This is a genomic window from Streptomyces sp. NPDC004539 (assembly GCF_040610055.1).
GTDB lineage: Bacteria > Actinomycetota > Actinomycetes > Streptomycetales > Streptomycetaceae > Streptomyces.
In genome coordinates this window covers 1-55,954 of sequence record NZ_JBEXLS010000028.1, presented here as the reverse complement: position 1 = coordinate 55,954, position 55,954 = coordinate 1, and the positions used below count along the sequence as shown (strand labels likewise).

General features: G+C 72.4%; 54 protein-coding genes and 1 riboswitch (1 of these 55 cut by a window edge). Of the genes, 33 read left to right on the top strand and 21 right to left on the bottom strand.

All coding sequences use genetic code 11. The features are described 5' to 3' along the window. Window positions 1-658, bottom strand: partial view of an ATP-grasp domain-containing protein gene (locus tag ABZX85_RS40355; RefSeq protein WP_355880779.1) — the 5' portion only. The gene continues 629 nt to the left of window position 1, outside the view; the window shows 658 of its 1,287 coding nt (coding positions 1-658); the start codon lies at window positions 656-658; its stop codon lies beyond the left edge, outside the window. A 243-nt stretch (window positions 659-901) separates the two neighbouring features. On the opposite strand from ABZX85_RS40355, the gene ABZX85_RS40350 reads away from it, so the two are divergent. Then, on the top strand, window positions 902-2,212 hold the full coding sequence (locus ABZX85_RS40350; RefSeq protein WP_355880959.1) for an NAD(P)/FAD-dependent oxidoreductase: 1,311 nt from the start codon (window positions 902-904) through the stop codon (window positions 2,210-2,212). 66 nt (window positions 2,213-2,278) lie between these two features. Next, window positions 2,279-2,758: an SRPBCC family protein gene (locus ABZX85_RS40345; RefSeq protein ID WP_355880777.1), complete on the top strand. Its 480-nt coding sequence runs from the start codon at window positions 2,279-2,281 to the stop codon at window positions 2,756-2,758. 22 nt (window positions 2,759-2,780) lie between these two features. Here the strand turns inward: ABZX85_RS40345 and ABZX85_RS40340 are convergent, their stop codons facing one another. After that, complete coding sequence (locus ABZX85_RS40340; protein WP_355880774.1) at window positions 2,781-3,350, bottom strand: helix-turn-helix domain-containing protein; 570 nt, start codon at window positions 3,348-3,350, stop codon at window positions 2,781-2,783. A gap of 63 nt (window positions 3,351-3,413) precedes the next feature. Here ABZX85_RS40340 and ABZX85_RS40335 point away from each other — a divergent pair, with 63 nt between their 5' ends. After that, window positions 3,414-4,676, top strand: a complete 1,263-nt coding sequence (locus tag ABZX85_RS40335) for a DUF3533 domain-containing protein (RefSeq protein ID WP_355880771.1) — start codon at window positions 3,414-3,416, stop codon at window positions 4,674-4,676. Between the two features lie 165 nt (window positions 4,677-4,841). On the opposite strand, the gene ABZX85_RS40330 is transcribed toward ABZX85_RS40335, so the two are convergent. Continuing rightward, window positions 4,842-5,777 (bottom strand): GNAT family N-acetyltransferase, encoded by a 936-nt coding sequence (locus ABZX85_RS40330; protein WP_355880768.1) that lies wholly within the window; start codon window positions 5,775-5,777, stop codon window positions 4,842-4,844. 98 nt (window positions 5,778-5,875) lie between these two features. Next, a complete protein-coding gene (locus tag ABZX85_RS40325) occupies window positions 5,876-8,668 on the bottom strand; it encodes a glycosyl hydrolase 115 family protein (RefSeq protein ID WP_355880956.1) in 2,793 nt (930 codons plus the stop codon). 207 nt (window positions 8,669-8,875) lie between these two features. Here ABZX85_RS40325 and uppS point away from each other — a divergent pair, with 207 nt between their 5' ends. Continuing rightward, window positions 8,876-10,555: a polyprenyl diphosphate synthase gene (gene uppS, locus ABZX85_RS40320; RefSeq protein WP_355880766.1), complete on the top strand. Its 1,680-nt coding sequence runs from the start codon at window positions 8,876-8,878 to the stop codon at window positions 10,553-10,555. Here the strand turns inward: uppS and ABZX85_RS40315 are convergent. Together ABZX85_RS40315 and ABZX85_RS40310 are read right to left on the bottom strand one after the other, a co-directional pair. After that, window positions 10,488-11,138, bottom strand: a complete 651-nt coding sequence (locus tag ABZX85_RS40315) for a hypothetical protein (protein WP_355880763.1) — start codon at window positions 11,136-11,138, stop codon at window positions 10,488-10,490. The genes uppS and ABZX85_RS40315 overlap by 68 nt on opposite strands. Window positions 11,139-11,276: 138 nt before the next feature. Further along, the gene (locus ABZX85_RS40310) at window positions 11,277-12,032 is read right to left on the bottom strand and encodes an MBL fold metallo-hydrolase (protein ID WP_355880761.1); all 756 of its coding nucleotides are present in this window, start codon (window positions 12,030-12,032) and stop codon (window positions 11,277-11,279) included. Window positions 12,033-12,143: 111 nt separating this feature from the next. Between ABZX85_RS40310 and ABZX85_RS40305 the strand changes: the two genes are divergently transcribed. After that, window positions 12,144-12,737, top strand: coding sequence for a CGNR zinc finger domain-containing protein (locus tag ABZX85_RS40305; RefSeq protein ID WP_355880758.1), 594 nt, complete (start codon window positions 12,144-12,146; stop codon window positions 12,735-12,737). Window positions 12,738-12,794: 57 nt separating this feature from the next. Further along, on the top strand, window positions 12,795-13,355 hold the full coding sequence (locus ABZX85_RS40300; RefSeq protein ID WP_355880755.1) for a DinB family protein: 561 nt from the start codon (window positions 12,795-12,797) through the stop codon (window positions 13,353-13,355). A 26-nt stretch (window positions 13,356-13,381) separates the two neighbouring features. Here the strand turns inward: ABZX85_RS40300 and ABZX85_RS40295 are convergent, their stop codons facing one another. Next, window positions 13,382-15,034 carry a cellulose binding domain-containing protein gene (locus ABZX85_RS40295; protein ID WP_355880752.1) on the bottom strand — a complete coding sequence of 551 codons (1,653 nt, stop codon included), beginning with the start codon at window positions 15,032-15,034 and terminating at the stop codon, window positions 13,382-13,384. Window positions 15,035-15,319: 285 nt separating this feature from the next. Between ABZX85_RS40295 and ABZX85_RS40290 the strand changes: the two genes are divergently transcribed. Further along, the gene (locus ABZX85_RS40290) at window positions 15,320-17,479 is read left to right on the top strand and encodes an MMPL family transporter (protein WP_355880749.1); all 2,160 of its coding nucleotides are present in this window, start codon (window positions 15,320-15,322) and stop codon (window positions 17,477-17,479) included. A 72-nt stretch (window positions 17,480-17,551) separates the two neighbouring features. On the opposite strand, the gene ABZX85_RS40285 is transcribed toward ABZX85_RS40290, so the two are convergent. From ABZX85_RS40285 to ABZX85_RS40245, 9 genes are all read right to left on the bottom strand, one after another. Continuing rightward, window positions 17,552-18,517 carry a glycoside hydrolase family 43 protein gene (locus ABZX85_RS40285; RefSeq protein WP_355880954.1) on the bottom strand — a complete coding sequence of 322 codons (966 nt, stop codon included), beginning with the start codon at window positions 18,515-18,517 and terminating at the stop codon, window positions 17,552-17,554. Window positions 18,518-18,565: 48 nt separating this feature from the next. Next, window positions 18,566-19,441 carry a TIGR03619 family F420-dependent LLM class oxidoreductase gene (locus ABZX85_RS40280; RefSeq protein WP_355880746.1) on the bottom strand — a complete coding sequence of 292 codons (876 nt, stop codon included), beginning with the start codon at window positions 19,439-19,441 and terminating at the stop codon, window positions 18,566-18,568. A gap of 209 nt (window positions 19,442-19,650) precedes the next feature. Continuing rightward, on the bottom strand, window positions 19,651-20,049 hold the full coding sequence (locus tag ABZX85_RS40275) for a GNAT family N-acetyltransferase (RefSeq protein WP_355880743.1): 399 nt from the start codon (window positions 20,047-20,049) through the stop codon (window positions 19,651-19,653). Between the two features lie 146 nt (window positions 20,050-20,195). Next, complete coding sequence (locus ABZX85_RS40270) at window positions 20,196-20,942, bottom strand: FCD domain-containing protein (RefSeq protein ID WP_355880740.1); 747 nt, start codon at window positions 20,940-20,942, stop codon at window positions 20,196-20,198. 18 nt (window positions 20,943-20,960) lie between these two features. Further along, complete coding sequence (locus ABZX85_RS40265) at window positions 20,961-21,884, bottom strand: sugar kinase (RefSeq protein ID WP_355880737.1); 924 nt, start codon at window positions 21,882-21,884, stop codon at window positions 20,961-20,963. Next, entirely contained in the window at window positions 21,881-22,507 is a 627-nt protein-coding gene (locus ABZX85_RS40260) for a bifunctional 4-hydroxy-2-oxoglutarate aldolase/2-dehydro-3-deoxy-phosphogluconate aldolase (protein ID WP_355880734.1), read from the bottom strand. The genes ABZX85_RS40265 and ABZX85_RS40260 overlap by 4 nt, the downstream gene beginning before the upstream one ends. A gap of 113 nt (window positions 22,508-22,620) precedes the next feature. Further along, on the bottom strand, window positions 22,621-23,814 hold the full coding sequence (locus ABZX85_RS40255) for a serine hydrolase domain-containing protein (RefSeq protein ID WP_355880731.1): 1,194 nt from the start codon (window positions 23,812-23,814) through the stop codon (window positions 22,621-22,623). Window positions 23,815-23,929: 115 nt separating this feature from the next. After that, the gene (locus ABZX85_RS40250) at window positions 23,930-25,048 is read right to left on the bottom strand and encodes a cellulose binding domain-containing protein (RefSeq protein WP_355880728.1); all 1,119 of its coding nucleotides are present in this window, start codon (window positions 25,046-25,048) and stop codon (window positions 23,930-23,932) included. 176 nt (window positions 25,049-25,224) lie between these two features. Next, complete coding sequence (locus tag ABZX85_RS40245) at window positions 25,225-26,022, bottom strand: hypothetical protein (protein WP_355880725.1); 798 nt, start codon at window positions 26,020-26,022, stop codon at window positions 25,225-25,227. 318 nt (window positions 26,023-26,340) lie between these two features. On the opposite strand from ABZX85_RS40245, the gene ABZX85_RS40240 reads away from it, so the two are divergent. The 10 genes from ABZX85_RS40240 (at window position 26,341) to ABZX85_RS40195 (ending at window position 36,118) form a co-directional block, all read left to right on the top strand. Next, complete coding sequence (locus ABZX85_RS40240; protein WP_355880722.1) at window positions 26,341-29,457, top strand: amidohydrolase family protein; 3,117 nt, start codon at window positions 26,341-26,343, stop codon at window positions 29,455-29,457. A 103-nt stretch (window positions 29,458-29,560) separates the two neighbouring features. Beyond that, window positions 29,561-30,769, top strand: coding sequence for a cytochrome P450 (locus ABZX85_RS40235; protein ID WP_355880719.1), 1,209 nt, complete (start codon window positions 29,561-29,563; stop codon window positions 30,767-30,769). After that, window positions 30,766-30,978, top strand: a complete 213-nt coding sequence (locus ABZX85_RS40230; protein WP_355880951.1) for a ferredoxin — start codon at window positions 30,766-30,768, stop codon at window positions 30,976-30,978. The genes ABZX85_RS40235 and ABZX85_RS40230 overlap by 4 nt, the downstream gene beginning before the upstream one ends. A gap of 55 nt (window positions 30,979-31,033) precedes the next feature. Then, window positions 31,034-32,383 (top strand): glucose/sorbosone family PQQ-dependent dehydrogenase, encoded by a 1,350-nt coding sequence (locus tag ABZX85_RS40225; protein WP_355880716.1) that lies wholly within the window; start codon window positions 31,034-31,036, stop codon window positions 32,381-32,383. A gap of 7 nt (window positions 32,384-32,390) precedes the next feature. Then, window positions 32,391-32,540, top strand: coding sequence for a hypothetical protein (locus ABZX85_RS40220; protein ID WP_355880713.1), 150 nt, complete (start codon window positions 32,391-32,393; stop codon window positions 32,538-32,540). 11 nt (window positions 32,541-32,551) lie between these two features. Further along, window positions 32,552-33,358, top strand: coding sequence for an MBL fold metallo-hydrolase (locus ABZX85_RS40215; protein ID WP_355880710.1), 807 nt, complete (start codon window positions 32,552-32,554; stop codon window positions 33,356-33,358). Next, complete coding sequence (gene pqqC, locus ABZX85_RS40210) at window positions 33,352-34,071, top strand: pyrroloquinoline-quinone synthase PqqC (RefSeq protein ID WP_355880707.1); 720 nt, start codon at window positions 33,352-33,354, stop codon at window positions 34,069-34,071. Before ABZX85_RS40215 ends, pqqC begins: the two co-directional genes overlap by 7 nt. Further along, window positions 34,068-34,301, top strand: a complete 234-nt coding sequence (locus tag ABZX85_RS40205) for a pyrroloquinoline quinone biosynthesis peptide chaperone PqqD (RefSeq protein WP_355880704.1) — start codon at window positions 34,068-34,070, stop codon at window positions 34,299-34,301. Before pqqC ends, ABZX85_RS40205 begins: the two co-directional genes overlap by 4 nt. Next, the gene (gene pqqE, locus ABZX85_RS40200) at window positions 34,289-35,392 is read left to right on the top strand and encodes a pyrroloquinoline quinone biosynthesis protein PqqE (protein ID WP_355880701.1); all 1,104 of its coding nucleotides are present in this window, start codon (window positions 34,289-34,291) and stop codon (window positions 35,390-35,392) included. Before ABZX85_RS40205 ends, pqqE begins: the two co-directional genes overlap by 13 nt. Before the next feature lie 99 nt (window positions 35,393-35,491). Further along, window positions 35,492-36,118 carry a TetR/AcrR family transcriptional regulator gene (locus ABZX85_RS40195; RefSeq protein ID WP_355880698.1) on the top strand — a complete coding sequence of 209 codons (627 nt, stop codon included), beginning with the start codon at window positions 35,492-35,494 and terminating at the stop codon, window positions 36,116-36,118. A gap of 70 nt (window positions 36,119-36,188) precedes the next feature. On the opposite strand, the gene ABZX85_RS40190 is transcribed toward ABZX85_RS40195, so the two are convergent. After that, a complete protein-coding gene (locus ABZX85_RS40190) occupies window positions 36,189-36,848 on the bottom strand; it encodes a 1,4-alpha-glucan branching protein (RefSeq protein ID WP_355880695.1) in 660 nt (219 codons plus the stop codon). A 104-nt stretch (window positions 36,849-36,952) separates the two neighbouring features. On the opposite strand from ABZX85_RS40190, the gene bla reads away from it, so the two are divergent. The 9 genes from bla to ABZX85_RS40145 all read left to right on the top strand — a co-directional run bounded on the left by bla (window position 36,953) and on the right by ABZX85_RS40145 (window position 45,256). Beyond that, a complete protein-coding gene (gene bla, locus ABZX85_RS40185; protein WP_355880692.1) occupies window positions 36,953-37,852 on the top strand; it encodes a class A beta-lactamase in 900 nt (299 codons plus the stop codon). Between the two features lie 391 nt (window positions 37,853-38,243). Further along, on the top strand, window positions 38,244-39,761 hold the full coding sequence (locus ABZX85_RS40180; RefSeq protein ID WP_355880690.1) for an alpha-L-arabinofuranosidase C-terminal domain-containing protein: 1,518 nt from the start codon (window positions 38,244-38,246) through the stop codon (window positions 39,759-39,761). Window positions 39,762-39,782: 21 nt separating this feature from the next. Further along, complete coding sequence (locus ABZX85_RS40175; protein WP_355880687.1) at window positions 39,783-40,787, top strand: LacI family DNA-binding transcriptional regulator; 1,005 nt, start codon at window positions 39,783-39,785, stop codon at window positions 40,785-40,787. Then, a complete protein-coding gene (locus tag ABZX85_RS40170) occupies window positions 40,784-41,728 on the top strand; it encodes a glycosyl hydrolase (RefSeq protein ID WP_355880684.1) in 945 nt (314 codons plus the stop codon). The genes ABZX85_RS40175 and ABZX85_RS40170 overlap by 4 nt, the downstream gene beginning before the upstream one ends. 154 nt (window positions 41,729-41,882) lie before the next feature. Next, window positions 41,883-41,950, top strand: a riboswitch (cobalamin riboswitch). Window positions 41,951-42,012: 62 nt separating this feature from the next. Then, entirely contained in the window at window positions 42,013-42,234 is a 222-nt protein-coding gene (locus ABZX85_RS40165) for a CbtB-domain containing protein (protein WP_355880682.1), read from the top strand. Window positions 42,235-42,256: 22 nt separating this feature from the next. Beyond that, window positions 42,257-43,003, top strand: a complete 747-nt coding sequence (locus tag ABZX85_RS40160) for a CbtA family protein (RefSeq protein WP_355880679.1) — start codon at window positions 42,257-42,259, stop codon at window positions 43,001-43,003. A gap of 63 nt (window positions 43,004-43,066) precedes the next feature. Continuing rightward, entirely contained in the window at window positions 43,067-43,360 is a 294-nt protein-coding gene (locus tag ABZX85_RS40155; RefSeq protein WP_355880676.1) for a hypothetical protein, read from the top strand. Window positions 43,361-43,433: 73 nt separating this feature from the next. Beyond that, on the top strand, window positions 43,434-44,444 hold the full coding sequence (locus ABZX85_RS40150; protein WP_355880673.1) for an aldo/keto reductase family protein: 1,011 nt from the start codon (window positions 43,434-43,436) through the stop codon (window positions 44,442-44,444). Window positions 44,445-44,476: 32 nt separating this feature from the next. Beyond that, window positions 44,477-45,256, top strand: a complete 780-nt coding sequence (locus ABZX85_RS40145; RefSeq protein WP_355880671.1) for a phosphotransferase — start codon at window positions 44,477-44,479, stop codon at window positions 45,254-45,256. Here ABZX85_RS40145 and ABZX85_RS40140 read toward each other — a convergent pair. Continuing rightward, on the bottom strand, window positions 45,241-46,431 hold the full coding sequence (locus ABZX85_RS40140; protein WP_355880668.1) for a globin domain-containing protein: 1,191 nt from the start codon (window positions 46,429-46,431) through the stop codon (window positions 45,241-45,243). The genes ABZX85_RS40145 and ABZX85_RS40140 overlap by 16 nt on opposite strands. Before the next feature lie 74 nt (window positions 46,432-46,505). Further along, complete coding sequence (locus tag ABZX85_RS40135) at window positions 46,506-46,949, bottom strand: Rrf2 family transcriptional regulator (protein WP_355880665.1); 444 nt, start codon at window positions 46,947-46,949, stop codon at window positions 46,506-46,508. Between the two features lie 167 nt (window positions 46,950-47,116). Here ABZX85_RS40135 and ABZX85_RS40130 point away from each other — a divergent pair, with 167 nt between their 5' ends. Continuing rightward, window positions 47,117-49,180 carry a PEP/pyruvate-binding domain-containing protein gene (locus ABZX85_RS40130; protein ID WP_355880662.1) on the top strand — a complete coding sequence of 688 codons (2,064 nt, stop codon included), beginning with the start codon at window positions 47,117-47,119 and terminating at the stop codon, window positions 49,178-49,180. Then, entirely contained in the window at window positions 49,177-50,103 is a 927-nt protein-coding gene (locus tag ABZX85_RS40125; RefSeq protein ID WP_355880659.1) for a hypothetical protein, read from the top strand. The genes ABZX85_RS40130 and ABZX85_RS40125 overlap by 4 nt, the downstream gene beginning before the upstream one ends. Window position 50,104: 1 nt before the next feature. Here ABZX85_RS40125 and ABZX85_RS40120 read toward each other — a convergent pair whose 3' ends face one another. After that, window positions 50,105-50,800 (bottom strand): TetR/AcrR family transcriptional regulator, encoded by a 696-nt coding sequence (locus ABZX85_RS40120; protein ID WP_355880656.1) that lies wholly within the window; start codon window positions 50,798-50,800, stop codon window positions 50,105-50,107. A gap of 162 nt (window positions 50,801-50,962) precedes the next feature. On the opposite strand from ABZX85_RS40120, the gene ABZX85_RS40115 reads away from it, so the two are divergent. Then, the gene (locus ABZX85_RS40115; RefSeq protein WP_355880653.1) at window positions 50,963-51,778 is read left to right on the top strand and encodes an SDR family oxidoreductase; all 816 of its coding nucleotides are present in this window, start codon (window positions 50,963-50,965) and stop codon (window positions 51,776-51,778) included. Between the two features lie 68 nt (window positions 51,779-51,846). On the opposite strand, the gene ABZX85_RS40110 is transcribed toward ABZX85_RS40115, so the two are convergent. Then, window positions 51,847-52,887, bottom strand: coding sequence for an LLM class F420-dependent oxidoreductase (locus ABZX85_RS40110; RefSeq protein WP_355880650.1), 1,041 nt, complete (start codon window positions 52,885-52,887; stop codon window positions 51,847-51,849). A gap of 83 nt (window positions 52,888-52,970) precedes the next feature. On the opposite strand from ABZX85_RS40110, the gene ABZX85_RS40105 reads away from it, so the two are divergent. The 4 genes from ABZX85_RS40105 to ABZX85_RS40090 all read left to right on the top strand — a co-directional run bounded on the left by ABZX85_RS40105 (window position 52,971) and on the right by ABZX85_RS40090 (window position 55,948). Then, complete coding sequence (locus ABZX85_RS40105; protein ID WP_355880648.1) at window positions 52,971-53,465, top strand: DoxX family protein; 495 nt, start codon at window positions 52,971-52,973, stop codon at window positions 53,463-53,465. 161 nt (window positions 53,466-53,626) lie between these two features. Continuing rightward, window positions 53,627-54,391 carry a response regulator transcription factor gene (locus tag ABZX85_RS40100; RefSeq protein ID WP_355880646.1) on the top strand — a complete coding sequence of 255 codons (765 nt, stop codon included), beginning with the start codon at window positions 53,627-53,629 and terminating at the stop codon, window positions 54,389-54,391. Between the two features lie 164 nt (window positions 54,392-54,555). Beyond that, complete coding sequence (locus ABZX85_RS40095; RefSeq protein WP_355880643.1) at window positions 54,556-55,026, top strand: VOC family protein; 471 nt, start codon at window positions 54,556-54,558, stop codon at window positions 55,024-55,026. Window positions 55,027-55,072: 46 nt separating this feature from the next. Next, on the top strand, window positions 55,073-55,948 hold the full coding sequence (locus tag ABZX85_RS40090) for an SDR family oxidoreductase (protein ID WP_355880640.1): 876 nt from the start codon (window positions 55,073-55,075) through the stop codon (window positions 55,946-55,948). The last annotated feature ends 6 nt before the right edge of the window (window positions 55,949-55,954 follow it).

Sequence of the window (55,954 nt, the reverse complement as noted above, 5' to 3'; positions counted from 1 at the left end):
CGAGGACGCCCACCTCGCCGTCCACGACGAGGCACTCCACCGACACGTAGTCCCCGAAGGGATGCTCGGGGCGGCCGACGAGGAACTCTTCCAGGACGAGGGCGGACTCCTCCCCGGCGAGCAGGTTCCGCGCGGATTCCCGGCCGCTGTCCGCGTCCCGGACCAGATAGGTGTTGCGGCTGCCCTCGCCGCGCACGGGCTTGAGGACGGCGGGGAGTCCGGTGCGGGCGACGGCCTCGGACCAGCGAGAGATGTCGTCGACGCGGTGGCTGCGGGCCTGGGGGAGGCCCGCCTCCCGGAGCCGTTCGCGCTGGGCGACCTTGTCGGTGAGGAGCCGGACCGTCGCCGGCGAGTGATAGGGGAGACCCAGTCGTTCCGCGAGCAGCGCGGTGGGTTCCTGCATGCGTTCGCTGAATGTGGTCAGTCCCCGGGTACCGGCCGCGCGCAGTGCTTCCGTCACCGCGGCGAAACCGTCGTCCAGGGAGAGGACCGGGCCGAATTCCTCGACGAGCGGGCGCATCGACCGGGCGTGCTCCGATTCACCGAGAACCGTCACCACCGGAATGCCGGTCCGCCGTAGGCCAGCCCCGATCTCACCGGCGGAAGCGGCGCCCCTGTCGTACACGAATGCTATCGGTCCGTCGGCGACTTCTGACACCTGCGTATTCCTTTCGCTTTTCCCGTGCCATTAAATCACCGAGGGATCATCGTAAAGTAAAGGATGGGTCACTTCACGGCGCGTTCAGATTTCCTGAACGCGGCTTGACGTCGCCGGACTGTCGGACATTCGGGGGTCACGTCGGTTGCGGCGACGTTTCTGTTTTCGGCAGTTCCGGTTCTTTCGCCCAGTCACCGGAAAGGAAAGCGGCATGACTGGGAGCGGCAACAAAGAGATCCGTGACTGTCAGGTTCTGGTTATCGGAGGAGGTCCGGCCGGAGCGACTTCCCGCGCTATCACATCGGTGAATCCCTCTCCATTTCCTGCTTCCGGGCCATGGAGATCATCGGAGTGAAGGACAAGGTCGAGCAGCACGGCTTCATGCGCAAGAACGGCTCCTACTACGCCTGGGGCGACGAGGAGTGGGATCTCCCCTTCAGCCACCTCCCCGGCGAGGACAACCACAGCTGGCAGGTGATCCGGTCCGAGTTCGACAAGATCCTCCTCGACCACGCCCGCTCCGAGGGCGTCGACGTCCACGAGGGTGTCACCGTCAAGGAGGTCCACTTCACCGACGGCCGCGCCACGTCGGCCTCGTGGAGCCGCGAGGGCGAGTCCGGCACGGTCGCCTTCGATCTCGTCGTCGACGCCTCCGGACGCAACGGCGTGCTCGCCAACCGGCAGCTCGCCTCACGCAAGTTCCACGACGTGTTCCGCAACCTCGCCGTCTGGGGCTACTGGAAGGACACCCCGGACCTCGGGCTCGGACCCGACGGGGCGATCGCCGTGTTCAGCCGCGAGAACGGCTGGCTGTGGGCGATTCCCCTGCACGACGGGACGCTCAGCATCGGCCTGGTCACCGGCAAGAAGGAGTACAAGGCCGACTTCGACCGGCTCGGCGGCCGGGACGCCGTCTACCACGACGCCATCGCACGGTGCGAGCAGCTCGCCGCCATCACGAAACCCGGGCGGCTCGTCTCCGAGGTCAAGAGCGAGACCGACTACTCCTACGTCTCCGACTCCTTCACCGGCCCCGGCTACTTCCTGATCGGCGACGCCGCCGCCTTCCTCGACCCCCTGCTCTCCACCGGCGTCCACCTCGCCACCTTCAGCGGCATGCTCGCCGCCGCCACCATCTCCTCGATCCTGCGCGAGGAGATACCGGAGGCCGAGTGCCGGGCCTTCTTCCAGACCGCCTACCGTCAGGCGTACGAACGGCTCCTGCTCCTCGTCTCCGTCTTCTACGAGAGCTATCGGGGCAAGGAGAGCCACTTCTTCCAGGCCCAGGCCCTCACCCGGGAGAGCCGGCAGGGGCTGCGCCTGCACGACGCGTTCCTCAACATCGTCGCCGGGACGGAGGACCTCGTCGACGTCACCACCGAGGGCGCCTACCAGGCGCTGTCCGCGAAGATCCGCGGCGACGACGGGGGTTCACCCGCGCCGATCTCCAACCACAACACGTTCAAGGAGAAGCTGCCGGAGTCGCCCGAACTGGCCGTCGCCGGGCTCTACCTGACCCTTGAACCGGAGCTGGGGCTGCGCAGGACCGCGTGAGCGGGGCGGCGCCCGGTGCCGGGACTCCCGGGCGCCGCACACCCCGACACGGTCTAGGCTCGCCCCATGCCGAGGACCGACCGAGTCGTCCGCGTGATCGCGGCGCCCCCGACCGCCGTCTACGCCGCGCTCCTGGACCGTGAGGCGCTGGAGGCGTGGCTGCCGCCGGCCGGTATGCGCGGACGTGTCGAGCACTGGGACCCCCGGCCCGGCGGGGGCTTCCGGATGACCCTCACCTACCTCGACGCCACCGGCGCTCCGGGCAAGACCTCGGACGGCACCGATGTCGTCGAGGTCGGCTTCACCGCCCTCACCCCGCCCGAACGCGTCGTCCAGCAGGCCGTGTTCGACTCCGAGGACCCCGCGTTCGCGGGCACCATGACGATGACCTGGGACCTGACGCCCGCCCCCGGAGGCACGGAGGTGACGGTGACCGCGACCGGTGTGCCGTCCGGCATCGGCGGGGCCGACCACGAGGCCGGCATCTCCTCCTCGCTGGCCAACCTGGCGTCGTACACCGAAGGGCGTCAACGGACCCGGCGGTAGACCGCGTGGATGTCCGTGACGGCTATCGACCGGAGCGGTGCCCGAGGGCTCCGAGGCCCGCCGCGACGATGACGTCCGTCCGGTCGGTCCACTGCTCGTCGCGGTTCGCCATCATCGTGGCCGTCACCGCGCCGATCGCGGCCACCACCCGCACATGCCGTTCCTCGTCGCTGTGGACGTCCGGCCCGAACGCCCGCATCAGCGTGTGCTGCGCCACCGAGAGCCGGTCCATGACCTCCGCCTCCCGCGTCAGCCAGAAGGCCCCCACGACGAGCGCCCCCATGCCCGGCCGCTCGCCGATCATCCGGACGAGCGCCTCGACGAGCACGGCGTCCCGCTCCGGCCCGACGGGCACGGCGGTGCCGACGGCCGCGAGCGTCTCGGCGGCCCGCTCGGCGTGGTCGACGACCGCGTCCTGGATGCGCTCCTTGGAGCCGAACCGCTTGAGCACGGCGGCCTTCGAGTAGCCGGAGGCGTCCGCGATCGCCTGGACCGTCCCCTGTGCGAACCCGTGCTGCGCGAACACGAAGGCCGCGACGTCGATCAGTGCGCGGTCGATCTCCTCGCTCGTGGGTTTCACATTTGACTTCATGGCCCGAAGTTACCATTCTGGTCACCCAGTAACCAAAATGGTCACCCCGAAGGGATCGGTGCAGTGGAGCACGACAACGACGCGAAGGACGCCGCCAGGACAGGACCCTGGCTGTGGCTGACCCCCGCCGTCCTCGTCACCGTCATCATGGCGACCCTCGCCGCCCTTTACCTGGGCAGCACGGTCAACTCCGCCGACCATCTCGACGGCTTCCCCGTCGCCGTCGTCAACGCCGACCGGGGCGACACCGGCGCCCGGATCGCCGAGGGCCTGCGCAAGAACACCGACGGCGACAAGTTCGACCTGCGCACCCTCACCCTCGCCGAGGTCCGCGAGGAGATGGGCAAGGGCGAGCTGTACGGCGCGATCGTCCTGCCCGCCGACCTCAGCCAGAAGCTGGGCGCCCTCGCCGGACCCGGCACCGACGTGACCCGTCCCCAAGTCACCGTCTACACCAACCCGCTGGCGAACACCTCCAGCGTCTCCATCGTCAACTCCTACGCCACGAAGGCCCTCGCGAGCGCCAACGAGACCGTCGGCGGCCAACTCCTCACCGCCGCCCCCAAGTCGACCGGCGCCGCCCGCCTCGTCCTCGCCGCGCCGATGGAGGTCCACACCACCCCGTACGAGCCCGTCCCGAACGGCACCGGCAACGGGCTGTCCGCCTTCTACTACGCCCTGCTGCTCGTCCTCGCCGGATTCACCGGCTCCGTCATCGTCGCCAACCTCGTCGACGCGAAGCTCGGGTTCATCCCCCTGGAGTGGGGGCCGGTCTACCGCATGGCGGAGCGCTCCGGGCGCAGCCGGCTGTCCACGCTGCTCCTGAAGTGGGCGGTCATGGGCGGACTCGCGGTCGTCGTCAGCGCCGCCTACCTCGGGATCGCCGCCTGGCTCGGCATGCCCCTCGACCACCCCTGGCAGCTCTGGCTGCTCGGCGTCCTCGTCATCGCCGCCGTCGCCGTGGTCGCCCAGGCGATCCTCGCGCTGCTGGGCGGGCTCGGCATGGTGATCAGCCTCCTGGTGTTCGTCGTCCTCGCGGTCCCCAGCTCCGGCGGCACCACCCCGCTGGAGGCCCTCCCGCCGTTCATCCGCTTCCTCGCCGAGTTCGAACCGGTCCACCAGGTGTACGTCGGCACCCGCGCGATCCTGTACTACGGAGCGACCTGGGACGCGGGCGTCGGCCGCGCGGTGACCGCCTCGCTCGTGGCCCTCGTCCTGGGCCTCGCCGCCGGCTGGCTCGGCACCCGCGCCTACGACCGCAAGGGCCTCACCCGAAGCCACCGGGCACCGGCCACCGAGCCGGCCGAGGAGCCGGTCCCGGCCTGACGCCGGCCGGGACGCTCCCCGCACAGGGACGGACGGCGCCGGAATCCGCTACCCCGGCGCCGCCCGGGGTCGTGCGCCGCTCAAGGCACGACCCGCTCGGAGGGTGCCACCCACGTGCTCCCTCCCAGGTTCCCGCGCCTCCCCGGCCGTCCGCATCTCGTACGGCTACCGCGCGCCCAGCGTCCTGCTGTAGACCGTGGAGCTGCGCCGGACCGTCATCCCGATGTGCTCGTACAGCGACAGCGCCCCCGTGTCGGAGTGCGTCCACAGGGTGCAGCCCGGCCTCCCCTGCCGCTGGAAGGCGCGGAACGCCTCCAGGAGCAGGACCCGGGCGATCCCCCGGCCGCGCTGGTCCCGCCGTACCGCGACCCGCTCGACGTACCCCTCCTCACCGCCCGGGACGTCCAGCGACAGGACCGCGCCGACCATCTCGTCCCCGGCGAAGGCGACCGGCGACGCGGCGGGCGCGAACGTCGTCCGCCCGACCGTGTGCCCGGCCCACTCCGCGTAGCTCTTGCGCCGCTGCTGCCACTCGTCGAACGCGTCCTCCGTGAGCCGGTACGCCGCCTGCTCGTCGCCCGGCCGGAAGGCCCGGACCGTGACCCCCGCCGGGGGCCGGGGCACCTCGGGCTCCACCGGGGTCGCGATGTGCAGGAGCCACTCGGTGACGAGCCGGGAGTACCCCCGGGAGACGAGCAGGGAGACCGCCGCGTGATCGCTGTCGGCGAGGGTCTGGGCCAGCCGGTCGCCGCCCCGCTCCCGGGCCCGCGCCTCCACCCAGGCCAGCAGCCACGCACCGAGGCCCCGCCCCCGGTGACGGGGATGCACCTGAACCGTCGCCCGCCGCCCCCTCACCCACCCCCAGCCGACGGCCTCGCCGCCGTCGTCGTGCACCAGCACCGTGTCGGACGCGGGCTCCAGCCCCGGCACGGTGAGATCGGCGGCGATCCGGTCCGCGCCGGTGGAGGCGTGACCGTGGAGGTCCTCCTCGCACAGGGCGACCAGCCGGTGGATCGCCGGGACGTCGGCGAGGGTCGCCGGGCGGGTCCGGTGGCCGGGCGGCGGGAGGGGAGGTACGAGGGGAGGTTCAGGGGAAGGCATGGGGGAACCCTGAGCCATCCGCCCCGCGCTGTCGACCGGATTCACCGGCTGGCCGTAGAGCGATGTCCCGGCTGCCCGTCGAGTGCCGGCCGGCCGCCTCACCGCCGCCCGGCCCCCGGCCGCCCGCTCTCGGGCGGTGCGAGATACCCCGCGACCGGCCCCGCCGTCGCGACGACGATCTGGTCCACGGCGATCGCCGCATCGCCCATGAACAGCCGCAGCACATGCTCACCCGGCGCCTCGACGACGACCGTCGCCGTCAGCTTCTCCACCCCCTCCTCCACGTTCCGCGCCCACGCGTCCCCCCGGTTGCCGGTCGCGACGGCCTGCCCCGACAGCACCACCGGAACCTGGTCGTCCAGGGCGACCGCCAGCCGCCGCCGGCCGCGCTCGTCGAGGGACGGCAGCCGGAAGACGGTCACCGGGAACGTGCCGGTCGACGTGAAGTGGACCCGGTAGCGCAGCTCGGGCGAGCGGGTGGCGAACGCGTCCGTCACCGACGCGGCGGTCGAGGGCACGGCCTCCACGGCGGCGGCATGACGCCCCAGCCCGCGCACGGTCCGCCAGCGGGCGCCCCCGCGCGGGATCTGCCGGTCGTAGTGGGCCGCCTCGATGGACACGTACCCGTGGGCCTCGACGAACCCCTGGGTGCGTTCTGGGGAGTTGACGACTCTGAGGGGCACCTCGGTGCTGCGGCCCGCGCCGGTGAAGGTGACCGTCGGGGTGTGGGTGCCCTCCGGGACGCGCGCCCAGTCGAGGTCGACCCAGACCCGGGTCTGGTCGGTGAGCGTGCCGTCCGACGTGTCCAGCCGGACCCACGGCTCGCTCGCGCGGGCCGTCCACTCCAGCGGCAGGAAACCGGTGTTGAAGACATCGACGAAACGCCGGCCCCGGTCGGTCCAGGAGAAGGAGAGCGGGCGGGCGGTGCCCACGTCGTTGCCCTCGGCGGCCACACCCAGCCCCGAGGTCTCCTGGCGGGCGATCCGCGTGACCGCCGGACGGCCCGGCGCCTTCGGGATCTGGGACGGGTACGGGTTGACGACGCCGTCCCATTTGCCGCCCGCGATCTCGGTGTTGTAGCGCCGGGTGACCGCCTGCTCGTCGGCGTGCGCGGCCTCGGCGAGGTCCGCGTACCGGTTCGTGCCCGCGCCGCGCCCCTGGCGGACGGCGAGGGCGTTGCGGTCGGCCCAGTAGTACTTGAGGTTCATCAGCCAGGCGCCGTGGACGGGGTACTCGACGAGTTCGAAGTAGGCGTCCCGGCAGGACTCGGGAAGGCCGGCGCCGAGCGCGCGCACCCGCTCCAGGAGAGCCGCGTACGCGTCCGTGCGGCGGCCCGCCTCGTCGCCGTGGTGGACGGTCGAGAAGATGTCCCGGTCGATGAACTCGGGCCGGCGCTCGGCTGCGAGCCGGTAGAACTCCGTGCGGATCGCGGTGAGTTCGGCGGCGTGGCGGCGGCCGAACTGGCGGCCGTACCACTCGGCGAGGAACGCCTCGGGGCCCGCGCGGTCGACGTCCCAGGCCAGGTCGAGGCAGAAGGACAGGCCGGTCTCGATGGACTTGAGGTCTCCGACGTTGAAGATCCACATCCGGTCGACCTGATGCTCGTGGACCCGGCGCAGCTCCTGCCACACCTTGGCGAGCTGGGTGGTGTCCAGCCACAGGTAGCTGCGGGGGCGGCCCCAGTAGGACAGGTGGTAGTAGATGCCGTTGCCGCCCGCGCGGGCGCGCTCCGCCTCGTCCGGGAGCTGGCGCATGTTGCCGTGGTTGTCGTCCGGCCAGATCAGGGTCACGTCGTCCGGCACCCGCACGCCCGCGTTGTAGAGGTCCAGGACCTCCTTGTACGGGATGAAGATCTGCGGCTCGGCCCCGGCGCCGACCTCCTCGGCGAGGATGCGGCGCTGGTCGGCGATGATGTCGTTCATCACCACGACCTTCTCCGGGATCGTCGTGGCGTTGCGGGTCTCCAGCGCGCTGTCGTGCAGCCCCCGCATCCCCAGTGTCCAGCTGCTCTCGTAGTGCGCGTTCTGCCGGGCGCGGGCCCGCCAGTAGTCCGAGATCACCGCCGGGTTGACGGTGTAGTCGTACACCGGCAGACCGCCGTCCGCGTTCCGGTGCTCCGCCGCCCACGGGTCCCACTCGTGGACTCCGTTGCGCAGCATGGCCTCCGGATGGCTGGAGCCGACGACGATGCCGTACCGGTCCGCCAACTGGGCGTTCTCCGCGTACTTGTTGAAGAAGTCGGAGTACGGATGCATCGCGGGCCACAGGTAGTTGGCCTTCAGGCGCAGCAGCAGTTCGAAGATCCGCTCGTAGGTCCGGGGGCCGATGTTCTTGTCCGGCTCCTGCGTGCGGTGCGACCAAGTGGTCAGGTTCTGCTCGTCGTTGATGAAGACACCCCGGTAGCGGACGGCGGGCTCACGCCGCTCGAAGGTGTGCGCCGGGACGGTGACGGTGTCCCGGCGCACGACCGGCACGTCGGCCCACCAGTACCAGGGGGAGACGCCGATGCGCTCCGAGGTGTCGTAGATCCCGTAGACCGTGCCGCGCCGGTCGCTGCCGGTGATGGTCAGGGCGCGGTCCACGCCCGGGAAGGGGCGGTCGACGACCCGGGTCACGGAGGCTTCCCAGGGGCCCGGTTCCTTGGCGGTGGCGATGACGACCAGGTGGGCGGCGCGCTCGGGAAGGGTGTGCAGGAGCCGGGGGCGGACACCGCTGACGCGTTCGACGTCGGCCGCGAGGTCACCGGCCGCGCGCAGGACGGCGGGGTCCTCGGCGGGGTCCACGTAGAGGTCGGTGGCGCTGCCGTCGGCGACCAGCGGGAAGTCCGGCCCGCCCGAGGGCGCCGCCTCGGCGACGCCCGGGAGCAGCGGGGCCGCCCCGGCCGCCGCCATGCCCAGCAGGAACGACTTGCGGGTCCACAGGGGTCCGTCCGGCACGAGGCACTCCCGATCGATCCATAGCTGGCCAGTAGGGCATGAACAGGTCAAGAAAGCGCTTGCTGTGCACTGTAGGAGGCTCCCCGCAGGCCCGTCCAGAGGTGGGGAGCGACCGATGACGCCGTAGATCGTTAGGGCTGTCGGAGAAAGGCGAGGTGCGGGATGGCCGAGAGCGCAGCCGAATCGGGGGACGCGCCCGGACTGCGGGAGTCGTACGACGCCTGCGAGGCCGAAGTCCGGTCGCGGCTGCCCGCGTTGTGGACGGCGACCGGCGTCCTGCCCGCCGAGGTACGCCCGGCGATGCACGCGATCCACGGCTGGACCGTGCGCACGGACCGGATCGCCGACGAGGGCCCGCCGGAGCTGCGCGCGGAACGGCTCGCCCGCTGGCGGGCCGACACGCTCGCCGAGTTGGGCACCGGCCGCAGCCGACACCCCCTGCGCCGGGCCCTGGTCGACACCGTGCACCGGCGAGGACTCGAACCCGCCCTGGTCGAGGAGCACTTGGCGGCCGTCACCGCCGACTGCGCGGCGCCCCCGGAGTTCGAGTCGTTCGCGGACCAGCGGCGCTATCTGCGCGGGATCACCGGCGTCGTGGGGGAGTTGTGGGCGCCGCTGCTGGAGCCGACCGGCCCCGAGGGGCCCGGGCTGCTGTCGGCACTGTTCGACGCGTGCAAGGTCGCGGACCTCTTCGAGGATCTGCCCGACGACCTCGCGGCGGGGCGCTGCTACTGGCCCCGGGAGGATCTGCGGAGACTCGGGCTGACGGCCGGCGACTTGAGCGGGGGAGCGTCCCGGGAGGCGCTGGACGCCTTCGTCGACCTCCAACTCGCCCACTGGCACACCCTCCTGACCGAGGCGACCCCCGCCGTCTGGTCCGTCGGCGAGCCGTACCAGGCGTTCCTGCACGCCCTCCTCCTCGGCGTCCAGATCCACTACGACGAGGTCACCCTCCTGCGCTCCCGCGTCCTCACCGAGGGCCTCGAACAGCCCACCGCCGACGCCCGCCCCCGCCCGCCCTGGCCGGGACCTCGCCCCGGACACATCGCGGTGATCATGGACGGCAACCGGCGCTGGGCCGAGGCCCACGGCGCACCGGCGCTCCACGGACACCACGCCGGATCACGCGCCGCGCTGCGGCTGGTCAACTCGGCGCTACGGCTCGGCATCCGGCATCTCAGCGTCTACGCCTTCTCCACCGAGAACTGGAGCCGCTCACGCGAGGAGACCGCCGCCGTCCTCGACGCCCTCGCCGACCAGATCTCCCGCAGCACCCGCCATCTCCACGCGCTCGGCGTACAGGTCCGCTGGTGCGGGCGCCGCGACCGCCTCGACACCTCGCTCGCCTCCTCCCTCGCCCTCGTCGAGAGCCTGACCCACGCCAACGACGTCCTCACCCTCACCCTCTGCGTGGACTACGGCGGCCGGGAGGAACTCGCCGCAGCCGCACGGGCGTTGGCCGCCGAGGCGAGCACCGGGACGATCCGCGCCGAGGACATCGGCCCCGCCGACCTCGCCCGCCACCTCTACGTCCCCGAACTCCCCGACGTGGACCTGCTGATCCGCACCTCCGGCGAGCAGCGGATCAGCAACTTCCTGCCCTGGCACCTCGCGTACGCCGAACTCGTCTTCGACCCGGCGCCCTGGCCGGACTACGACCTCACCCGGCTCAGGAACGCCGTCGGCGCCTACACGGCCCGCGAACGCCGCTTCGGCGGCCGGCCCCCGGCCTCCGATGCGCCTTCTCCGGCGGAGGACACGGGCGGCCGACCCCTCACGCCTTCTTCGGCGGCGTGTACACCCCCTCCGCGCTCACCCACGCCAGCACCGAGTCGAGGGTGACCTCATCGGTGGCGAACGTCGTCGCGAGCGTCTCCAGGAGCTCAGGCGTCGGCCGCAGCGGGACGTCCGTGACCTTCACCTTCATCGGCTTCCCCGGCGGCACGCTCTCCGCCTGGAGCACCCCCGCGTCCAGCCCCGGCCGGACCGTCGCCCGGTGCCCCACGTCCAGCCCGTTGACGACGCACCTGCCCCAGGCCACCCCGTCCTGGAGGAACCCCTGCATCTCGGTCACCCGGACCGTGCCCTCCGGCGTCCGGATCTCGACGCCCCCGGCCAGCCGCCCGTTGCCGTGCGCCTTCGCCGGGTTCAGCGGCGAAGGGTCACCCTTCCCCTCCCCGGACCCGGCGGGGAACCGGACCGATGCCCCGTCCGCGCCCAGCACCGCCGGGGCCACCGCCGACACCGTCGCCCCGAACCGGTCCAGCAGCGCCTGCCCGAGCGGCGTCCACCGGATCTCCGCCGACGCCTGCGAGACCGTCCCCAGCGAACCGTCCGCGGCGACCGCGTCCGGCGCGCCCGTCAACTGCGCCAGGAACGGGGCCGCCATGACCGCCCCCAGCATCGAACGACGTGAAGTGTCCATCCGTACCCGCCTGTTCCGTCCAGGACCGCACCGCACGGCCCGGGAGGATCATCGGGGCCCGCGTGCCAGGACGGCCGTCGACCGTCCGAAGGAGCGGCCCGGACCACCCGATCGTGGGACGGCCCCGCCGGGCCGGACTCAGCCCAGATCGAGCCGCTCCAGCAGCCCGGCGTCCGTGAACGCGGCCACCAACTCCGCGCGCCCCTCCGTGAAATGGGCCCAGCTGTCGTAGTGCACGGGCACGACACGCCGCGCGTCCAGCAGCCGGGTCGCCTCGACGGCCCGCGCGCTGTCGAGGACGAGGAGCGCGCCGTCGAACAGCCGGGGGACCCGGGGCGCGCCCGCGAACAGGACGGCCGTGTCGACGGGGGCGAAGCGGCCGGCCGTCTCGCGGACCGCGTCCAGGGAGGCGTTGTCGCCGCTGACGTAGACCGTCGGCAGACCCTCGCCGGTGAGGACGAAACCGACGACCTGACCGGCGAACGGCTCGACATCCGCACGCTCGCCGGGGCCGTGGACCGCCGGGACGCCGGTGACGGTCAGCGTGCCGCCGTCCGGGCGGTCCAGCTCCACCTGCTCCCAGTCGGCGAGGCCCCTCGCGTTGCCGCCGAGCCGCTCCGCGCCGCCGGGGGTGGTGAGGGTGAGCGGGACGTCCGCGAGGAGGGCCCGGCCGGAGGTGTCCAGGTTGTCGGGGTGTTCGTCGTGCGAGAGGAGCACGACGTCGACGGGGCCCAGGTCGGCCGGGGCGGCGGCGGAGGGGGCCGTCTTGGTCAGGCTGCCGCCCGGCACCGGGTACGAGCCGGGGGCGTCGAACGTCGGGTCGGTCAGGAAGCGCAGACCGCCGTACTCGAAGAAGGCGGTCGGGCCGCCGAGGGTGCGGACAGGGAACGTCACGGTGAATCTCCTCACGGATGTTTCGTCGTCAACCGTGAGAGGATCGTAAGTGCGTCTCACGGATGGAAGCAAGGAGTTCCGTGAGAATCAGGGAAGGGAGGGCGTCGTACCATGACCACCGTGGAAGAGAACGTGACGCAGCCCGCGCCGGGGGAGGACCGCCACCCCTCCCTCGCCCTCGCGAACACCGCGATGGCCCTGCCCGGCGGGCACTTCATCGACCTGCTCGGCACCCCGGCGACGGCGAGCCACTGGCTGATCGAACGCGGCCTCGCCCCCGCCGACGCCGCGCTCGGCGAGATGTGCGCGGCCCAACTCCGGGCCCTGCGCGAGCAGATCAGGGCCCTCTTCGCCTCCCGTGTCGCCGCCCTGCCCGCACTCCCGGTCGCCCTCGCCGCCGTCAACGACGCGATGACCCGCGTCCCCACCGCCCCCCTCCTCCAGTGGGACGAGAAGACCGGCCCCTACCGCAGCACCCCCCACCCCACCACCGCCCTCGTCGACCACGCCCTCGCGGCCCTCGCCGCCGACGCCGCCGACCTCCTCACCGCACCCGCCGCCGAACGCCTCACCGCCTGCGCCTCCACCCCCTGCAACCGCTACCTCCTGCGCAACGGCCGCCGCCACTGGTGCTCCACCCGCTGCGGCGACCGCGCCCGCGCCGCCCGCGCCTACGCCCGCCGCACCCGGCCCGCCGCCGACTGAGCGCCGGCGGGGGAAATCCGTTGGCGCTCAAGGAGGCCCGCGCCCGAGCATGGCCCCATGAACGACAGCCCCGAACGCTGGACCCAGGCGACCGTCCACCCCGACATGTGGGTCGACCCGGCCGACGACCCCCGGGACAACGACGGCCCCGGTCCCGACGGCGAACTCCCCACCCTCCTGGACTTCCTCTCGGGCTACCGCCTCACCCTGCGCATGAAGTGCGACGGCCTCACCCCCGAGCAGCTCGCCACCCGCTCGGTCCCGCCCTCCACGATGTCCCTCCTCGGCCTCCTGCGGCACCTCGCCGAGGCCGAGCGCGACTGGCGCAACTGGATCACGGACGGCGAACCGCTCCCCAAGCTGTACGGAAAGCGCGACGCCGACTTCGACGACGCCGTCGGCGACCAGGCCGTCGTGGACGCCGCGTACGCCGACCTGGAGCGCGAACAGGCCGCGCTGGACGCCGAGTTGGCCGCGTTCCCGGATCTCGGGCAGCGGGTGGGGAAGGACGGCGTCGCGATCCGGGAGCTGATGGTCCACCGCATCGAGGAGTACGCCCGGCACTGCGGGCACGCGGATCTGCTGCGGGAGCGGATCGACGGACGGGTGGGGCAGTAGCGGTCTCCCACCCGTCCGCGGATTACTCAGGCGCAGGTCAGGCCGGTGGGCGCGGTCGTCCCGCCGGTCACGGTGAAGCCGAACGTGGTACTGGCACCCGCACCGAGCGTTCCGTTCCAGGACGCGTTGCGGACCGTGACGGTGCCGGTCGTGCCGGTGTTCTGGCCGCTCCAGAGGCTGCTGACGGTCTGCCCGGCGGGGAGGGGCAGGATGACGGTCCAGCTGTTCAGCGTGCCCGAACCGCTGTTGGTGACGGTCACCTCGCCTTGGTAGCCGCCCTGCCAGGAGTTGACCGTGCGGTGCGTGGCGGTGCAGACGGCGCCGGGATCACCGCCGCCGGTCGTACCTCCGGTGGTGGTGCCGGTACTGGTACCGGAAGTGGTGCCGGTGGTGGTGCCGGACGTCGTCCCCGACGTCGTCCCGCCCCCGCCCGTCAGAACCGGCGTCTGCCAGTCACGCCACTGCCCGAGGTTCCCCGCCTTGTTCGCCGCGATCCGGAACACCCCGGACGAACTTCCCGTCCCCGACAGGAACTTCGCCAGGTTCTGCTGGAGCGGCGCCCGCCACTCCGCCCGCGACGCGCAGTGCGTCCCGTCCTGGACGTCCGACCAGTAACTGATGTTCCCGCCCGCGCCCAGCGCCTTGTACACCTCGGCGCCGCCGAGCGCCCCGACGCTGCCGGACCGCGCGCCGAGCCAGTCGATGTGCGGGTTGTCCATGACGAACAGCCCCCGGGGCGCGACCATCCCGACGATCTCGTGGGTGTCCACCGGCAGCCCGGTCGGATTGCCGACGTACGGGGCGAAGGCGTCCCCGAACCACGGCTGCCCGTTGTACGCGTTGGTCAGCGGCTCCGACCCACTCTCCCCGGGGACACCCCGCCAGATCGGCACCCCGGCCGTCCCCGACTCGATCGGCATCGTCAGCGCGATCCGCTGGTCGAACGCCCCGGCGACGAACGCGCCCTTCCCGAACCGCGAACAGCCGGTCACGCCAGTCGCGTCGGCCTTCAGCACCGAGCCCCCCGACTGCTCGACGACGTCGATGATCCGGCTCACGCCCCACGCCCAGGCCATCAGGAGCCCGGTGCTGCTGGAGGAGCCGTAGAGGGTGTAGAAGGCGCCCTGCTTGTTGGTGCGCGGCGTGTTCTCCGCACCCACCGCGTAGGGGTCGTAGCTGATGACGGCCACGCCGGACGCCTTGATGGTCGCGGTGTCCGCGCCGAACCCGCCGTACACGACGACCGCCGGGAACGGGCCGGTGCCGCTGGGGAGTTCGACGCCGGCGGAGAAGCTCGCGCTGCGGCCCTGGTCGCCGACGTTCACGGTGATCCGGCTCGATGTGACCGACCCGGTGACGGAGGCCGGTCTGGGCGGCTTCTGCCCGTACACCGTTCGTTCCGCCAGCTCCCTGATCTCCGCGCGACGGCACCGCCAGTCGGCCGCTGCGGCGACCCGGGTGCCGTCGATCCGGGTGAACGGATCGGGGAGCAGGGACTTCGAGGCCGTCGGCGTCGCGGCGACCGGGCAGTCCAGGCCGTCGTCCTCGACGCCGACGGCCGTCACGGCCTCGGCGGGCCGCGCCTGGTGCACGGTCGTGCCGACCAGGGCCGCGACCCCGGCGAGCGCGGTCGCCACCAGCAGCCCGGGGCTGTGGCGGCGTAAGCGGGAGAAGCGCATGACACCTCCTGAAGGGATTCCAGAGACGAGGTGGGAGCGCTCCCACCATAGGAACGCGCCACGGGGACGGCAATGCGGTGCGTCCGCGCAATTCCGGCCAACTTTCGGAAAGGGTTCCGAATGTTTCGGCGGGCCCGGGATATCGGGGGCGCCGACCGGTCCGGGTCCCTACGATGAAGAGCTGAGACAACCGTTCGGTCGGCTCGACGGAGAGCCGCCCGGGCCGCCGTCGCCAGGGACCGCTCCCCGGGTCGTGGTGGCCTTCCTGCACAGGAGGGGTCCCGCATGTTCCGACGTATGGGCGACGCCGTCGTCCGGCATCCGGTGTGGACGATCGTGGCCTGGCTGATCGCGGCGGTGGCGATCGCCGCGACGGCTCCGAGTCTGCCGTCCAGCAGTGACGAGAGCAGTTTTCTCCCCAAGAGCTATGAGTCGATCAAGGCGGCCGACCTCCAGGAGAAGGCGTTCCCCAGCGCCTTCACCCCGTCCGCGATCGCCCTGTTCCAGCGCGCCGACGGCGGAAAACTGACCGTCGCCGACAAACGCGACGTCACCCGGATCACCGAGGAACTGGGCGCCAAGAAGATCGACGAGGTGCAGAAGGTCGTCGAGGGCCAGCCCTCCCAGGACGGCCGCTACACCATGACCCTCGTCCAGATGGACAGCCGCAACGCGGGCCAGCCGAAACAGGCCGACGCCGCGAAGGTCCTGCGCGACGACGTGAAGGCGCTCGCCAGGGGCACGGACCTCCAGGTCAAGCTGGGCGGCTCGGCGGCGCAGGCCCTCGACCAGCAGGACTCCTCCAAACGCGGGGAGGCGCTGATCGGTATCGGCACGTTCGTGATCATCCTGGTCACCCTGCTGATCATCTTCCGCGCGCCGATCCTCGCGATCCTGCCGCTGATCCTCATCGGCGTCGTCGCCGTCATCGCCAACGGGCTCATCGCCTACGCGACGAAACTCTTCGACCTCCAGGCCAACAGCTCGATCTCGTCGATCCTCATCGTCGTCCTGTTCGGCGTCGGCACCGACTACTTCCTGTTCCTGATGTTCCGCTACCGAGAACGCCTGCGCGCCGGGGACGAACCCAAGCAGGCCATGGTCAACGCGGTCGCCCGGGTCGGGGAGGCCATCGCCTCGGCCGCCGGTGCCGTCATCATCGCGTTCCTCGCGCTGGCCCTGTCCACGCTCGGCTTCCTCAAGCAGATGGGCCCGGCGCTCGCCATCGCGGTCAGCGTCACCCTCATCGCCGGGCTCACCCTCATCCCGGCCGTCGTCTCCCTGATCGGGCCGCGGATCTTCTGGCCCTCCAAGTCCTGGCGCAAGGAGCCCTCCGACGCCCGGTTCGCGGCGCTCGGCCGGGCCGTGCAGCGCAGGCCCGCACTGACCGCCGCCCTCTCCGGGCTCGTCCTGGTCGCGCTGTCCCTCGGCACCCTCGGCTACAAGGCGACCTTCGACCTGGCCTCCGGGTCCATGCCGAAGACCAAGGAGTCGATGGTCGTCCAGGACGAGATGGGCAAGGCGTACTCGGCGGGCGCCGCCGCGCCGACGGACGTCTACCTCTCCAGCAAGGACGGCCGCCCCCTCGACACCTCCGCGTTCGCGTCGTACGCGCAGAAGCTCGGGGCCGTCGACGGGGTCGCGAGCGCCAGGATGACGCAGACGAACAAGGAGGGGACGACGGCGGACTTCACCGTCACCCTCAAGTACGAGGCGTCGACCGACAAGGCGCTCCAGGCGGTCGGCAAGGTGCGCTCCGTCGCCCACCGGGAGGCGCCGGACGGCACGCAGGCGCTGGTGGGCGGCATGTCCTCGATCTACAAGGACATCCAGGCGGCCGTGAACCACGACTACCGAACGGTCTTCCCGGTCGCCGCCGCGTTGATCATGATCATCCTGGGGCTCCTGCTGCGCAGCGTCGTCGCCCCCTGGTACCTGATCGCCTCGGTCGGGCTCGGCTTCGGCGCGACCCTCGGGGCGACGGTGTGGATCTTCCAGGACGCCCAGGGGCATCCGGGGCTGATGTTCATGCTCCCGGTGATCATGTATCTGTTCGTCGTCGCCATCGGCACCGACTACAACATCCTCATGATCGCCCGGCTCCGCGAGGAGGCCCGCGAGGGCCGCGATCCGCGCGAGGCCGCCGGAATGGCCCTGCGGCACGCCGGTCCGACCGTCGCCGCCGCCGGGTTCATCCTCGCGGCGACCTTCGCGACGATGATGCTCGCGGGCAACTCCCTCCTCACGGAGATGGGGTTCGCCGTCTCCTTCGGCATCGCGATCGCCGCGTTCGTCATGGCGATGTTCTTCACGCCCAGTCTCACCGCGCTCATCGGGCACGCCGCCTGGTGGCCTGGGCACGCGGACCGTGCGACCGCGCCGCCGGCCGACAGCGGGCGCACGGGCGGGACACCGGTCCGGGACACGGCAGGCCGGCACAAGTGAGACAGGGGCACGGGCCGGTTCCTTGCTGAGGGACCGGCCCGAGGTTCGAGGCGTTCTTGCGGGCGGGCCCTGTCAGTCGCCGCCGTCGAGGTCCGCCCGCCGCCTCAGCACCCGCAGTTCGTGCCCCCGCAGGTCCATCTCGTACAGCTTTCCGCGCGCGTTCGTGAACGGGCGGTGCAGGACCATCATCAGCTCGCCGTCGAACGTGTGGAACAGCATGCCGTGCCCGCTGTCCTCCCGGACCAGGGGACGCCGCTGCGTCCACGGCCCGACGAGGTCGCCCGACTCCGACACCGCGTACGTCTGGACGTAGCCGCCGGTCAGGGAGCCGTCCTCACCGGGGACGTTCTTCTCGTAGGTCGACCACAGCATCAGGAGCCCACCGGCGGGGGTGTCGACGAGCTGTGGGCCGTCGGTGATGTACGGCGGGAGCCGGTAGGGCCGGCCCGCCGGGATCTGCTCGTTGAGCCAGAAGGCGTCCGAACCTCGGAAGAGGTGCACCGGGTCGCCGACCGTGCCCGCGAGGTCCGGCGTGAGCCGCACCGCCTCCATGGTGCCGTCCACGGTCTGGAGCCACTCGTGCGCGTACACCATCCACGGCTGCCCGGCCGGATCGACGTACAGCGTGCCGTCCAGCGTCATCAGGTCCCCGGGCGGGGTCGGCCCGGACGGGTCGACGACGGTGAACGGCCCGAGCAGCGAATCGGAGACGGCCGTGACCGTACCCCGCATGTACGTCCCCTCGGCCAGCCGCCGCTTCTCGTCGTGCAGCGTCGTGAACAGGTAGTAGCGGCCCGCCCGTTCGTGCACCTCGGGTGCCCACGCGCCCTCGGTCGCCCAGATCCCCGCCTGCTCCGCGGCCAGGAACACGACGGCCGGCGGCTCCCAGTCACGCAGGTCGGCGCTGCGGTAGACCATCGTCCCGGCGCCCTCCACCCCCGTGACGGACGGTTCGTTGGACGTGTAGAGGTGGTACGTACGGGTCTTGGGGTCGGCGACGATGTACGGATCGTGCAGCGGCATGTCGGGCAGCCGCATCAAGTCGATGGCAGTCACGGGCCGGAGGATACGTGCGCCGCCCGGCGTTCAGCGCGTCAGGTCCAGGATGCGGCCGGCCAGTTCGAGGGAGCGCTCCACGCTCTGCTCGACCAGGTAGACGAGGTCCACGAAGGCGTGCTCGACGTCCGTCTCGTCCCGGGTGCGCAGGACGGCGTCGGCGATGTCCTCCGGTGCCGTCCCCGCCGCCGGGTTGATCCGCAGGATCGCGCCCACGTCGGCCGGGTCGCGGTCCTCGGCCTCCGCGAGCCGGCGGACCTGCTGGAGCGGGGCCGACACGACCGCCGTCGGGTCGTATCCGCCGCCCGGCGCGACCATCGCGACCGGCATGATCCCGTCCGCGCGCCGGGCCGCCCTGCGCTGCGAGGCAGGAGAGAACGCCGAGAGGTAGACCGGCGGACGGGGCCGCTGGACCGGCTTCGGGTTGATGTGCGCGGCCGGGTACGCGTGGTGGGCGCCGTCGTGCCGGACGACGGGGTCGGTCGTCCACACCGACTCCAGGACGTCGAGACACTCGTCCAGCCGGGCGCCCCGCTCCTTCCAGGGCACCCCGACGCCCTCGTACTCGTCCGGCGACCAGCCCGTGCCGAGACCGGCCACCAGGCGGCCCCGGCTCACCACGTCGACCCCGCTCAGCGAGCGGGCCAGCAGGAGCGGCGGGTACCAGGGGGCGATCAGCGTGCTCGTGCCGAGCAGGGGGCGTTCGGTGACGGCGGCGGCGGCCGACAGCGCGACGAACGGGTCCAGCGCGGCACGCATCTGCCACGGGATGCTGTCGCCCGCGCCCCCGTACCCCACGGCCGGCCGCACCGCCGCGAGCACCCGGTCCCCGACCCACAGACTCCCCGCCCCCAGCCCCTCCGCCTCCCGCGCGAACCGCGCCACCTGGTCGAACTGCTGGTCCATGGAGCCGAATTGGGGCAACGAGAAGCCTAGGCGCACGGGGTCCTCCGGAGACGCGGCCGAACAATGCGCGGCTCACGCTACGCCGGGGCGGGGGAGGTGGGCAGAGTGTTCTGAGACGGCTGCGGCACCTTTCCCGACAGCGCCCCGAGCCTTTCCCGCAGCGGCGCCGGCACGCATGCGATGTCCGGACCGGACGTGCGCGACGGGGGCTAGGCCAGTGCGAGCAGCCCGGCCGCGGTCACCCGGAAACCGCAGGTGTCCAGGTAGAAGGGGCTCAGGTGGCCCTCGAAGTCCACGTGGAGCCAGGCGCAGCCGGCGCTGCGGGCCGCGTCGGCTGCGGTCGTGACGAGGGCGGCGCCGACGCCCTGTCGCTGGTGGGCGGGGGAGACGGCCGTGTCGAGGAGGAAGGCGTGAGCGCCGCCGTCCCAGGCCACGTTGACGAACCCGACGAGGGCGCCGTCCGCGTGCGCGCAGACCCAGCCGAGGCTGTGCCGGTGGAGGCGGGACGCCCAGTCGGTGGCGGCGGGCGGGTGTCCGAAGGCGGCTGCGTGGAGGGCGTCGAGGGCGGCGTTGTCGACCTCGCCCCGCCACTCGTAGGTGATCGTCATGCCGGGATCGTAGAGGGGCCGCCCCTGCGGGTGGGCGGCCCGAGTGCGGTGCGTGTAATCTTTCCGGCCGCTCGCCGACACCGACCAGACCCTGTGCGTCTACCACGCCGAACCGGGCTCCCCGACCGCCGAGGCCCTCCAGCTCCTCACGAACCGGATGAAATCCCCGGCACCTCGCTCTTCCCGGGCCCAGCCCCCGGCACCCCCGCGGCCCTGACGTCCTCCGCCGCCTTCGCCAGCAGCTCCAGCATCGCCGACTCCGCCCGCCCCGCGTCCTGTTGACGTATCGCCTCCAGCACCGCCCGATGGCTCGGCACGGGATCGTCCGCGTCGGCGTGCGCGTGCACGACCCGGTCGCGTACCCGCAGCCCCGGCTCCAGCAGCAGGTCCATCCGCCCGAGCAACTCGTTGCCGGAGGCGGCGAGCAGTGCGCGGTGGAACGCCACGTCCGCCTCGGCGGCGGCGGAGGCGTCGGCCCGCGCCCGCCCCATCGCGTCGAGTGCCGCGTCGAGCGCGGCCAGATCCGCGTCCGTCCGGTGCACGGCCGCCCGGCGCGCGGCGGCGGGCTCCACGATCCACCGTACGTCGGTGAGGTCCCGCAGCAGCCGCTCCCCGTCGCCCGTCTCCATCCGCCAGCGGATCACATCGGCGTCGAGGAGGTTCCAGTGCGCCCGCGCCCGCACGAACGTTCCCCGCCTCTGCCGGGCGTCGGTCAGCCCCTTCCCGGCGAGCACCTTCAACGCCTCCCGCATGACGGTCTGGCTCACGTCCAGCTCCGCCCCAAGCGCGCCGACGTCCAGCGTCTCGCCCTCACCGATCCGGCCGCCCACGATGCGCGCGCCCAGCGCGTGGACGACCTGCCCGTGCACACCCCGGCCCGCATAGGCCCCCATCTCGCCGCCCTCTCCCGTTCAGCGGATCGCGCCGCCGGACGGCCCGTCCAGCAGGGCGAGTTCGTCCCGGTGCGGCAGTCCTTCCCAGTCCCCGCGCGAGGCGACCGCGAAGGCCCCGACGACGGCTGCCCGGCGCAGCCGCTCACCCGGCGCCAGACCGTCCAGCAGCCCGGAGAGATACCCCGCGCAGAACGCGTCCCCCGCGCCGACGGTGTCCGACACCGGGACGGCGAGGGCGGGTTGGTGCAGCGGCGCGCTCCCGGCCGTGTACAGATCGGCGCCGTCACCGCCCCGCTTGACGACCACCTCCCGCACCCCGCCGGCCAGCAGCTCACCGATCTCGTCCGCGATCAGCGGGAGTTCGTCGTCCGAGGCGACCAGCACGTCCACCAGCCCCCGCAGTCGCCGCAGACACTCGGCCGCCTCGTCCCGGCTCCACAGCCGGGAGCGGTGGTTGACGTCGAGGACGACCGTCCAGCCGTACGCGCGGGCGTGCTCGACGGCGGCCACCACCGCGTCGCCCGCCCCGATGGCGCAGGTGATCCCGGTGACATGGAGGAGGCGTGCCCCGTCGGCCAGCGCGGCGGCGAGATGCTCGGGGCGCTGCCGGGAGGCGGCGGACCCGGTGCGCCAGTAGTGCACACGGGCCACGTCACCGGCGAGGCGCTCCCGCAGCATCGCCCCCGTCGGCGCCTCGGGGTCGGTCGTGGCGTGCCGGACACCGACGCCCTCGCCGCGCAGCGCCCGCAGGATCACCCGCGCCGGTTCGTCCGCGCCGAGCCGGCCCGCCCAGGACACCCGGTGGCCGAGCCGGGCGAGCCCGACGGCGACGTTCGACTCGGCCCCGGCGATCGACGTACGGGCAGTGGAGCCGACGGCGAGGGCGCCCTCGGCCTGGAGGGACAGCATCGTCTCGCCGAAGGTGAGGACGTCGCAGCTCATGCCACCACCGACCGGAACCGCCGGACCCGCAGGCGCAGTTCACCGAGGTCGCCGCCGTGCGCCGCGTCCCCGACGAGCGGGGAGCCGACACCGACGGCGAGCGCGCCGGCCGCGAACCACGCCGGGACGGAGTCGGCGTCCACCCCGCCGACCGGGACCACCGGCAGCTCCGGGAACGGGTCCTTGATCGCCCGCAGATAGGCGGGGCCGCCGAGGGAGGCCGGGAACAGCTTGACCGCGCTCGCGCCGGCCGCCATCGCTGTGTGCGCCTCCGTCGGGGTCAACGCCCCCGCCAGCACCGGGAGTTCCTGCTCCACGGCGGCGTGGACGCCGTCCCCCACGACCGGGGTGACGATCCAGGAGGCGCCCGCGTCCCGGGCCCGCAGGAGCTGCTCGCGGGTGACGACGGTGCCCGCCCCGATCAGCGCGCCGCCGCCCGCCGACCGGACGGCGCGCGCGATCACGTCGTACGCGTCCGCGGTGTTGAGGGAGACCTCGACGAGGCCGACGCCCTCCTCGACGAGGGTGAGGACGGTCCGCAGGGCGGCGTCCGCCGAACGGCCGCGGACGATCGCGGCGAGCCGGTCACCGGCCAGCCGGGTGAGGAAGTCGGTGGGCTGCAAGGAGACTCCTGAGGGCACCGGGACGCCAGTATTTGTTAATTAATGAGAATAGCGAACGGCCGAAAGGGGCCCCGCCCGGCGTACGGACGAGGCCCCTTCGAAACCCGCGTGGATCAGCGCTGCTCGGCGATGTCCACATCCGCCGTACGGAACTTCGCGGCCGGCTTCTTCCCGCAGAACGCCGCCTCCAGCGTCCCGCCCAGCGCCGTGTTCGCGGACCCCTTGTTCGAGGTGTTCGCCATCGCGGACAGCGCCCGCTTCCCGTCGCGCGTCGCGAACGTGTACGTGTAGAAGCCCTGGACGGTACCGGTGTGACCGAACACCTGGACCCCGCAGGTCAGGTCGTAACGGCGCAGACCCAGCCCGTAGAAACGGGTGTTGGTGGTGTCGGTCGGTGTGACCGTCGTCATCGCGTCCAGCATCTCCGGGGAGAGCAGCCGGCCCCGCATCAGCGCCGTCGTGAACGTGTTGAGGTCCGCCGGGCTGGAGATGACCGCCCCGGCCGACTGCGCCCAGGACACCGTCTGCTCCGTCGAGTCGACCAGCGGCGCGCCCGCCTCGTCCGGGTGCAGGTAGCCGCGGACGTGGAAGCCGGGGATCTTCGTCTCCGGGTGCACGTACATCGTGTCGCGCAGCCCCAGCGGCTTGAAGATCCGCTTCTTGTACTGCTCGGCGACCGGCGTCCCCGTCAGCTTCTCGATGAGCATGCCGACTACCACGAAGTTCGTGTTGGAGTACCGGTACGACACCCCGGGCTCGGTCGTGCGGGGCAGGGCCAGCGACAGGTCGAGCAGCTCCTGGTAGCTGAACACCCGGTTGCGGACGGACTCGAAGCCCGGGACGGTGTGCTCGAACATGTCGTCCGTGTAGTCCGCGAGACCGCTGCGGTGCGTCATCAGATGCCGCACGGTGATCCGGTCGTCGGGGAGCAGCCCCGGGAGGTACTCGTTGACCGGAGCGTCCAGCGTGAGCTTGCCCTCCTGGACGAGCTGGAGCAGGACCACGCTGGAGAACGTCTTGCTGACACTGCCGATCCGGAAGCGCGCCCGGATGTCCATGGCCGCGCCCGACTCCCGGTCACGGACGCCGACGGTACGGACCTGGGCGCCGTAGGGGCCGACGTAGCGGGCCATGGCACCGGGTGCGCCCTGGGCCATGGCCGCCTTGAGCGCGGTCTCCACGCCGTCCATGTCGGCGGTCGGCCCGGAGGTCGCGGGGGCGGCGTACGCGGTCGTGGCGGGCAGGACGCCCGCGGCGAGAGCGGCGATCAGGGTGGCGCCTGTGACCAGGCGTCGAGTGTGCGACAACGTGAAATCCTTGTCTCATTCGGTGGGGTAGACACTCCACAAGAGGCACAAGATCCACGGATCGGTTCCCTCGACACACAGCTTTCTCACAGCGCCACCCTGACGCCTCGTCATCTCACCCTGTGGAACACGCCGTTCCGTTCAGAGTGAACGCCGCGGGTGAGGCGAAGGTGCCGCCGTACGTCCCCTGGAACCCGAACGACTGGGTCCCGCCGGGCGCGATGGTCGCGTTGTGCGCGACCGGCGCCGCCGTCACCGACCCCGACGACGGCGTGACCGACGCGTTCCACGAGGCGGTGATCTGCTGCCCCGACGGCAGTGCGAACCCCAGCCGCCAGTCGCTGACCGGCGCCGAACCGGTGTTGGCGACGGTCACGTTCGCCGTGAACCCGCCCTGCCACACGTTCGTCGCGTACGTCACCGAACAGGCCGCGCCCCCGCCCGGAGGAGTCTCCGGACCCGAGCCCGTGTTCACGCCGGACGAGAAGGAGTTGACGGCCAGCCCGGTGCCGTTCTGCCACGGCTCGAACCCGGCCTGCACACTCGTCAGGTACCAGTTGTTCTGCGCCAGCCCGCGCGAGACGGCCTGCCGCACGAAGTCCATGACGTCGAAGCTCCAGCTGTCGATCGCCGACGGCGCGACGAACGACAGCACGTCGTTCGTCCCGTTCCCGCCCTGCCACACCTGCCAACTGCGCCCGCCCACCGTCGCGGTCGCCACCGGCGAGCCGATCGGCTGGATCGCCCCGACCCGGTTGAACCAGATCATGATCTCGGTCCGGTTCACCCCGTCCGTACGCGGCGCCGGGTCCAGCCAGATGTCGTACGACGCGTTGTACACGGCGTCCGAGACGAACCCGTACGAGATGCTGCTCGGCGCGCTGGAGATCCCGGACAGCTGCGCGGGCAGCGCCGTCCCGGGCGAACACTTCGTGTAGTGGCAGCCGTTGAAGACGGACGGGTACGACTTCGGCGCCCCGTTCGTCGGCACGGAACCGTCCGCCCGGGTCACCCGGAAACCGGTGTCGGTGGACGTGACGCACTGCGCCTGCGAGGTGCCCCACCGGTTGTTCTGGACGACGTAGCGCCCCTGGATCGTGGTGGTCCCGTACTGGTCGCACAGCACGGTGTCGGCCTGGGCCGGCGGGGTCAGGGTGAAGAGCGCGGCGACGGTGACGAGCGCGGTCACCAGCGCGCCGATCAGGGAGTGGGGGAGGTGCGGTAACGGTCGCATGCGGGGCCTCTTTCCGAGGTACGGCCGGGGACGGATGCCTGTCCGGAGCCCTCCCCTCCTCCGCACCGGTGGGAGCGCTCCCATAACCTGTTCCGGACGGGACTATAGGGGCCCTCGCGAGTCCCGACAACACCCCTGTCACCCCGTCGAACGAAATTCGACGGGGTGCGGGCGCGTCAGGTGATGCAGACCAGCCCGAGCAGACAGAGCCCGGCGGGATCGGTCGCGTCCGACGACGTCCCCGAGCCCGCCGAGGTGTCGTCGGAGGTCGACGGGGAGGGCGCCGGGGTCGGTTCGGTCGCCGTGCCGCCGGCGCTGCCCGGGGTCGTGGAGGTGTCCTGTGAGGGGGTCGGCGTCGGCGTGTCCTGCTGGGCGGGCTGCTGCGTCGGCGGCGTGACCTGCGCCGGAGCAGCCGCCTGCGCGCGCGGGGAGTTCGGCGTGGGCGCGGGGCTGCCGGAGTCCGGGACGACCTCCGGCCTGGCGGCCGAGGAGCGGGAGGGCGTGCGGGTGCCGGCGGCGTCGCGGTGCGCGTCGGACGGTGTCGAGACCGGCGTGGTGGGCTGGTCGACCTCCTCCTCCGCGACCCCCATCGGCTCCCGGTCCGGCGCGGACGCGGCCTGGGTGCGGTCCGTGGACTGGCGGTTCATCGAGGCGACCGTCAGACCGCCGCCGACCAGCGCGACCGCCGTCGCCACCAGCGCCCGGCGCTGCGTCTTCCTCCAGCGCTCCCGCTGACGGCGGCGCGCGGCTCGGCCGGCCGGGGTGACGGCGGTGGCGTCGTACTCGGCGCTGTCGGGCTCGTCGGGACGCGCGGTCACGTCCGGGAAGACCTCGTGGACCGGTGCCGCCGTGCTCGCCACGATCGGTGCGGGCGCTCCGCCGGGGAGCGGGGCGATGTCCGGGGCGTAGGCACCGCACCCGGGGCACACCAGAGCACCGTTGAGATGACGACGGCACGTGGAGCAGTAGTCCATCCGTGGCCTTCCTGACTCGACTGCGCCATCGGCTCTTCGCGCCGTGGCCTGACCGTGTTCGCATGCGGGATCGAACGGCCAGAACGCTAGCGATCCTTTCGCCAGGCGGTGTGCAGTCTGTGTGTGGCCCTTGCGCAGATGCCGTCGATGCCGTCGGCACATGACTCCGCGGCGTTGACCGGCTCCTTTCGGCCACACCGCCGTCCACGGGCCCGTGCGTAGGTGCGGGACCGCCGTTCGTCTGGTCTCATGTCCCTCGGCTCGCGTATGACATGCCCACGCCCAAAAGGTCGGTACGGTCGCAAAGGGGACACCCGTATGAGCGCACGCCGGGACGACATCAGCCGCAGGGGTTTCCTCGGCGCGGGAGCCGGGGCGGCGCTGCTGCTCGCGGCCCCGGCGGGCGCGGCGGAACTCGCGTCGGACCCGGGGCCCGGGAGAACGTTGTCGTTCACGTCCGGCACCAACGCGGGCGTGACCGTCTCCCCCGACGGCACACGGCTGATCATCGAGGTCCAGGGCGTCCTGTGGTCCCTCCCGAAGGACGGCGGCACGGCCAGGGCCCTCACCGACGTCACGCTCGAACCGACACGCCCCGCCTGGTCGCCCGACGGTTCGACGGTCGCCTTCTGCGCCTACCAGGGCGGCGGCTTCCACATCTGGACCATGGCCCCCGACGGCTCCCGGCTGCGCCAGCTCACCTCCGGCCCCTGGGACGACCGGGGTGTCGGCTGGTCCCCGGACGGACGCCGGATCGCCTTCTCCTCCGAACGCGGCGGCAGCGACGTGACCGGCAGCTCGTACGACATCTGGACGGTCGAGGTCGACACCGGCCGGCTCACCCGGGTCACCGACCGGCCCGACGCCGAGGACCACGACCCGGCCTGGCACCCCGACGGTGACCGGATCCTCTTCGTCCGCGCCGAGAAGGGCCTGGCCCGCACGATCGCCGCCGCCCCCGCCGACGGCGGTGAGGCCGTCGTCGTCCGCACCGTCGACACGGGGAGCGTCCTCGGGCCCGCCGTCTCGCGGGACGGGCGGCTCGCCCACGTCTGGCTGAGCGCGCCGACCGTCGGCACGTACACCGAGAGCGCCTCGCTCGTCGTGGACGGCATCGTCGTCTCGGGGGAGGAGGACGTGTCGCCGCAGCCGCCGAGCTGGACGGCCGACGGGGCGCTCGTCCACTTCGCGGACGGCCGGATCAGGCGCCGGACGCCCGCGACGGGAACGGCGCGGACCGTGCCGTTCACCGCGCGCACCCGCGTGACGCGGACACCCCGCCCGGACAAGCGGCGCGCCTTCGACTCGGCCGCCGCCACGGCCGTACGCGGGGTGCACTTCCCGGTGCTCGCGCCGGACGGGCGGTCGGTGGCGTTCTGCGCGCTGGGCGCGCTGTGGCTCATGCCGTTGGGCGGCCGGCCCCGCAAGCTGGTCGAGGCCGGACCCGCGCACTACGTGCAGATGCCGTCGTGGAGCCGGGACGGCCGCAGCCTCGTCTACGTCGACGACCGCGACGGACTGGCCGCCGTCCGTCAACTGGCTCTGGACGGGGGCGAGGACACGGTCCTGGCGTCCGGCGGCCGGGTCAACCCCGCGCTCTCCCCGGACGGTTCACGGCTGGCCTGCCACGACGTCACCGGCAACCTCCTCGTCGTGGACCTCGCCGACGGCGGCGAGACCCTCCTCGCCCCGCCCCTGGGGGCGAACGGGCTGCCGGGACGGCCGAGTTGGTCACCGGACGGCCGCCACCTCGCCCTGTGCGACCGCAACCGGCTCAACCAGCGGTTCCGGGAGGGCTACAACGTCATCCGGATCGTCGACACCACCGACGGCACCTCACGCACGTACCTGCCCCGCCCGCACGCCTCCCTCGCCGACCGCTACGACAGCGGCCCCGTCTGGTCGCCGGACGGCCGGCATCTCGCGTACGTCGCCGAGTCCGCCCTGTGGCTCCTGCCCGTACGGCCGGACGGCACCCCCGACGGCGAACCCCGCCGCCTCACCGACGACCCCGCCGACCACCCCACCTGGTCCGGCGACTCCGCCCGCCTGCTGCACCTCTCCGGCGCGAGACTCCGCCTGACCTCGGCCGACGGCACCGGCAGCCGCACCGTGCCGGTCCCGCTGCGCACCGCCCGGAGCCTGCCGCCCCGCACCGACGTCGTCCGCGTCCACGCGGGCCGCCTCTGGGACGGCACCGGGGAACGCGTCCGTGAGAACGTCGACGTCGTGATCCAGGGCAACCGGATCATGTCCGTCGAACCCCACCGCGCACCCCGCCCCGGGGAACGCCCGGTCGACGCCGCCCGGCAGACCGTCCTGCCCGGCCTGTGGGACGCCCACACGCACCCGTACCAGAACATCTACGGCGGCCGGCAGACCCGCCTCAACCTGGCCTACGGCATCACGAGCACCGCCTCTCTCGGCGGATTCGCCTACGAACAGGCCCGGTTGAGGGAGGCGACCGACGCCCGCGCGCTGACCGGGCCGCGCATGTTCACGACCGGCGAACTCCTCGACGGCAGCCGCGTCGCCTACAGCATGGGACGCGCCCACGCGACGAAGGACGGCGTGCGCCGCAGCCTGGAACGGGCCGCCGCGCTCGACTACGACTTCGTCAAGACGTACGTCCGCGCCCCCGCCTGGATCATGGCCGAAGCCGCCCGCGCCGCAAGCGAGCTGGGCGTCCCGGCGGGCAGCCACCTCCTCACCCCCGGCCGCCAGGCGGGCCAGACCCTGACCACCCATCTGCTGGCCACCCAGCGCCAGGAGTACAGCCGCGCCGTCTCCCCGACGGGCCACTCCTACCAGGACGTCCACGAGATCTACCGCAGCGGCGAGTTCGCCCTGATCATCACCCCGTTCCAGGCGCTGCCCCTCCTCGGCGCCGACCCCGCGCTCGCCCAGGACCCCCGCGTCACGGTCCTGATGCCGCCCTGGGACACCGCGACCGTCCGGAACACGGCCGCGACCCCGCCGACCGACGCCCAACTCCGCGGCCTGAGCATCGAGATGGGCATCTACCGGCGGATCGTCGAGGAGGGCGGGACCGTCGCACTCGGCACGGACGCCCCGCTCACCCCCATCGGCCTCCACGTCCACCTCGGGCTGCGCGCCCTGCACCGGTACGGCGGCTTCACCCCGGCCCAGGCCCTCACCAGCGCGACCTCCGAGCCGGCCCGCGTGTTCGGGGTCGCCGACGACCTCGGGACCGTCGAACCCGGCAAGCTCGCCGACCTCACGGCCGTCGACGGCGACCCGTTCACCGACTTCGACGACCTCGTGCGCACGGCGTGGACGATGCGCGACGGCACCCTCCACCACCCGGCCGACCTCGTCGGCACCCCCGCATCCGCCCTCCACACCCTTCACGACGGAACCGACTGGCTCGCGGTGGGCGAGACGCTGCACCGGGACGGCTGTTGCGCGGGCTGACCGCGAGGGGGACGACGCGGACCGTTTTGCAGGAAGGCCGAACCGCTCCTTGCTGCATCATGCACATCTGCGTAGCGTCGACAGCGCCCCCTGGAGGTGCGCGGTGTCCGAGACTCTCCGGCTTCCCCTGCCCGCCGAAGGCCCCCTGGAGCCGCCTGCCGCCTGGGCCGAACTGCGCCGAGAGTGCCCGGTGGCGACGGTCCGGCTGCCCAGCGGCGACGAGGCGACCTTCCTCACCCGCTACGACGACGTCCGCGCCCTCCTCTCCGACCCCCGCTTCGCCCGCCCCACGAGCCAGGACGGCGCCGCCCGGCTCGCCCCCGAGGGAGCGGGCGGCCCGGTGGTCGACGGCGAGCTCCATGACGTCGTACCCGACCGGGGCGAGGGGCATCAGCGGTGGCGGCGGCAGGTCGGGAAGTACTTCACCGCCAAACGCATGACCGCCCTGCGCCCCTCGATCACCGAGCGCGCCGACCGGCTCGTGGACGCCATGCTCGAACAGGGGCAACCAGCAGAGCTGAAGGGCGCGTTCGGGTTCCCGCTGCCCGTCTCCGTGATCTGTACGATCCTGGGGGTCCCCGCCGAGGACGCCGGCCGGTTCTCGCACTGGTCCGACGCGTTCCTGAACGTGAGCCGCTGGACGAAGGCGGAGAGCGCGGCGGCGTACACGGAGTTCGACGCGTACATGTCCCGGCACATCGCCGGGGTGCGCGCCCGGCCCGGCGACGACCTGCTCAGCATGCTGATCGCGGACGCCTCCGGTGGCGAGGAGGGCGTGAGCGACGCCTGGCTGCTGCGGACCGGGATGGGGCTGCTGGTCGCCGGACACGAGACGACCGCCAACGCGATCGGCAAGACGGTCGCGATGCTCCTCGCCGACCGCACCCGCTGGGAACGCCTCCTCGCACAGCCCGAGCTGGTGCGCACGACGGTCGACGAGGCGCTGCGCCTCGACGTCAACCTCGGCTTCGGACTGCGCCGTTACCTCACCGACGACGTCGAGGTCGGCGGCGAGACCCTGCCGCGCGGCGCCACCGTCGTCTGCGCCCTGCCCGCCGCCAACCGGGACGCCACGGTCTTCGAGGACCCGGACGAGATGCTGCTGTCCCGCAGCCCCAACCCGCACCTCGCGTTCGGCGCGGGCCCCCACGCCTGCCTGGGCCAGAGCCTCGCCCGCACCGAACTCCAGGTCGCCCTGGAGGTGCTGCTGCGCCGGCTCCCCACCCTGCGGCTCGCCGTCCCCGTCGGCGAACTCCGGCGCGTCGAGGGGCTGTTGGTGGGCGGGCTGAGCGAGGTGCTGGTCGCGTGGTGAGGATCTCCGTCGACCGGTCCGCCTGCTGCGGCGCGGGGAACTGCGTACTGCTCGCGCCGGACGTCTTCGACCAGGGGGAGGACGACGGTGTCGTGGTGCTCCTCGCCGCGGCGCCCGCGCCGGAGCACGAGGCGGCGGCCCGGGAGGCGGCGGCCGTGTGCCCCACCTCGGCGATCACCGTACGTGAGGACGTGTCGCGGGATGCGTGACATCTGAGCCGACCTTATGGTGAGGCCGCGAGCAGGCCCCTCCGAAAGGTCACCGATGAGAACGCTCCCGCCGGCACTCGGACTGGTGGCCGCCCTGGCGCTCGTCTGCTCCTGCGGCGGCGCTCCCGCCACCGGCCCCCGCATGCACCCGGGCGCCCCCGCCGGCTTCAGAGTCGTCACGACCGGTCTCGCCGACCCGTACGAGATGCTCCAGGGCCCCGACGGACAGCTCTGGCTCACCGAGAGATCCGCCCGCCGGGTCACCCGCGTCGACCCCAGGACCGGTAGGAGGACCACGGCCCTGAACCTCGCCGCCCGCACCGACGGCGATCTCCTCGGCCTCGCGCTGCACCCCGACTTCGGCAAGAACAAGGGCAGCGACTACGCCTATCTGTCCTACGGCTACCGGGACGGCACGAGACAGGCCATGAAGATCGTCCGGTACACCGCGAAGGACGGGAAGCTCTCCGGCGAGCGGAACATCCTCACCGGACTCCCCGCCGGCGACGACCACCAGTCCGCCCGCCTGCGCTACGGCCCCGACGGCAAGCTCTACTACACGATCGGCGACCAGGGGGCGAACTACAACGCCCACCACTGCCACCCGAACCTGGCCCAGACCCTGCCCACCGCCGACCAGGTGAAGCGGGCGGACTGGTCGGCCTACCCCGGCAAGGTCCTGCGCATGAACCCCGACGGCTCGATCCCCGCCGACAACCCCACGCTCGACGGCGTCCGCAGCCATGTCTACGCCTACGGCATGCGCAACCCCAACGGCATGGACTTCCAGGGCACCGAGCTGTACACCGCCGAGAACGGCCCCCTCACCGACGACGAGTTCAACCACATCGAGAAGGGCGGCAACTACGGCTGGCCGAACGTCGCCGGATTTCGGGACGACCAGGCGTACGTCTACTCCAACTGGTCGAAGGCCAAAGGCGGTTGCGCGAAACTCACCTACACCCCCGACCCCGGCAAGGCCCCTCCCCAGGTGCCGACGGCCAAGGAGACGGACTTCAAGAAACCCATGAAGGACCCGGTCAGCACGTACGGCACGACGGTCGGCTCGGGCCACGACTTCGGCGTCACCCCGGTGTGCACCGACCCGGACACCGCCTACATCTGCTGGCCGACCATGGCCCCCGGCGCCCTCAAGGCCGTCCCCGACGGGTTCCTCGTCACCTCCCTGAAGAACGGCACCGTCTACCGGCTCAGCAAGGACGGCAAGTCCTTCACACAGCTCCATCGCAGCGTCAACCGCTACCGCGACGTCGCCCTGAGCCCCGACGGAAAGACCCTGTACATCGTCACCGACAGCGGCGGACGCGCCCACGGCGCCGACGGCACCCCCACCGACAGGCTCGCCGACCCGGGCGCGATCCTCGCCGTCCCCTACCAGAAGTGAGACAGAGATGAACCAGCACGAGGAACGCGACGACAAGCCCGCACACCGCCCGAACGAGGCCACGGAACGGGCCACTTGGCACCGGCCCACCTACCAGATCGTCGAGGCGTCGATGGAGATGTCGGCGTACTTCCTCACCGACCGACACGACCGCTGAGGGGACGCTCCGTGCGCGTCCACGTCCTCGGTACCGCGGCCGGCGGCGGCGTCCCCCAGTGGAACTGCGCGTGCCCCGGATGCGAGGGGGCACGCGCGGTGCCGTCCCGCCGCCGGCTGCACGCCTCGATCGCCGTCGAACCCGAACCCGGCCGCGTCTACCTGGTCAACGCCACCCCGGACATCGCCGAACAGATCGAACGCTGCCCCTGGCTGCGCCCCCACGGCCGCCGCAGCCCCCTCGCCGGGGTGATCCTCACCGACGCCGAACTCGACCACACCCTCGGCCTCACCAGGCTCCGCGAGGCCGACGAACTGGAGATCATGGCGACCGACGCCGTACGCAAGGCGGTGGGCGAGGGGCTCAGGCTGGAGGAGACCCTCGCGCCCTACGTGCGGCTGCGGTGGCGGGACGCGGACGGGGCGTCGCTGGTGCCGGTCTCCGGCAAACGGCCGCGCTACGCACGGGACTTCACCGACGGACAGTGGGTCAGCGCGCTGCGCATCGGGGGGCTCCTGTACGCGCCCGCGATGGGCGTGTGGCCCGCGGGGTTCGGCGCGGACGCGGACGTCGTGTTCGCCGACGGGACCTTCTGGGACGACGACGAACCCCGCACCTCCGGATGCTCCGAGAAGACGGCGACGGAAATGGGCCACCTGCCGGTCCTCGCCACCCGCGAACGGCTCGCCGCACTCTCCGCGCGCTGCCTGTACACCCACCTCAACAACACCAACCCGCTCGTCGACCCCGACGCACCGCACCACGCGGAACTACGGGGCGTCGAGGTGGCGTCGGAAGGGATGCTCATCGCATGGTGACCGGTCCGATCGGCCTGGACGACACGGGGAGCCCGGTGGACGCCGAGACCTTCGAGCGCGAGCTCAGGTCGGTCCCCGAACGCCGCTACCACCACCGCCACCCCTTCAACCTCCGTATGCACCGGGGCGAGTTGACCCCCGACGAGCTGCGCACCTGGATTCTCAACCGGTTCCACTACCAGCGGCACATCCCCGTCAAGGACGCCCTGATCCTCGCCAAGTTCGACGACCCGGCACTGCGCCGCATGTGGGTACGGAGGATCACCGACCACGACGGCACCGAGGACGACGAGGGAGGCATCGCCCGCTGGCTGCGCCTCGGCGAGGCCGCCGGACTCGACCGCGCCGACCTCCTGGCCGGCGAGAAGGTCCTGCCGGGCGTACGGCTCGCCGTCGACGGCTACGTCAACCTGTGCCGCGACGGCACCCCCCTCGAAGCCGTCGCCGCCTCGCTCACCGAACTGTTCGCGCCCGACATCATGACGACCCGGATCGCGGCCTTCGAGAAGCACTACCCCTGGATCGGTCAGGGCGGCCTCGCCTATTTCAAGTCCCGTGTCCCACAAGGCCGCCGGGACAGCGGCGAGGCCCTCGCCTTCGTCCTCGACCGGGCCCGCACCCGCGCCGACCAGAAGGCCGCCCTCGCCGCGCTCGCCTACAAGTGCGAGGTGCTGTGGACCCTCCTCGACGCCGTCGACCGGGCACCCGCGTGACCTGGCGGCCCGCCCTCAGCCCCTACGCCCGCCTGCGCGACTGCACCGTGCGCGGAGCCACGCTGCTGATCGTCCCGGAACGGATCGTCGTCCTCAGTACCGAGGCCGCGTCGGTCGTCGCCCTGTGCGACGGCACCCGGACCGTCGCCGAGATCACCACCGAACTCGGAGAGAGCGACGGCGTCGGCGAGTTCCTGGACGATGTACGGGAGCGCGGATGGCTGCGCTGAACCCGCCCTGGGCGATGCTCGCGGAACTCACCCACGGCTGCCCGCTGCGCTGCCCCTACTGCTCCAACCCCACCGAACTCGTCCCCCGCACCGCCGAGTTGACGACCGCCGAATGGCTGCGCGTCTTCGACGAGGCCGCCCGCCTCGGCATCGCCCACGCCCACCTCTCCGGCGGCGAACCACTCCTGCGCCGCGACCTGCCCGAACTCGTCGCGGGCGCCTCCCGCGCCGGGATCTACACCCAACTCGTCACCAGCGGCCTCGGGTTGACACGGGGACGGCTCGCCGAGCTGACGGCGGCCGGGCTGCCCAGCGTCCAGCTCTCCGTCCAGGGCGCGGACGCGCCGAGCGCCGAACTCATCGCCGGGCGACGGTCGTTCGCCGCCAAGGAGAAGGCCGCCCGGCTGATCAAGGACGCCGGACTGCCGCTCGGCCTCAACGTCGTCCTGCACCGGCACAACCTCGACCGCCTCGACGCGATCATCGGACTCGGCGTCTCCTGGGGCGCCGTCCGCATCGAACTCGCCAACACCCAGTTCTACGGGTGGGGGCTGCGCAACCGGGCCGCGCTCATGCCCGACCGGGAGCAACTCGCCCGCGCGCAAAGGGCGGTGGAGCAGTGGCGGGGGCGGACGGAGACGGAGCTGATCTGGGTCGTGCCGGACTACTTCGACGGGATCGCGAAACCCTGCATGGGCGGCTGGGGCGCGATCTCGCTGACCGTCGCGCCCGACGGACGCGTGCTGCCCTGCCCCGCCGCCTACGGACTCCCGCTCGACGCGCCCAACGTCCGGGAGAACACGCTCGGTTGGATCTGGTCCGAGTCGCCCGCGTTCAACGCCTACCGGGGCAACGACTGGATGCCCGACCCCTGCCGGTCCTGCCCCCGGAAAGAGGCCGACTTCGGAGGGTGCCGGTGCCAGGCGTACGCGCTCACGGGGGACGCCGCACGCACGGACCCGGCGTGCGCGCTCTCCCCGGACCACGGCCTGATCAGCGAACTCGCCGGTGCACGGGGCGGGGAGTTCGCCTACCGGGGGTACCCGGCCGGAGATCGTCAGGACGCGCACGGGCCCACTAGAGTGCCGTGAGCGACCCGGAGCCGCTCCCGTACCGGCTCCGGCCCTCGTCGACGCGGTGCCGGTTCGCCACGGGCGGCGTACGCATCGCAGAGACGGAGAGACCCACACATGACCCGGGCGAGACCCGACCGCAAGCAGCGCGCCAACGGCGTCGAGTCACGGCGCCGCATCCTCGAAGCCGCCGTGGAGATCGCGGGGGAGCGGGGGTACGAGGGGACGTCCATCGCGGTGGTCAGCGCCAAGTGCGGGTTGCCCGCCAGCTCGATCTACTGGCACTTCAAGGACAAGGACGACCTGATCGCGGCGGTCATCGAGCGCAGCTTCGAGACGTGGCTCGCGGCCGTCGTCCTGCCCGGGGAGGACGCGGGGACTCCGCTGGAACGGTGCGTCGCGATGGCCGCGGACATCGCCCGGTCGCTGGTCGACGCGCCGGACTTCCTGCGGCTCGGGCTGATGCTGGCGCTGGAGCACCGGCCCGTGGAGCCCCAGGGGCGGGTGGTGTTCCGCGAGGTCCGTGAGGTGGCCCGGCAGCGGCTCGCGGAGGTGGTGCGGACGCTGTTCCCCGCCCTGGACGAGTCCGCCGTGCACCTGCTCGTGACGTACGCCGTCGCCGGGGGAGACGGGTTGTTCGTGCAGCGGGAGACCAGAGGGGAAGAGGTGGATCTCGTCGCGATGTTCGAGTTGCACGCGCGGACGGTGTACGGGATGGCGGAGGGGATGCCGGCCGGGGGGTGAGGGCCGGCCGGCGGGGGCGAGGCAGGTTCCTTCGCGTGATCGGCGTCGGGTGTGCGACTCGATGCGTCGGTCAGGCGCGGGGCTCGATCACGGCGAACACGCCGCGTACGCGGGTGCCGTCGGGGGCGGCCCAGGCGCCGGTCACATGGCCGAGGGCGTTCGTCGGAGGGGTGGCTGGAGCGTCGGTGAGGACGCGGTTGAAGTGGATCGCGGGGCCGTCCGGCGTGGTGAGGGTCGTGCCCTCGGGGGTGTCGGTGACGGTGATCTCGCCGGTCAGGACCGGGGCCTCGCCCGTGTAGGCGTGGGTGATCTCCTCGTCGACGGTGTCGTTCGTGCTCTGCGCCTGGGGCCGGAGGTGTCCGGCGAGGAAGGCGGCGAGCGCGGAGGTCAGGACCGGGTCGTGGACGCCGTCGTACACCCAGCGCTTGCCCAGGACGCCGTGTTCCAGGGTGCCGACGAGGGCGTGGTCGGCGTCGGGGAGAGGGGCGCCTCGGTAGGTGAGGGGGAAGAGGTAGGCGTGCGGGGTGCCGGACGCGGGGTCGGCGGGGGTGTCCGTGGCGACGAAGAACTCGATGCCGACCACGCCCTCGGGGTCGTCGAGGCGGAAGCCGCCGGCCTTGGCGAGCCGCGGGCCGGTGGTGCCGCCGCGGTACCAGAGGCGGGTGGGGAGCCAGGGGGTGAGCAGCTCCGGCTTGGTCGGGTTCAGCGTGGTGCGATGGATGATCGACATGGTCCCGGATTCTCCATCAAGGAACGTGATGATCGAAACTTTTTGATTCCGGGTCGCGTCCTGAACGACTGAGCCGAGATCGACGACCCTGAGGACGGACGACCATGACACATCCGTACATGACCGGACCCCGCCGACGCACGCTGTTAGCGGTGGGCGCCGGGATCGCCCTGACGGCCGTGACGCCCTCGGCTCGCGCCGCCGAACCGGACGGCTTCGCAGAAGCAGAACCGGACGCTTTCGGTGAACTGGAGCGTGAGTACTCCGCCCGGCTCGGCGTCTTCGCCTACGACACCGCCACCGGGAGGACCGTCACCCACCGCGCGGACGAACGGTTCCCGATGTGCTCGGTGTTCAAGGCGGTCGCGGCGGGAGCGATCCTGAGCGAGGGCGTGGACCTGTCCCGGCGCATCCACTACACGCAGGAGGACGTCACCTCCTCCGGATACGCTCCGATCACCTCCCAGCACGTCGGGACCGGCATGACCGTCGAGGAACTCTGCTCCGCCGCCGTCTCCCACAGCGACAACACCGCAGCCAACCTCCTCCTGCGTCGACTGGGCGGACCCACCGCGGTCACCCGCCTCGCCCGCGGCCTGGGTGACCGCAAGACGCGGCTCGACCGCTGGGAGCCCGACCTCAACTCCGCGGAACCCTGGCGGGAGACGGACACGACGACTCCCCGGGCGATCAGCGGGACGCTGGCGAAACTCGTCCTCGGCGACGCCCTCTCCCCGTCCGGCCGCGCCCTCCTCACCTCCTGGCTGGTCGCCAACAGCACCAACATCGACCGCTTCCGCGCCGGTTTCCCCGCCGGCTGGACCCTCGCCGACAAGACCGGCACCGGCAGTTACGGCACCGCCAACGACGCCGGTGTCGTCTGGCCGCCCGGGAGGCCGCCGCTGGTCGTCGCGGTCCTGTCGACGAAGCCGATCGAGCAGGGCCCGTCCGAGAACGCGTTGGTGGCGCGGGCCGCCGGGGTGGTGGCGGGGGAGTTGGCGTGAGACGAACGGGCGGGTGAGGCGGGGAGGGAGCGGCCGGGGCGGGTGAGCGGGGCCGACGGCGGGGCGGCCGGTGACGGCGGGCCCGCGTCTGCGGGGTGCGCGGTGGAGTCGAGGAGGGCGACGGTCGGCTCGGCCTCCGGGAGTGTGCGGTGGGCCGTGCTCGGGGCCGGGCGGCACGTGGTGTCCCGGGTACGCGACGAGAGGCCGCCCCCTTGTCCGCCCCCGGCCCCCGGCGCCGACCCTCCGTCAACTCCGCGCAGCGAAAGTTTCCGTGGCCCCCGTGACGCCGGGCGACCTTGACTCCGCGCGCGGCGCCGTGTGAGCGTTTTTATCGCTACAAACGATCACCTCATCGTCGTACACGACACCGCATATTCTTCGGGGAGCAGCTGTGCCCAACGCCACCGCGGTCATCAACCTCGACATCGAGGGGCCGACGATCAGCCGTCATCTGTACGGGCACTTCGCCGAGCACCTGGGCCGTTGCATCTACGGCGGGTTCTGGGTGGGGGAGGACTCGGAGATTCCGAACGAGGGCGGGATCAGGCTGGACGTCGTGGAGGCCCTCAGGGCGCTGAACATCCCCAACCTGCGCTGGCCGGGCGGGTGTTTCGCGGACGAGTACCACTGGCGGGACGGCGTCGGGCCGCGCGAGGAGCGCCCGAGGATGGTCAACACGCACTGGGGGAACGTCGAGGAGAACAACCACTTCGGCACCCACGAGTTCATGGCGCTGTGCGAACTGCTGGGCGCGGAGCCTTACATCAGCGGGAACGTCGGCTCGGGGACCGTGCGGGAGATGAGCGAGTGGGTCGAGTACCTCACCCGCGACGGCGACAGCCCGATGGTGCGGCTGCGCAAGGACAACGGCCGCGAGGAGCCGTGGAAGGTCAAGTACTGGGGCATCGGCAACGAGACCTGGGGCTGCGGCGGCAACATGCGCGCCGAGTACTCCGCCGATCTGGCCCGCCAGTACGCCACCTACTGCCGCGACCACGGCGACAACAAGCTGTACCGGATCGCCTCCGGTGCCTCGGACGCCGACTACAAGTGGACCGAGACGCTGATGCAGCAGATCAGCTGCTTCGGCTGCGACGCGACGCCCAGGAACTTCTTCCAGGGGGTGTCCGTTCACTACTACACACTGGCCGGACCGTGGGAGGCGAAGGGCAGCTCGACCGACTTCGACACCGACGACTACTACCGCACGATGCTCGCCGCCCGCCGCATCGACGACCTCCTCACCGGACACTCCACCGTCATGGACATCTACGACCGCGGACGCACGGTCGGCCTGGTCCTCGACGAATGGGGCACATGGTGGGACGTCGAGCCGGGCACCAACCCGGGCTTCCTCTTCCAGCAGAACACCATGCGCGACGCCCTCGTCGCCAGCACGCACTTCGACATCTTCCACAAGCACGCGGCCCGCCTCCACATGGCGAACATCGCCCAGACGGTCAACGTCCTCCAGGCGATGATCCTCACCGACGGCGACCAGCTGGTCCTCACTCCGACGTACCACGTCTTCGAGATGAACAAGGACCACCAGGACGCCACCTCGCTCGCGGTCCACCTCAAGGCCGACGAGGCCCGGCGCACGGTCGGCGACGCGGAACTGACCACGGTCTCCGTCTCCGCCAGCGTCAAGGACGGCAAGGTCCTCGTCTCCCTCTCCAACCTCGACGCCGGCGAACCGGCCGAGGTCACCCTCGACCTGCGGGGAGGCACCCTCGGCACCCCCGTCGCCCGCCTCCTGACGGCCGACGCGATCGCCGGCCACAACACGCCCGAGGCGAAGGAGACGGTCGCGCCGCGCCCCTTCGACGGCGTGAAGGCGACGGACGGCGCCCTGACCCTCACCCTGCCCCCGCACTCCTTCCTCACGCTCCAGGCCCCGCTGAACTGACCCGTGGCGACGATCCAGGACGTGGCGAACGCGGCAGGGGTGTCCGCGATGACCGTCTCCAACGTCATCAACGGCCACCCCAACGTCCGCCAGGCGACCAGGGACAAGGTCCTGGAGGCGATGGCCCGGCTCGACTACCGGGTCAACGTCGCCGCCCGCAACCTCCGCAAGGGCCGCACCGGCACGATCGGCCTCGCCCTGCCCCAGATCGACAGCCCGTACTACAGCCGGCTGGCGTCCTGCGTCATCGCCGCCGCCGGACGCCACGGCCTGCGCGTCGGCATCGAACAGACCGCCGCCACGCGGGAGAGCGAACTCGACGCCCTCTCCCTCTCCCGCAACCGCCTCTACGACGGCCTCCTGCTCAGCGCCGTCGGCCTCGGCCAGACCGACGCCGAGCGGCTCACCGTCGACCACCCGGTGGTGGTCCTCGGTGACCGCATCACCGGCGGCCCCGTCGACCACGTCGGCATGCCGAACCTGGAGGCGTCCCGCGCGGCCGTCGGCCACCTGATCGAACGGGGCTGCCGGCGGATCGTCCTGGTCTGCGGGGACGTCGACGAGGTCGACACCTCCAGCCTCCGCCACGCCGGGTACCGCCGGGCCCTGAGTGACGCGGGCCTCCCGGAGGACCCCCGACTGGTCCGCAGGGTCGCCCGGTTCGGCCTGGAGGACGGCGCGCGCTGCGCCCGGGAGCTGGTCGCCGGCGGCCTCGGCTTCGACGGCGTGTTCTGCGTGACCGACACCCTCGCCACGGGCGTCCTGCGCGGCCTCGCCGACTCCGGCGTCCCCGTCCCCGGCCGGGTCAAGGTCATCGGCTTCGACAACCTCGCCGAGAGCGCCTACCTCGTCCCCTCCCTCTCCAGCGTCGACCCCGACCACGACGCGATGGCCGAACGCGCCGTCGCCCTCCTCCTCACCCGTATCGAGCAGCACGAACCCCCGCCCCGGTACGAGGAGTTCGTGAGCGGCTTCACGCTCGCGATCCGCGAGTCGACCGGCGGCCCGCAAGGAGCACCACGATGAACCCCGTGGCCCCCGCGCCCCTCTTCCGCGACCCGGTGTACGACGGCGCCGCCGACCCGACGGCGATATTCAACCGGGCGACCGGGGAGTGGTGGCTCGTCTACACGAACCGCCGCACCACCGCTCACGGCCCCGGCGCCGGCTGGGTCCACGGCACCGACCTCGGCGTCGCCGTCTCCGCCGACGGCGGCCGGACCTGGACCTACCGGGGCACGCTCCCCGGCCTGGACACCGAGTGGGGCCGCAACACCTTCTGGGCACCGGAGATCGTCTGGCACGACGGCCGCTACCACATGTACGTCAGCTACATCCGGGGCGTCCCCGACTCCTGGGCCGCCCCCGCCGAGATCCGCCACTACACCAGCCCCGACCTGCTGGCCTGGACGTTCCACGGCGCCCTCGGCCTCGACTCCGACCGTGTCATCGACGCCTGCGTCCACCCCCTCCCGGACGGCGGCTGGCGCATGTGGTTCAAGGACGAGACGAGGGGCTCCGCGACCTGCGCCGCCGACAGCCCCGACCTCCACGAGTGGAAGCCGACCGGCGTCGTCCTCGACCACCGCCCGCACGAAGGCCCCAACGTCTTCACGCTCGGCGGCGCCCACTGGATGCTCGTCGACGAATGGCGCGGCCAGGGCGTCTTCCGCTCCGCCGACCTCACCACCTGGGAGTACCAGGGCCTCGTCCTCGACGCCCCCGGCCACCGCGTGGACGACGGCAACATCGGGCACCACGCCGACGTCGTCGTCCAGGGCGACACCGCGTACGTCTTCTACTTCACCCACCCCGGCCGCCCGCCCGGCATCACCGACGACGACGGCACCCACCGCACCCGGCGTTCCTCCCTCCAGGTCGCCACCGCCCGCGTCGTCGACGGCGTCCTGCACTGCGACCGCGCCCCGACGGAGCTGGACCTCGGCCCGGACCCCGAGGACGGCTGAGCGGGCCGTCGGGCCGTCGGGCGTGGCGCGTGGGGCGGACGGGGCACCGAACCGCCGACGCCGGGCGGCGGTCGGTGGAACATGCCTGGTGACGAGGGGTTGGTCGAGTACACGTCACACGGTATTCTCGCCCCGACAACGACGACGGCAGGACGGAAGCCGGTGGAAACCCGGCACGGTCGCGCCACTGTGTGCCCCTCCCGGCGGAGGGGTGAGTCAGACCCGTAGCCGGTCGTCAGGAGCACCACCGAGACGGGACGCGAACTCCCGAAGGAGGCCCTGCCATGGCGCAGCACGTCGCCCAGCCGACCACCGCCACCCCCGAACTCCCCGCCAAACTGCCGCTGAAGGCGATCGCCCCCTGGGCCGTCTTCTTCGGCGTCCTCATGCTGGTCCTGCTGTACTTCGTCGGCGCCGAGCAGGGCGCCCTGTCCGTCGTCTCCGGCGAGGGCGTCCACGAGTGGGTGCACGACGCCCGCCACCTGCTCGGCTTCCCCTGCCACTGACGCGAGGGAAACCGACACCACCATGAACTCCCTCACCGTACGGAACCTCCTCGTGCGGGGCATGCTCGCCGGCCTCGCCGCCGGCGTGCTCGCCCTGGTCGTCGCCTACTTCCTGGGCGAGCCCTACGTCGACAAGGCGATCGGCTTCGAGGCCGCGCACTCCCACGACCACGGCGACGAGGTCGAACTCGTCTCCCGGTCCCTCCAGTCCACGGCCGGCCTCGCCACCGGCATCCTCGTCTACGGCGTCGCCTTCGGCGGCATCGCCGCCCTCGCCTACTGCTTCGCCCTCGGCAGGGTCGGACGCTTCGGCCCCCGCGCGACCGCGCTCCTGCTGTCCGGCTGCGCGCTGCTCGCCGTCTACGTCGTCCCGTTCCTCAAGTACCCCGCCAACCCGCCCGCCGTCGGCAACGGCGACACCATCGGGAAGCGGACCACCCTCTACTTCCTGATGCTCCTGCTGAGCGTCCTGCTCGCCGTCGCCGCCACCCTCCTGGGCAAGCGGCTCGCGCCCGAGCTGGGCAACTGGTGGGCGACGGTCGCCGCGCTCGCCGCGTTCGTCGCCGCGACCGGACTGGCGTACGCGTTCCTGCCGACGATCAACGAGGTCCCGGCGGACTTCCCGGCGACCGTGCTGTGGCGGTTCCGGCTGTCCGCGCTCGCCATCCAGGCCACCTTGTGGAGCGTCTTCGGGCTGGCCTTCGGGGAGCTGGCCGAACGGCTCCTGAAACCGAGCCCCGTGACCCGGCGCGACGCCGTCACCGTCTGACATGGGAGGGCCCCCGGAACCGGGGGCCCTCGCGTGTCTCCTGGCGAGGAGCGGAGGAACCGAGTGGCCAGGAGCCCCCAGCCGCGCCGCATCACCCTCGGCGGCCGTGAGGCGGTCGCCCTCACCGTCGAGGAGTACGAACGGCTCGTCGCCAGCCGGCGTCAGATCGGCGGCCAGAGCGCCCGCGTCCGTGTCCTCGCCCAGCAGGCCAGACGCACCGAACGCCTCCTCACCGAACTGGAGTCCCTGATCGGCGCCCGGACCCCCTGCCACCCCCGCCCCGACGCACCGCCCGCCGAGGACTGCCTGCGCTGCGCGGTCGCCGCCCTCCTGCACCGCCACCGCAACCCCCGCTGAACCGGCCCCCGTGTGGTCACATGGACCCCGGATCGTCACACAAGCCGTCACCCGGCCGGTTCAAGGAGCACCCATGCGACACCGCACACTCGGCAGCTCTGACCTGGAGGTCTCCGAGATCTCCCTGGGGTCCTGGCTCACCTACTCCGGCGGCGTCGGCCAGGACGCCGCACGGGAGTGCACGGCGGCGGCCTTCGACGCGGGCATCACCTTCTTCGACACCGCCAACGTCTACGGGCGCGGCGCGGCCGAGGAGGCGTGGGGCGAGATCCTGTCGGCCTATCCGCGCGAGTCCTACGTCCTGGCCACCAAACTCGGCTTCCCCATGTCGGACGACCCGCACGACCGGGGCCTGTCCGCCGCCCAGATCGCCCGGCAGATCGACGCCTCGCTGCGCCGGCTGCGCACCGACCACGTCGACCTCTACCAGGCGCACCGCTTCGACCCGGACGTGCCGGTCGAGGAGACCGTCGAGGCGTTCCAGAAGATCGTGGCGCAGGGCAAGGCTCGGTACATCGGGTTCAGCGAGTGGACGCCGGAACAGATCCGGGCCGGTATCGACGTCGCGGGACCGGGACTCTTCGTGTCGTCGCAGCCGCAGTACTCGATGCTCTGGCAGGCGCCGGAGGCCGAGGTGTTCGGCCTCTGCGCGGAGAACCGCATCGCGCAGATCGTGTGGTCACCGCTCGCCCAGGGACTCCTCACCGGCAAGTACCGGCCGGGCCGACCCGCCCCGCAGGGCAGCCGGTTCGCGAGCGACACGATGGGCGAGGCCAAGGGGCTCGTCCACACCGAGGCCAACCTGAACGCCGTCGAACGGCTCAGGCCGATCGCCGAGGAGGCGGGCCTGAGCCTGACGACGCTGGCGCTCGCCTGGGTCCTGCGGCGCACCGAGGTCGCCTCGGCGATCGTCGGCGCCTCCCGGCCGGAGCAGGTCCACGCCAACGCGGCGGCCTCCGGCGTGGAACTGGACGCGGACCTGCTGGCGGCCGTCGACACCGCCCTCGGGGACACCCCGGTCACCGCCCCGACACTCGCCCCCGGCGCCCGGGAAGGCGTGACCCGCCGGCCGAAAACCGGGTGAGGGCACGCCCGGCGGTGGTCCACAGTGCTCCCATGCATCAGGACGACACCGAACACCCCCTGTCCGGAGGGAACGCCAGCGCGGGCGTCGTACGGATCGGGGACACCGTCCGCCGCCCCGCCGGGCCCTGGACCCCGGCGGTCCACGCGCTCCTCACCCATCTGCACGACGTCGGCTTCCGGGCGGCTCCGCGCCCGCTCGGGATCGACGAACAGGGCCGCGAGGTCCTGACGTTCGTCCCCGGCGAGGTGGTCTGGCCGCACCGGTTCGCCCTCGTGGAACCGGTGGAGCACCTCGCCCGCGTCGCCCGGCTCGTCCGCGAGTTCCACGACGCCGTACAGGGCTTCACGCCGCCGCCCGACGCCCGCTGGCAGACGCTGGTGCCGGCCGAGGGCGCCGAGATCGTCGCGCACCAGGATCTGGCGCCGTGGAACCTCGTGACCGACGGGGAGAACGGCTGGGCGTTCATCGACTGGGACACCGCCGCCCCGGGGTCCCGGCTGTGGGACGTCGCCTACGCGATCCGGGGCTTCGTCCCGCTCTCCGCCCACCCGGACTGGCGGCGCACCGATGCCGCCGCGCGCCTGCGGGTCTTCGCCGACGCCTACGGGCTGGACGAGGCCGAACGCCGGGAACTCGTCCCCATGCTGGGGCGCCGGGCGCGGGCGATGCACGACTTCCTGCGCGACAGCCGCGCGCGGGGCGACCAGCCCTGGGCGACCCTCTGGGACGAGGGCCACGGGAACGCCTGGCGAGAGGACGCCGAGTACATCGAGGCGCGAGAGGAGAGCTGGGCTCAGGCGCTGCTCTGAGCCGACCAGTGGTCGGGGCTGAACAGTTCGTAGTGGATCGCGTCGGCCGGGACGCCCTTGCGGAGGAGGCCGGCGCGGACCATGCGGAGGAAGGGGAGGGGGCCGCAGAGGAGAGCGGTGACGTCCGGAGGGAGGGCGACTGCGTCGAGGTCCGCGTGGCGGTCGTAGGCCAGGTGGAGGGTCGCGTTCGGCAACTGCTCGACCAGGGCCAGGAGTTCGGTGCGGTGGGCGTGGGTGGCCGGGGTGCGGTCGGCGTGGACGACGGTGATCTCTCGGCGTGAGCGGACCGTCGCGAGGTGGTCCAGCATCGAGAGCATCGGGGTCGTGCCGATCCCGGCGGAGGCGAGGAGGAGCGGGGTGTCGCCGTCCGGGAGGGTGAGGGTGCCGTAGGGGGCGGAGACGGTGAGGGTGTCGCCCGGACGGGCGTGCGTGTGGAGCCGGTTGGAGACCTCGCCGTCGGGGCGGAGGGGGTCGTGGACGCGCTTCACGGTGATCCGCCAGTCGGGGTGGGCGGGGCCGCGCGACAGGCTGTACTGGCGGATCTGGTGGGCGCCGTCCGGGAGTTGGACCCGCACGCTCACGAACTGGCCGGGCAGGAAGGTGCCGCGCGGGTCCTTGAGCGTGAGGGAGACGACGTCCGGGGTCTCCTCGCGGCGCTCGGCGATCGTCAGCTCCTGCCAGCCGCCCTTCTCCCGCACGAGTTCCGTCTCGGCGCCGATCAGGGTGTCGGCCATCCGCCAGTACACCTCGTCCCAGGCGGCGGCGACCTCGGGCGTCACCGCGTCGCCGAGGACCTCGGCTATCGCGGCGAAGAGGTGGGTGTGGACGACCTTGTACTGAGCGGGCTCGATGCCGAGGGAGGCGTGTTTGTGGGCGATGCGGGCGAGCATGGCGTCCGGGCGGGCACCGGACGCGGGGGAGTGGGAGGGGCCGGCGTCGGAAGCACTGGATGCGTCGGCCTTGTCGACCAGCATGCCCGCGTAGGCCACGATCGACCCCGCGAGCGCGGCGCGCTGTTCGCCGTTGGCCTGGTTGCCCCGGTTGAACAGGTCGCGCAGCAGCTCGGGGTGGGCGGCGAAGAGACCCTCGTAGAACAGTCCCGCGATCTTCTCGATGTGGGCGCCCACCACGGGCAGCGTCCGACGGATGACAGGGACCGACCGCTCGGAGAGCATCGGGACCTCCTAAATTAGCGTCTTAGATTCCAATTATCGGGCGTAAAGCATCGCGGCCGGACCGCACGGACGTCTCACTCCGGGCGGCGCACCGCGAGGCCGACGAGCACCGGACCGGTCGGCGGGGCCACCAGGTCGGCGATCACGAGCGGATCGAGCGCGGCGAAGAACGCCTCCTGCGCCTCCCGCAACGCCCCCCGCAGCCGGCACGCCGCACGCAGCGGACACGGCGGATCGCCCTCGCAGGCGACGACCTCGGTGTCCCCCTCCAGCTCACGCACCAGCCACCCGACCGAGGCCCGCCGCCCCAACGGGGTCAGTACCAGCCCCCCGCTACGGCCCCGCCTGGCCTCCACCACACCGAGATGCTGGAGCCTGCTGATCGCCTTCGTCATATGGCTGTACGGCACGTCCATCGCCTCCGCGACCTCCCGCGAGGTGACGGACATGCCCTCATCCACGACCGCGAGCCGCATTACGGCACGCAGGGCCAGGTCGGTGAACTTCGTCAACCGCATGCCTCGACGCTATCAAATACGCATGTGCGATACCTATTTACGGGCGGGAGATCCCCTTCACATCAAAACCCTTGATTGACGTAAGCAAATGAATATGCTTGTCTGAGTTAAGCAATTAGGTGCCCGGAGCGGGGTGCGACCCCCTCTGCCGGCGTGAGGGGCAGATCATGAGACTTCAGATGACGGACCTGGCCGTGGTCCCGCTGGACACGGACCGGGCGAAGGACGCGACGGTCACCGGGGCGAAGGCCGCGAACCTGGCCCGCTCGGCGGTCGCGGGCCTCCCGGTGCTCCCGGGCTTCGTCCTGGTGCCGGCCGACCGCGCACCCGGCGCGGACGCGGGGGAGGAGGCGGTACGGGCGGCGTGGGAATCGCTCGCGAACACCCACGGCGCCCTCGTCGTCCGCTCCTCCTCGGCCCACGAGGACACCGAGGACTCCTCGATGGCGGGCCGCTTCGACTCGGTGCTCGACGTCCGGGGCTGGGGCGACTTCCTCACCGCCGTCCGGACCGTCCTCGACTCGGCCCGCCGCGTCCAGGTGCTGCGCCCGGCGGCCGGCACACCCCCGGACGCCGGGATGGCTGTCCTCGTGCAGCCGATGCTGCGCGCCGCGATCGGCGGCGTCATGTTCACGGCCGACCCGGTCGCGGGCCGCACGGACCGCATCCTGGTCAGCGCGGTACGCGGCGGCCCCGACCAACTGGTCGACGGCAGCACCCAGGGCGTCCGCTACCAGCTCACCCGCTTCGCCCGCCTCGTCCGCACGGAACCCGCCGAACCCCGGGGCGAACGCCTTCTGACCCGCCGCCCGATCACCCGGCTCGTCGCGCTCGCCAAGAGGACCGAGCGCGTCTTCGGCGGCCCCCAGGACATGGAGTTCGGCTTCGACGCGGACGGCGGACTCTGGCTGTTCCAGGCCCGCCCGATCACCGCGATGGCCGCCCGCCCCGACCCCGGCGCCCGCCTCCTCGGCCCCGGCCCCGTCGCCGAGACCCTCCCCGGCACCCTCCAGCCCCTGGAGGAGGACCTGTGGGTCGCCCCGATGTCCCACGGCCTCACCCTCGCCCTCGACATCGCCGGCGCGGCACCCCGCGGCGCCCTGCGCAAGCTCCCCGTCGTCACCACCGTCGACGGCCGGGCCGCCGCCGACCTGCGCCTCCTCGGCGCGGTCCCCTCGGCCCACCCGGTGCTGGACTTCATCAACCCGGCCCCCAATGCCCGCCGCGCCGGGGCCGCCTGGCGCATCGGCCGCCTCAAGTCCGCCCTCCCGCTGCTGGCCGTCGACCTGATGGCCGACGTCGACCGCTCCCTCGCCGACCTCCCCGAACCGGGCCAACTCCTCGTCGGCCAACTCCTCGACGCCCTCTCCTGGGGCCGCGAGACCCTCTCCGCCCTGCACGCGCAGGAGTCCCTCGCGGGCGCGCTCCTCGGCCCCGGCTCCGGCGCGACCGCCGCGGGCGAGGCCCTCGCGACACTGGCGGAAGGGCGCGGCCGGGGCCTCACGGACGAGGAACTCCTCGACCAGTACCCGGTGCTGCTCGCCCTCCTGCCGCCCACCCTCGGCCGCCGGCACCGGCTCCCGGACCACACCGGCTGGACGACCCTCCCGCGCGGGGTCGGCGCTCTCCCGGTGCGCGAAGGGCTCCGGCTGCGGATTCGCTGGGTGCAGGAGATGCAGGCCCAGGCGATACGCGAGCTGGCGAACCGCTCACGCCTCGGCGACTGCGCCCCGGGACTGTCCCGGCTCACCCTGCTGACCTGGGCGGAACTCGTCCAGGCCACCGACGACGGAGCCCCACCCCCCGACCTCCTCGCACGCGAGCCCCGCCCGCTGGACGCCGGTCAACTGCCCACCGCCTTCCGGCTCGCCGACGGCGTACCCGTCGCCGAAGCACTGCCGGGCCGGCGTGACGGGGACGGGCAGGGCGCGGGGGGCGGGTTCGGGAGCGGAACCGCCTGGGACGGCAAGGGAGTCCGGCCGGAGCAGCCCGTGCTCGTGGTGCGTTCGCTGGACCCGGCGCTCGCACCGCTGCTGCCGGGGCTCGCCGGGCTCGTCGCGGAGACCGGCAGCGCGCTGTCCCATCTCGCCGTCCTGGCCCGCGAGTTCAAGGTCCCCACCGCCGTCGGGGTGCACGAGGCCGTGGACCGGTTCCCGGACGGCACCCCGCTGACCGTCGACGGCGCGACCGGCGCGGTCGTCGCCGCACTCGGAGAGGAGGTCGCGGCATGAGAAGCGTCCGTCTCGCCGGCTACACCTTCGGCGGCCTGTCCGCCGCCTACGCCGGCTACTACATGGTCCTGTACCTCACCCGCTGGGAGTGGCAACGCGCCCTGATGTCCGGCATGTTGCTCCTGATCGTCGAGGTCTTCCTCGCCACCGTGATCCTGCTGACCCGGTTCGCGAGGATCGAGGAGCGCATGGAACGCTCCGACGCCCGGGTCGAGGAGGTCCGGCGCAGGCTGGAGCAGAGCCGTCACCAGCACCCGGGACAGTTCCGCTGGGTGCGGTCGGTGGACATGCAGGAACTCGACGGCACCCAGCGGACGTTCGTCTTCGTACCGGTCCTCATGGCGGCCGGCGCCGCCCTGTCCGGGGTCGCGATGGTGATCCAGAAGATCGCCGGAGCCACCGCGCGCCCCGGCGCGGAACGCCGCCTCGCCGGCCGCCTCGCGGCCCTCACCGCACCCGAGCCGGGCCCCCGCGACCCCCGTACGACCCTGGAGAACCGCCCGGCCACCGCCCCCGCGAACAGCGGGCGCAAGGCGGTCGCCGCGGCAGCCGCGGCCGGTGGACTGATCCTGGTCCCCGTGCTGTGGACGGCGCTCGCCGACGCGACGCAGACCCGCGCCGAGGACACCCCCGACGCGGCCGGGACCACCGTCGTCTTCCAGGTCGAGTTCAGCGGCACCGGCGGCGAACAGGCCCGTCAGCTCGCCGCGCAGGACCTGTGGGAGACGTGCCGTCGCTCGACGGCCGCACGCAACGACAAGGCGACGCTCAGCCGGCTGGAGGACGGTGTCTACAGCGCGGTGCTCCGGCCCGCCCTGCCCGATCACGACCTGATGCGGCTGCGCGGCTGCATCGAGGACGCGAGCACGAACCGGACGGTCGCGACGGTGATCGGGGAGGGTCAGGCGTACCGCAAGGAGTGAGTCAGGACGGCTCCCAGGTCTCCTCCGGGTCGAGGGGGAGATCCGGGTGGTCGCGCAGGAACGCCGCGGCCTGCTCCTCGACCTTCGGCAGCAGGTGGTCGGGGGCACCGAAGCCGCGGAACAGGGTCGCGCAGTACTCACGGGCCAGGTGGGGGGCCGTCCAGTCCCCCTCCGGGTTCACCCATTGATAGGTGTGGTTGTGCAGGTTCAGGAACTGAAGCGTCGCGAGCCGGGGCGGCATCGCCCGGAACGTGCCCTGCTCCATGGCCTCTTCGAGGAGGTCCGACACCGACTGCTCGAACGCGGACCGCTGGCTCAGCAGCGTCTTGAGCTCGACGCCGCTCAGGCTGCGGTAGTCGTGCTCGTAGACCCAGATGTGGTCCAGGCGCCGGAAGATGATCGTCAGCAGCGACTCCGACAGCAGCCGCAGCCGCAGCAGCGGCGCCTCTTCGAGCTCCGCGATCTGCCGGGTCCGGGTCAGCAGCGGGCCCATGACCCGCGACTGGATCTCGACCAGCAGGTTCTCCTTGGAGCCGATGTAGTAGTACAGGGCCCCCTTCGCGAGTCCGACGGCCTGGCCCAGGTCGTTGATGGACGTCGCCGCGTACCCCTGCCGCGCGAACAGCGCCGCCGCGATGTCGATGATCTTCTGGCGTCTGACCTCGAAGCCCGGTCCGTGGCCCGGCGGTCGTGGCATGGGTTCCTCTCCCCGTTGTGCGACGTGACGACGTACCGATTAAAGCCGACGTACAGGGCCCGCGTGGACGAGGCGGCCAGGGAAACGCGCCGCGACGGGCCGGGAAGCCCGCAGGTCGCGAGAGACTCGTCCGACCAAGGATCACTCAAGGAGGAGTGGCGCATGACCACGGTAGGAATCGTCACCGGCGCGGGACACGGCACGGGAGAGGCGTGCGCACGCCGACTCGCGGGCACGACCGACGTACTGCTGCTCACCGACCGCGACGCCACGGCCGCGGAAGCGACGGCCAAGGACCTCGCCGGGTACGGCGCCGTCGAGCCGTTGGCCGTGGACGTCACCGACCCGGAGAGCCTCGCCCGGCTGGCGGCCCGCGCCGGTGAACTGGGCACCCTGCGCGCCGTCGCGCACACCGAGACCGTCTCGCCGGAGGAGGCCGACTGGCGGCGCATCGTCGAGGTCGACTTCGGCGCCGCCGCCCTCCTCGCGGAGGCGCTGCGCCCGCTGGCAGCCGCCGGGACCGCCTTCGTGTACTGCGCCTCCGTCTCCCCGCTCCTCGCCCGCGTCGAGCCGACCCCGCTGGTCGCGGCCGTCCTCGACACCCCGGCCGACCCGGAGCTGGCCGACCGGCTCCGCGACGCGATCGGCCCCGCCGTCGAGGACCCCGCCTGGGCCTACCCCTGGGCGACCTACGGCGTCCAGCGTTTCGTCCGCGCGGAGTCGGTACGGCTCGGACCGGCCGGCGCACGGGTCTGCTCCGTCTCGCCGGGCGCGATCGACACCCCCGAACTCCGGCAGGAGGCCGCGCGGTACGAGTCGGTGCGGCGCCTCATCGGACGCACACCGCTGGACCGCGTCGGACGGTACGACGAGGTCGCGGCCGTGATCGCGTTCCTGCTGTCGGACGGGGCGAGCTTCATGACGGGGACGGACGTCGTCGTGGACGGGGGGATGTGCGCGGCGGAGGAGGGGGACTGAAGAGTAACGCTAAACCTGAACGTGAGACTTGACCCGTTTCCCGCGTCTGAGGCGGGCTGTGGGTCGTTCTACGACACCAGCCCCTTCAGCCGCTCCACATCCGCGAGCCGCTGCCCCGCGTCCGGCGCCAACGGCCGCACCTGAAGCGTCGTGACGCCCGCCGTCCGAAAGGCGGCGAGGCGTTCGGCGACGTACGAGACCGGTCCCACCAGGGAGGTCGCCCGCACCAGCTCCTCCGGTACGGCCGCCGCTGCCGCCTCCTTGCGGCCGGACAGGTACAGCTCCTGGACGACGGCCGCCTCCTCCCCGTATCCGTACCGCCGTGCCAGATCCTGGTAGAAGTTGTGCCCGCGCGCGCCCATCCCCCCGATGTACAAAGCCAGTTGAGGCCGGGCGAGGTCCAGCAGCCGTCCGGCGTCCGGGCCGATCGCGAGCGGCGGGGAGACGACGACGTCGAGCGCGCCGAGGGACGGGTCCCGGCGTGCCGTCCCCTCGGCCAGCGCCGCGCCCCACACCCCGGCGGCCTTCTCGGGGTGGAAGAACATCGGCATCCACCCCTCGGCGATCTCGGCGGCCAGCGCCACGTTCCGCGGCCCGATCGCGGCCAGCACGACGGGGATGCGCTCCCGCAGCGGCCGGTTGATGAGCTTGAGCGGCACCCCGAGCCCCGTCCCCTCCCCGGGCGGCAGTGGGACGCGGTAGTGCCGGCCCTCGTGCACCAGCCTCTCCCGTCGCCACACCGCCCGGCAGATCTCCACGATCTCCCTGGTCCGCGCCAGGGGAGCGGTGTACGGCACCCCGTGGAACCCCTCGACGACCTGGGGTCCGGAGGCGCCGAGGCCGAGGGTGAAGCGGCCGTCGGAGACATGGTCGAGGCCGGCCGCCGTCATCGCGGTGAGCGTGGGGGTGCGGGTGTAGATCTGGAGGACGCCGGACGCGATCTCCAGGCGCTCGGTGCGCGCGGCGATGTAGCCGAGCTGGCTGATCGCGTCGTACGAGTACGCCTCGGGGACGAAGACGATGTCCAGCCCGGCCCGCTCGTAGTCGCGGAGCCGGTCGACCGTCTCCTTGAAGCCGCCGCTGTAGCTCAGGGGCATGCCGATACGCATTCCGGGCTCCGTCCCATGCCGGTCAGGTCAATAAAGTACACTCTATTGTCGGTGAAGCTTCTGGAGTCGTGGAAGGGGGCCGTGTGGACGGCGCTGATGTGGCCCGGTGCGCGCTGCGTGCGGTGGTCGGCGGGACGATGATCGCGCACGGGGTGCGGCATGCGCGGACGCTGGACGGAACTGCCGGGTGGTTCGAGTCGGTCGGCTTCCGTCGGCCGCGTGTGCAGGCGGTGGCGAGCGCGGTCGTCGAGGTGGGGGCGGGGGTCGCCCTGGTGGCGGGTGTCGCCACTCCGCTGGCCGCTTCCGCCGTCGTCGGGGCGATGGGGGTCGCCGCAGGATCAGTGCACTCAGCCAACGGGTTCTTCGTCGTGAACGAGGGGTACGAGTTCGTGCTCAACCTCGGGGTCGCGTCGGTCGCGCTCGCCGCGCTCGGTCCCGGACGGCTCAGTGTGGACCGGGTGCTCGGGGTGGACGCTCCGCTCGACGGCCCCCGCCGCGCCGCCCTCGCGGCCGGACTGGGGGTGGGGGCCGCCGCCGCTCAGCTCGCGCTGTTCTGGCGGCGGCCGGAATCCGCGTAGAGCGTGCCCGGAACCCGCGAGGGAAGTGCCCGCACGGGTATTGCTTGAGTTAGGCAAGTACCTGTTACTGTGGTCCGACGTTCGCGCTGTCACGCCCCTCGGCGGCCGAGGCGACCGGAGCCCCGGCGGGCGGGACGGCACCCCGTACGAGAGGCCCGGCCATGACGCACACGCTCCACAAGCCGCCGACCCTCCGCCGCACCGGACGGGACGTGCTGATCGTCGCGGGGGACACCGGCGAGATCGACCTCCTCACCACGACCCTCCAGCTCGCCGGATACACCGTCGCCGGCGCGGCGGCCAGCGGCGCGGAAGGACTGGCCCGGATCAGGAGACGCCGCTACGACCTGGTCGTCTGGGACGCCACCCTCCCCGACCTGAGAGCCATGCCGCGCGGGCTGCGGCACACCACGGCCGAGATCCCGCCCCTCCTCTTCCTGATCACCTGCGAGTACCTCCACACCCTCCTGCCCGAACTCGGCGGACGCGCCGAGGACTACGTCACCCGGCCCCTGCGCACCACCGAGGTCCTGGCCCGCGCCGAACTCCTCCTGCGCGACCGCCGCACCGCCCGCGCGCCCGGCGTCTCCTCCTACGCCGACCTGGTCCTCGACGACGCGACCTGCCGGGCCCGGCGGGGCGCCCGCCCGCTCGGCCTCAGCCCCGCCGAGTACCGGCTCCTGCACCACCTGCTGGCCAACGCCGAGCGCGTCGTGTCGAAGGAGCAGATCAGCCGGCACGTGTGGGGGGAGGGGCGGGCGGGCGAGGCCATCGAGAAGCTCGTCTCCCGGCTGCGCCAGAAAGTCGACCAGAAGACCGACCAGAAGGGCGGCCGGGAGGCCGGCCAGGAGACCGGCCGAGAGGAGACCACTCTCATCCACACCGTCCGGGGCTTCGGCTACCAGCTCGGCGCACCCCGAGGCTGAACCCGAGGCGCACGCCGAGGCCGCTCCCGCCCCGGAACGCACCCCCTGAGCACCTCCCCGGCGTGACCCCCGTCACGTCAGGAAACTGTCCGGAAGCGGTCCGAGAGGTGTCGGCTCTCCTTGATTGCCTGGGGCCACGCACGGCACACCAGCGAGGAGAGACCATGCCCGGCATCCTGCGCCCCACCGACCAGTTCCACGTGGGCATCGTCGCCGAGGACTTCGAGGCGACGAAACACCAGCTCACGGAGGTGCTCGGCATCGACTGGTGCGACGACATGGGCGGCCCCACCGAGGTCCGCCTGCCCACCGGGGACACCTCGATCGACTTCCGCTGCGCCTACTCACGGGCGTCGGCCTCGGCACCCCGCCTGGAGATCGTCCGCCGCGTCCCCGGCACCCTCTGGGAGCCGACGGCCGGCTCGGGCATCCACCACTTCGGCTACTGGTCCGACGACGTCGCCGCCGACACGGCCGCGCTCGAACGCCACGGCTACGAGACCGAGGCGACCCGCGTCGGCCCCGACGGACGGCCGTTCTTCGCGTTCCTGCGCAGCACACGGCAGACCGGCTTCCGCGTCGAACTCGTCAGCAGGGCCGCCCGGCCCTCACTGGAACGGGCCTGGAACGCATGAGGCCCCCGTGCGCGCACCCACCCACCGTTCTCACCGAGGAGCAGCAATGACGACCGTAGGAATCGCCACCGGCGCCGGACGCGGCATGGGAGAGGCGTGCGCTCGCCGCCTCGCCGACATGGTGGACGTCCTGCTCCTCGTCGACCGCGACGAGACGACCGTCTCCGCCGTCGCGAAGGACCTGAACGCGGGCGGCCACCGTGCCACCGCCGAGGCGTTCGCCCTCGACGTCACCGACCGTGAGGGTCTCGCCCGGCTCGCAGGCCGCGTCCGTGAGGCGGGCACCCTGCGTGCCGTCGCGCACGCCGCCGGGATCTCGCCCACCATGGCCGACTGGCGCCGCATCTTCGAGGTCGACCTCATCGGCACCGCCCTCCTCGCCGAGGCGCTGCGCCCGCTGGCCGTCGAAGGCACCGCGCACGTCTACTTCTCCTCGATGTCCCATCTGCTGGCCCGCGTCGAGCCGGACGCCGAGACCGCCGAGATCCTCGACGAGCCGCTCCATCCGGCCTTCCTCGACCGCATCCGCGCGGCCGTCGGACCCGGTGTCGAGCAGTCCGCGCTCGCCTACCCCTGGGCCAAGCACGGCGTCGCCCGCTTCGCCCGCAAGGAGGCCGTCCGCCTCGGCGCGGCCGGCGCCCGGGTCTGCTCGCTCGCGCCGGGCATCATCGACACCCCGCAGGGCCGCCAGGAGGCCGCCGAGCACGCCACGATGAAGCAGCTCGTCGAGGCGACCCCGCTCGGCCGCACCGGCCGCTCCGAGGAGGTCGCGGCCGTCGTCGCGTTCCTGCTGTCCGACGAGGCGAGCTTCGTCAACGGCATCGAGGTCCTCGCCGGCGAACTGAACCCCACCGGCGCCGCCCCCGCCCCACGGAACCGCGGCAACTCGTCCCCGAGCTTCTTCACCAGCAGCGGCGGATAGAACGCG

What these genes read in the sequence shown, in the direction of transcription:
- ABZX85_RS40330 (WP_355880768.1), bottom strand. Translation starts at nt 5,777, where the DNA reads ATGCCTTCCCCTGAACCTCCCCTCGTACCTCCCCTCCCGCCGCCCGGC.
- ABZX85_RS40120 (WP_355880656.1), bottom strand. Translation starts at nt 50,800, where the DNA reads ATGCCACGACCGCCGGGCCACGGACCGGGCTTCGAGGTCAGACGCCAG.
- ABZX85_RS40290 (WP_355880749.1), top strand. Translation starts at nt 15,320, where the DNA reads ATGTTCCGACGTATGGGCGACGCCGTCGTCCGGCATCCGGTGTGGACG.
- ABZX85_RS40295 (WP_355880752.1), bottom strand. Translation starts at nt 15,034, where the DNA reads ATGCGCTTCTCCCGCTTACGCCGCCACAGCCCCGGGCTGCTGGTGGCG.
- ABZX85_RS40170 (WP_355880684.1), top strand. Translation starts at nt 40,784, where the DNA reads ATGAACCCCGTGGCCCCCGCGCCCCTCTTCCGCGACCCGGTGTACGAC.
- ABZX85_RS40115 (WP_355880653.1), top strand. Translation starts at nt 50,963, where the DNA reads ATGACCACGGTAGGAATCGTCACCGGCGCGGGACACGGCACGGGAGAG.
- ABZX85_RS40135 (WP_355880665.1), bottom strand. Translation starts at nt 46,949, where the DNA reads ATGCGGTTGACGAAGTTCACCGACCTGGCCCTGCGTGCCGTAATGCGG.
- ABZX85_RS40315 (WP_355880763.1), bottom strand. Translation starts at nt 11,138, where the DNA reads ATGGACACTTCACGTCGTTCGATGCTGGGGGCGGTCATGGCGGCCCCG.
- ABZX85_RS40265 (WP_355880737.1), bottom strand. Translation starts at nt 21,884, where the DNA reads ATGAGCTGCGACGTCCTCACCTTCGGCGAGACGATGCTGTCCCTCCAG.
- ABZX85_RS40190 (WP_355880695.1), bottom strand. Translation starts at nt 36,848, where the DNA reads ATGTCGATCATCCATCGCACCACGCTGAACCCGACCAAGCCGGAGCTG.
- ABZX85_RS40220 (WP_355880713.1), top strand. Translation starts at nt 32,391, where the DNA reads ATGAACCAGCACGAGGAACGCGACGACAAGCCCGCACACCGCCCGAAC.
- ABZX85_RS40110 (WP_355880650.1), bottom strand. Translation starts at nt 52,887, where the DNA reads ATGCGTATCGGCATGCCCCTGAGCTACAGCGGCGGCTTCAAGGAGACG.
- pqqC (WP_355880707.1), top strand. Translation starts at nt 33,352, where the DNA reads ATGGTGACCGGTCCGATCGGCCTGGACGACACGGGGAGCCCGGTGGAC.
- ABZX85_RS40285 (WP_355880954.1), bottom strand. Translation starts at nt 18,517, where the DNA reads ATGCGGCTGCCCGACATGCCGCTGCACGATCCGTACATCGTCGCCGAC.
- ABZX85_RS40100 (WP_355880646.1), top strand. Translation starts at nt 53,627, where the DNA reads ATGACGCACACGCTCCACAAGCCGCCGACCCTCCGCCGCACCGGACGG.
- ABZX85_RS40130 (WP_355880662.1), top strand. Translation starts at nt 47,117, where the DNA reads ATGAGACTTCAGATGACGGACCTGGCCGTGGTCCCGCTGGACACGGAC.
- ABZX85_RS40195 (WP_355880698.1), top strand. Translation starts at nt 35,492, where the DNA reads ATGACCCGGGCGAGACCCGACCGCAAGCAGCGCGCCAACGGCGTCGAG.
- pqqE (WP_355880701.1), top strand. Translation starts at nt 34,289, where the DNA reads ATGGCTGCGCTGAACCCGCCCTGGGCGATGCTCGCGGAACTCACCCAC.
- ABZX85_RS40225 (WP_355880716.1), top strand. Translation starts at nt 31,034, where the DNA reads ATGAGAACGCTCCCGCCGGCACTCGGACTGGTGGCCGCCCTGGCGCTC.
- ABZX85_RS40140 (WP_355880668.1), bottom strand. Translation starts at nt 46,431, where the DNA reads ATGCTCTCCGAGCGGTCGGTCCCTGTCATCCGTCGGACGCTGCCCGTG.
- ABZX85_RS40150 (WP_355880673.1), top strand. Translation starts at nt 43,434, where the DNA reads ATGCGACACCGCACACTCGGCAGCTCTGACCTGGAGGTCTCCGAGATC.
- uppS (WP_355880766.1), top strand. Translation starts at nt 8,876, where the DNA reads ATGGCCGAGAGCGCAGCCGAATCGGGGGACGCGCCCGGACTGCGGGAG.
- ABZX85_RS40345 (WP_355880777.1), top strand. Translation starts at nt 2,279, where the DNA reads ATGCCGAGGACCGACCGAGTCGTCCGCGTGATCGCGGCGCCCCCGACC.
- bla (WP_355880692.1), top strand. Translation starts at nt 36,953, where the DNA reads ATGACACATCCGTACATGACCGGACCCCGCCGACGCACGCTGTTAGCG.
- ABZX85_RS40240 (WP_355880722.1), top strand. Translation starts at nt 26,341, where the DNA reads ATGAGCGCACGCCGGGACGACATCAGCCGCAGGGGTTTCCTCGGCGCG.
- ABZX85_RS40280 (WP_355880746.1), bottom strand. Translation starts at nt 19,441, where the DNA reads ATGGACCAGCAGTTCGACCAGGTGGCGCGGTTCGCGCGGGAGGCGGAG.
- ABZX85_RS40325 (WP_355880956.1), bottom strand. Translation starts at nt 8,668, where the DNA reads ATGGCGGCGGCCGGGGCGGCCCCGCTGCTCCCGGGCGTCGCCGAGGCG.
- ABZX85_RS40300 (WP_355880755.1), top strand. Translation starts at nt 12,795, where the DNA reads ATGAACGACAGCCCCGAACGCTGGACCCAGGCGACCGTCCACCCCGAC.
- ABZX85_RS40305 (WP_355880758.1), top strand. Translation starts at nt 12,144, where the DNA reads ATGACCACCGTGGAAGAGAACGTGACGCAGCCCGCGCCGGGGGAGGAC.
- ABZX85_RS40275 (WP_355880743.1), bottom strand. Translation starts at nt 20,049, where the DNA reads ATGACGATCACCTACGAGTGGCGGGGCGAGGTCGACAACGCCGCCCTC.
- ABZX85_RS40095 (WP_355880643.1), top strand. Translation starts at nt 54,556, where the DNA reads ATGCCCGGCATCCTGCGCCCCACCGACCAGTTCCACGTGGGCATCGTC.
- ABZX85_RS40165 (WP_355880682.1), top strand. Translation starts at nt 42,013, where the DNA reads ATGGCGCAGCACGTCGCCCAGCCGACCACCGCCACCCCCGAACTCCCC.
- ABZX85_RS40125 (WP_355880659.1), top strand. Translation starts at nt 49,177, where the DNA reads ATGAGAAGCGTCCGTCTCGCCGGCTACACCTTCGGCGGCCTGTCCGCC.
- ABZX85_RS40245 (WP_355880725.1), bottom strand. Translation starts at nt 26,022, where the DNA reads ATGGACTACTGCTCCACGTGCCGTCGTCATCTCAACGGTGCTCTGGTG.
- ABZX85_RS40145 (WP_355880671.1), top strand. Translation starts at nt 44,477, where the DNA reads ATGCATCAGGACGACACCGAACACCCCCTGTCCGGAGGGAACGCCAGC.
- ABZX85_RS40340 (WP_355880774.1), bottom strand. Translation starts at nt 3,350, where the DNA reads ATGAAGTCAAATGTGAAACCCACGAGCGAGGAGATCGACCGCGCACTG.
- ABZX85_RS40270 (WP_355880740.1), bottom strand. Translation starts at nt 20,942, where the DNA reads ATGGGGGCCTATGCGGGCCGGGGTGTGCACGGGCAGGTCGTCCACGCG.
- ABZX85_RS40090 (WP_355880640.1), top strand. Translation starts at nt 55,073, where the DNA reads ATGACGACCGTAGGAATCGCCACCGGCGCCGGACGCGGCATGGGAGAG.
- ABZX85_RS40250 (WP_355880728.1), bottom strand. Translation starts at nt 25,048, where the DNA reads ATGCGACCGTTACCGCACCTCCCCCACTCCCTGATCGGCGCGCTGGTG.
- ABZX85_RS40160 (WP_355880679.1), top strand. Translation starts at nt 42,257, where the DNA reads ATGAACTCCCTCACCGTACGGAACCTCCTCGTGCGGGGCATGCTCGCC.